Origin of the sequence: Mycobacterium sp. 1274761.0, from assembly GCF_001668615.1 — a bacterium.
Taxonomy (GTDB): Bacteria; Actinomycetota; Actinomycetes; order Mycobacteriales; family Mycobacteriaceae; genus Mycobacterium.
This window is the reverse complement of the sequence record NZ_LZMC01000092.1, coordinates 1-57,088: the sequence shown is the minus strand read 5'-3', so window position 1 is coordinate 57,088 and position 57,088 is coordinate 1. Positions and strand designations below refer to the sequence as shown.

The window sequence follows — 57,088 nt, the reverse complement described above, 5'->3', positions numbered from 1 at the left end:
TCGACGTGGGTGGCGTCGAAGACGGCGCGGTCCTCTTGGCGCAGACCGGCCAGCGAGGTGATCGAGAAGAACCGGCGGTAGCCGCACACCCCGTTGCGCCAGCCGATCAGGCGGTAGTGCTGGCGGTCGTGCACCTGCGGCCCGGTGCCGGAACCGGTGCCCGGCGCGATGGGGTAGGTGAGGTCACCGAGCCGCAGCACGTCCCCGTCGACCGTGAGGTCGTCCACATCATCGTCGGAACCCAAGACCGGCAACACGATTCGGCCGTCGGCCAGATCCCAGTCGATATCGAAAAACGAGGCGTATGCGGAGTCCCGGCCGTGCTTCAGGACGTCCCACCACCAGTTGTTCTGTGCCGGCTGGTCGACACCGAGGTGGTTGGGGACGATGTCGACGATCAGCCCGAGGCCGTGCGATCGCGCCGCCGCCGACAGCCGGGCCAGCCCGTCTGCGCCGCCCAACTCGGCCGAGACGGTCGTGGGGTCGGTGACGTCGTAGCCGTGGGCCGAGCCGACCACCGCCGTCAGGATCGGTGACAAATACAGATGCGAGATGCCCAGTTCGACGAGGTAGGGCAGAAGTTCCTCGGCGTCGGCGAACGTGAACGCATGTCCACTGGCAGCGCCGCGCATCTGGAGCCGATACGTCGACAGCACGCGAGATGTCATGCGTCAGCCGGTCTTACGTAGCACGAGAAGCGACCGCGGTTGCAAAGAGATCTTCTCGCCCGCAGCCACGACGAAATCGGTGTCGCCCTGCGGGTTGGCCGTGTCGAGGTAGGCGGTCCATTCCATGGCGTAACCACCTTGCGGCGCAACAAAATCCTGCTCCTGATCGTGGGCGTTGAAACACAACAGGAACGAGTCGTCGACCACGCGCTCCCCGCGTTCGTTGGGCGCCGGGATGGCATCGCCGTTGAGGAACACCGCAACGCACTTGTCGAGGCCGGACCCCCAGTCCTCTGGCGTCATCTCGGCGCCCGCCGGCGTCAGCCAGGCGATGTCGCGAACCTGGTCGCCGCTGCGGATCGGCTTTCCCTCAAAGAACCGTCGACGACGGAATACCGGGTGGCGTTTGCGCAGCGCAGTCACCTTGCGCGTGAACGCCAACTGGTCGGCGTTGGTTTCGCACAGTGACCAGTCCATCCAGCTCAGCTCGGAGTCCTGGCAGTAGACGTTGTTGTTGCCCTTCTGGGTGCGCCCGATCTCGTCGCCATGCGACAGCATCGGCGTGCCCTGCGACAGCATCAGCGTGCCCATGATGTTGCGCATTTGCTTGGCGCGCAGCGCAAGGATGTCCGGATCGTCCGTCGGCCCTTCGACCCCGCAGTTCCACGACCGGTTGTGGCTCTCACCGTCGCGGTTGTCTTCGCCGTTGGCCTCGTTGTGTTTCTGGTTGTAGGACACCAAGTCGTTCAGCGTGAACCCGTCGTGGCAGGTGACGAAGTTGATGCTCGCGCTGGGGCGCCGTCCGGTGGCTTCATAGAGGTCCGACGAACCGGTCAGCCGCGAGGCGAATTCGCCGAGGGTCGCGGGCTCTCCCCGCCAGTAATCGCGCACAGTGTCGCGATACTTCCCATTCCACTCGGTCCACAAACCTGGGAAGTTGCCCACCTGGTATCCGCCTTCGCCGATGTCCCACGGCTCGGCGATCAGCTTCACCTGGCTGACGACGGGATCCTGCTGAACGAGGTCGAAGAAGGCGCTCAGCCGATCGACGTCGTAGAACTCGCGGGCCAGCGTGGCGGCCAGGTCGAAGCGGAACCCGTCGACGTGCATTTCGAGCACCCAGTAGCGCAGTGAGTCCATGATCAGCTGCAGCGTGTGCGGGTGGCGGGCGTTGAGGCTGTTGCCGGTTCCGGTGAAGTCCTTGTACAACCTCAAGTCACCGTCGAGCAGGCGGTAATACGCGGCGTTGTCGATACCGCGGAAGTTGATTGTCGGCCCCAAATGGTTGCCTTCGGCGGTGTGGTTGTAGACCACGTCGAGGATCACCTCGATGCCCGCCTCATGGAACGTGCGCACCATGGTCTTGAACTCGGCGACCGCCCCACCGGCATGTCGGCTGAAGGCGTACTGATGGTGCGGGGCGAAGAACCCAAAAGTGTTGTAGCCCCAGTAATTTCGCAACCCGAGGTCGAGCAGCCGGTGGTCGTGCATGAACTGGTGCACCGGCATCAGCTCGATCGCGGTGACGTTGAGCGACTTGAGGTGCTCGATGATGGCCGGATGCGCCAGCCCAGCGTAAGTGCCGCGCTGCTCCTCGGAGATCGCCGGGTGCGCCTGGGTAAGGCCCTTGACGTGGGCCTCGTAGATCACCGTCTCGTGATACGGCGTGCGGGGCGCGCGATCCGACGCCCAGTCGAAGTACGGGTTGATCACGACACTGGTCATGGTGTGGCCAAGCGAATCGAGACCTGGCGGAACCCCGGTGGCGGCCGGGTCCATTTTCGCTGCCTCGAGGTCGTAGGAGAACAGCGCCTGGGTGAAGTCGAAGTCACCGTGAAACGACTTGCCGTAGGGATCCAGCAGCAGCTTGCTCGCATCGCACCGGTGCCCCGCCGCCGGATCCCACGGGCCGTGCACGCGGAAGCCGTAGCGCTGCCCGGGCGTGACCGTCGGAAGGTAGGCGTGCCAGACGTAGCCGTCGACCTCGTCGAGGTTGATGCGCTCCTCGCTGCCGTCCTTGGCGATCAGGCACAGCTCCACCTTGTCGGCAACTTCGGAGAACAGCGAGAAGTTGGTGCCCGCTCCGTCATAGGTGGCGCCGAGCGGATACGGGGTTCCGGGCCACACCGTCATCGAGGACATCTTTCGACTTTATCGGCGCCCAGGATCCGACGCGCGGTAGTCACCACCAGTGGGTAGCGACGCCGATCTGACGGCCGAGTTCGTCGGCCATGGTGCGCATGTACGTCTTCGAGATGTGGTGAGAGTCGTGATACAGCAGGACGTTTCCCTCGACGGCGCGGCATACATCCTTCCGGCAGACGGCATCGCTCATGTCCAGCGGTTTGAGCAACGGGAACTGGTTCACCCACGACAGCGTCGGGTTCGTCTTCGCCAACACGTCCGAACGCCTGATGCCGCACGAGATGCCGTTGCCGCCTCGGGCCAGGCAGTCGGCTGCGAAGAACGGCTTGCCCCCGCGCACCAACCACGGCGTGTCGCGCATCGCCAGGATCGGAATGTTGTTGTCCGACAAGGCTTGCCAAATCCCGACATAGGTGCCCGGCATGACGTCGCCCGACCGGATGTTCCACGGCCGGGTGGACGTGGTGAACACGTAGTCCGGCCGGTCGGCGACAATCCTCGCCATCACCGCCTCGTTCCACGTGTGGCACCTGGGATAGGGCCGGTTGTCGCCCATCACCAGCGGCACCTGCTCGGTGGTCAGCGGGCAGCCCATCTTCAGGTACGTGGTGACCTTGAAGTGGTGCAGCTTGCCGAGCAGATCGAGCGCGGTGATCCAGTGCTCGGCGTGTGATCCGCCCGCCAACGCGATCGTGCGGGTCGCGGCCTGGTCGCCGTAGGCGCAACTGATGACTTCGACGGTGTCGAAGTCGCTGATGCAACCGTCCTCGGTGGTCTCTGGCAGGTCTTTCTTGGCTTCCAGCACGGTGGGCCGCATCGGCGCGTCGGGGACCGAGGCATTGTCGAGGAGCACGTGGGCGCCGGGGTAGTCGTGCGGGTCAAGCCCGACGAGTTCCGAGGCGTTGGCTCGCTGGACGAAAACGTGTTCGCGCCAGCTGAACGACGTCACGGTCAGGGCGACACCGAGCGCGGCAACCACCGAGCCCAACACCAGCGTGGGCCGGCGCAGTCGGGCACGCAGCGGGGCCTTCACAGACCGACTGGCATCAGACCGGTAGCGCAGCGGGTTCTCCACATACTTGGTGGTCAGGTAGGCCAGCAGCACCGATACCAGCAGCACGCCTGCGCCGTCTCCGAAACTGACGTGTTGCCGATCGGCGTAGACGAGCCAGAAGATCAGCAGCGGCCAGTGCCACAGATACAGCGAATAGGCAATCGACCCCAGCCATACGAACGGCTTGGCCGCCAGCAGCCGGTTCGGGAAGGGGAGCTTGCCGCCCGTGTGCGGGTCGACGTGCCTGTTGGCGCCGGTGAGGATGAACAACATGGTGGCGCCGACCGGGACCAGCGTCCACGGCCCGGGGAACTCCTTGACGCCGTCGATCAGTGCGCCGCACGACAAGATCGCCGCGAGCGCGACGAGAGCCACCGCCCTCCGCAACCACATCGGCCAGCGGATGTAGCCGACGAGCGCGCCGACCAGCGCCCCCAGAAGCAGCTCCCATCCGCGGGCGAAAGTCGAGTAGTAAGCGGTCGCCTGATCGGCCTGATGGGCAGATATCGCGTAGACGAACGACGCGAGCGTCAATGCGCTCAGCAGCACCACCAGAGACACCCGCATGTACCTGCCGAGAAGGCGGCGGAGCGCCAGCGCGAACAGGAAGATCAACGCCAGAAGCGCGATGTAGAACTGGCCCTGGACCGACATGGACCAGATGTGTTGCAGCGGGCTGACCGATTCACCTGCCCGCAGGTAGTCCGCAACAGTGTTGGCCAGTTCCCAGTTCTGGTAGTAGCCGAGGCTCGCCAGGCTCTGATCGGCAAACGTCTCCCAGCGCGTTTCGGGTTGCACCAGGATGGTCAGCACACCCGCTGCGGCAAGCACCACAACCAGCGCCGGCAGCAGTCGGCGTACGAGCCTTTTCACCTCGGGCACCGGAGACAGCGACGCGCCCGGAATCAACGCCGCGCGCAGGAGGCGTCCACCGAAGAAGAACCCGGACAGCGCTAGGAAGACGTCCACACCACCCGAGACACGGCCGAACCAGACGTGAAACACCGCCACAAGGCCGATGGCGATGCCGCGAAGACCGTCGAGATCGTGGCGGTAGAAACCGGATCTGCGGTCGGCCGCGGACGGGCCGGTACCGGGCCCACGCGTGCGGACCACCGCTGGCCGGGGAGGGGCGAGGGTCATCATGGTCGCGGGTCAATCTACCGAAATTGGCTGTGCGGCTCACGTCGCGCAGTCGCGCTCACTTGCAACAGCAAAGGGCCGTTTGCGGCAGACGCGTTAGGCTCGTTTGCCATGCCCGCGTTGACGCCCGCTGAGATCAGCGCGATCGACGCCGCCCACATCTGGCACCCGTACAGCACGATCGGGGCGGAGGCGATGCCGTCCGTCATCGCGGTGGGGGCCAGCGGAGCGCGGCTGACGTTGCTCGGCGCCGACGGCGAGCGCGTCGAGGTGCTCGACGCGATGAGCTCGTGGTGGACCGCGATCCACGGCCACGGGCACCCGTCCCTGGACTACGCCATCGCCTCTCAGTTGGCGCGAATGAACCATGTGATGTTCGGGGGGCTCACCCACGAGCCGGCGGCCCGCCTGGCGCAGCTGCTGGTGGACATCACGCCCGACGGGTTGGACACCGTGTTCTTCAGCGACTCTGGCTCGGTCTCGGTGGAGGTCGCAGTGAAGATGGCGCTGCAGTACTGGCGCAGCCTCGGCCGACCGAACAAACACCGGCTGATGACGTGGCGCGGCGGCTACCACGGCGACACGTTCACCCCGATGAGTGTTTGCGACCCCGACGGCGGCATGCACACGCTGTGGACCGACATCCTGGCGCGTCAGGTGTTCGCCCCGCAGGTGCCGACCGATTACGACCCCGGCTACACCGCCGCCTTCGAGGCGCAACTGGCCGAACACGCCGACGAACTCGCCGCGGTCGTCGTCGAGCCCGTCGTGCAGGGCGCCGGCGGGATGCGGTTCCACGACCCGCGGTATCTGGCTGATCTGCGCGATATCTGCACGCGCCACGATGTGCTGCTGATCTTCGACGAGATCGCCACGGGTTTCGGCCGGACGGGCGCGCTGTTCGCCGCCGAGCATGCCGGCGTCAGTCCCGACATCATGTGCGTCGGCAAAGCGCTCACCGGCGGTTACATCACGCTGGCCGCGACGCTGTGCACGACGCACATCGCGCACACGATCAGCAACCACGAGCCGGGTGCATTGATGCATGGCCCGACGTTCATGGCAAACGCGCTGGCGTGCGCGGTCGCCGTCGCCTCGGTCGATCTCCTGCTCGGACAGGACTGGCGGGCAGCGGTTCTGGGGATCGAGGCGGGTCTGCGCCAGGGCCTCGAACCGGCCCGGTCGCTGGCCGAGGTGGCAGACGTGCGGGTGCTGGGCGCCATCGGCGTCGTCGAGATGGCGCAGCCTGTGGACGTACCGGTCGCGACCGCGGCGGCGATGGAGCACGGCATCTGGCTAAGGCCGTTCCGCAACCTGGTGTATGCGATGCCGCCTTACATTTGCACGCCGCAGGAGATCGGGGAAATCACCTCCGCGATGGTGGCCGTGGCCCGTGCACTAACCTGAACGGTGTTCAACTGTCGGCACCGCTGACGTGTTCAACTGTCGGCACCTTGGGGAGCATCGTGACGCGCGTAGGCCTGTCTCCGCTGGCCTGGCTTGACGACGTCGAGCGGCAACGACGCGCGGCCGGCCTGCGCCGATCGCTGCGTGCCCGGCCACCGGTCGGCGCCGAACTCGACCTCGCCTCCAACGACTACCTGGGCCTGTCGCAGCATCCCGAGGTGATCGACGGCGGCGTCGCCGCGCTGCGGACGTGGGGAGCAGGGTCGTCGGGTTCCCGGCTCGTCACCGGAAATACCGAATTGCACGAAGGCTTCGAGGCCGCGCTCGCCGATTTCGTCGGCGTTGAGTCTGCGCTGGTGTTCTCGTCGGGTTATACCGCCAACCTCGGTGCGGTGGTCGCGCTCTCTGGACCGGGCTCTCTGCTCGTGTCGGACGCGCTCACCCATGCGTCGCTGGTCGATGCCTGTCGGCTGTCGCGCGCACGAGTGGCGGTGACTCCCCACGGCGACGTGGCCGCGGTCGAGCGGGCGCTGGCGTCGCGCGACGAGCACCGCGCGGTGGTGATCACCGATTCGGTTTTCAGCGCCGACGGTGACCTCGCGCCGCTGCGACAGCTTCACGACGTCTGCCGGCGCCACGGCGCGCTGCTGATCGTCGACGAGGCCCACGGGCTTGGGGTGCGGGGCACCGGCGGGCGGGGTCTGCTCGAGGAAGTCGGGCTGGCCGGTGCGCCGGACATCGTGATGACCGTGACGATGTCTAAGGCACTGGGCAGTCAGGGCGGCGCCGTCCTCGGACCCGTCTCCGTGCGCGATCACCTCATCGATGCGGCGCGGCCGTTCATCTTCGACACCGGCCTGGCGCCCGCGGCCGTCGGTGCAGCGTGGGCCGCGCTCCGGGTGCTGGTCGCCGAGCCGTGGCGGGCGGCCGACGTGCTGCGGTATGCCGCTGAGCTGGCTGAAGTGTGCGACGTTCCCGACCGGCCGGACTCGGCGGTGGTGTCCGTCGTCCTCGGTGCGCCAGAGGTGGCGCTCGCCGCCGCGACCGCATGCCTCGACCGTGGTGTGCGCGTGGGCTGCTTCCGTCCGCCCACGGTGCCCGCGGGCACATCGCGCCTGCGGCTCACGGCGCGGGCGTCGCTGTCGCACGACGAGATGGCGCTGGCCCGCACGGTGCTCACGGAAGTGCTTTCGACGGCTCGCTCGTGAGCGTTCTCGTAGTCACCGGCACCGACACCGGCGTCGGCAAGACAGTGGCCACCGCGGCGCTGGCATGTCATGCGAGGCTGGCCGGCGTCGACGTGGCAGTGTGCAAGCCGGTGCAAACCGGTTCCGCCGACGGCGACGACGACCTCGCCGAGGTCGGCCGGCTGGCCGGAGTGACTGAATTGCACGGCCTAACATGCCTGCCCGAGCCGCTGGCACCCGCCGCGGCCGCGCAGCGGGCCGGCACGCGGTTGCCGACGCGCGACGCGTTGGGCGCAATGGTCGCCGCAGCGGATCGCGCGCATCGTCTGACCCTGGTAGAAGGCGCAGGCGGTCTGCTCGTCGAAATCGGCGACGGCGGAACGACGCTGCGTGACCTTGCCGTCGACTTCGGCGCCTCGGTTCTGGTCGTCGGCAGGGCCGGGCTCGGCACGTTGAACCACGTGGCACTGACGCTGGAAGCGCTTGCCGCCCATCATGTGTCGTGCGCCGGCCTGGTGATCGGGGCATGGCCGGCGGATGCCGGGGTCATCGAATCGGGCAACCGTGAGGTGCTCGCGACGATGGCCCCGCTGCGCGCCGTATTACCCGACGGCGCAGGCGGATTTGATGCGGAACGGTTCGAGTCGATGAGCTCGCAGGCCTTCGACCCGCTGTGGGTCGCGTCGTTGGTGGAATGACGTGGTCCACTCCGTCGAGCTGGTCTTCGATCCCGACACCGAAGCGGCCATTCGTCGCATCTGGGATGAGCTGCGCGACGCGGGCATCCCGAGCCAGGCGCCGGCCAGCCGTCCGCACGTGACGCTGATGGTGGCCGAACGGGTCGATCCTGAGGGCGACGACGTCCTCTCTGCACTGTCCGACCGGTTCCCGCTCACGTGCGCGGTTGGCGCGCCGCTGTTGTTCGGCCGCTCGCAGTTGATCCTGACGCGGCTGATCGTCCCTACGGCCGACCTACTGGCCCTTCACGCGGACGTCTACCGATTGGCGTTGCCGCACATGCAGCCCGGGCCGATGGCGAACTCGGCGCCAGGACAGTGGACCGCTCACGCGACGTTGGCGCGCCGCCTGCACGGGCACCAACTCGGCCGCGCGGTGCGGATCGCGGGCCGGCCGTCGGAGATCAAGGCCCGCTTCGTGGGACTGCGTCGCTGGGACGGCAACACCAAGCGCGAATACCCGATTTAGCAATCTTTGCTGAACTCGCTTCGGTCGGACGGGATCGCCGTACTCTCCGAGCAGGGCAGCGCTCTGGGAGGTCGACCATGTCCACAAACGTCAAAGCCACAATGCTTCTCGTCGCGACTGCCGCTGGTGCGGTGGGCTTCGCGGTGATGCCCTCCGCAAGCGCCGCTCCCGATTGCCCCATTCTGTGGGGCGATTACTGCGCCAACGGGAATCAGCAGCAACCCCCTGCGCCGCCATCGATTTCCTGGGACCAGGGGTTGGGAACCCTGACCGCCCACGTCACCGACCACAGCGGGGTCGCATCGCAGTGCACGTACAACTCCGAACTGGTCAACCGGAGCTTCTCGTTGCCCGCCAACGGCACATCCGATGTCGTGATCGCGCCCGCGGTGCCGGCGTTCCGCAACTGGAACGTCACCGTCTCCTGTGACAACGGTGCGGTCGCAAACACGACGAAGTTCTTCTAGTCAACCACCGTCGCCGCAACGCTTTTCGGCACGCACATTCGCCAGCCGTCGATCACAAGCTCGCGCACTTCCTCGAGGTCGATGGCGTCGAGCCGGACGTGAATCCAGTTGTACCGCATGTCCGATGGCCGTGGAAACGTGAACTTGTGGGGTTCAGCGGCCACCATCGCCGCGCGCTCCTCCTTGGGGAAGGCCACGCCCATCACGGTCTCGTCGCGGGAGAACGCGACGAAGACGATTTGTCCCACTCGGAACTTGATCTGATCGCGCACCACAACCTCGTAAGCCCTAGGTAGTGACGCGGTGATGTGTCGCACGTCGTCGACCGTGATCACACCGCGCACGGTACTCACCTCGTGCGACGTTTTGCAGATGGTTAGTCGAACTTCGTCTGCGAAACCTTGAGCGGTGTGACCGCGATGCCGTTGAGGAGCAGGTCGACTCCGAAGCGAAACCGCGCATTGGCATCGTCGGTGAGCACCGATTGCTCGTCGGGCAGTTCGGCGCCCGCGGCGTCCCACTGCAGACGGGACTGCTCGTCCACGGTGAACCCGAGCACGTAGTAGACAACGGTGCGGGCGGCCAGCTCGGCTTGAGCAGGCGCGACACCGGCGTCGGCGGCGGCGTCGGCGAGGTGTGCAACGACCCGCGTCATCGCCTCCGACTGGCCCGCGGCGAAGCTCGCCGAGACCAGCTCGGCGCCGTCGGTATGCGACAGCAGCGCATCCCGCAACCGCCCGCAGATGCCGGCGACCCGGTCGCGCCATTCGGCAGGAACCTCACCGACCGGCTCGAGGATGCGGTCGGCGATCGCGCCGAGAAGCTGCTGTTTGTTGGCGAAATGCCAGTACAGCGCGCCGGGAGAGACGTTCAGCTCGCGGCCCAGCCTGCGCATCGTCAGGTCGGCGATCCCGTAGGCGTCCAGGATCGCCGTCGCCGCCTCGACCACGTCGCGTTTGTGCAGTTGCACCTCGCTACCATAACCTGAACGCTGTTCAATTCCCGGCACCGCCGGGGCGTTCAAATCCCCGGCACCGCCGGGGGCGTTCAAGTCCCCGGCACCGCCGGGGGCGTTCAAATCCCCGGCACCGCCGGGGGCGTTCAATCCCCGGCACCGCCGGGGGCGTTCAATCCCCGGCACCGCCGGGGTGCTCAAGTTTTGTGGAGGAGTTGCGTGACCGACATCCTGACCGAGGCCCGCGAGCAGGTGCTCGAACGGGGCGAGGGCCTGACGCAGGATCAGGTGCTCGCCGTTCTGCAATTGCCCGATGACAGGCTCGACGAACTGCTCGCGCTGGCCCACGAGGTCCGGATGCGGTGGTGCGGCCCCGAGGTCGAGGTCGAGGGCATCATCAGTCTCAAGACGGGCGGCTGCCCCGAGGATTGCCATTTCTGTTCGCAGTCCGGGCTCTTCGCCTCGCCGGTGCGTAGCGCCTGGCTCGACATCCCGAGCCTGGTCGAGGCCGCCAAGCAGACCGCCAAGTCCGGTGCCACCGAGTTCTGCATCGTTGCGGCCGTGCGCGGCCCCGACGAGCGCCTGCTGGCGCAGGTCGCCGCGGGTATCGAGGCGATCCGCGACGAGGTCGACATCCAGATCGCCTGCTCGCTGGGCATGCTCAACCAGGAGCAGGTGAACCGCCTCAAAGACATGGGCGTGCACCGCTACAACCACAACCTGGAGACCGCGCGGTCGTTCTTCCCCAATGTCGTGACCACCCACTCCTGGGAGGAGCGCTGGGGCACGCTCGAAATGGTCCGCGACGCCGGGATGGAGGTGTGCTGCGGCGGCATCCTCGGCATGGGCGAGACGCTGGAGCAACGCGCCGAGTTCGCCGCCAACCTCGCCGAGCTGAACCCGCACGAGGTTCCGCTGAACTTCCTCAACCCGCGCCCGGGCACACCGTTCGGCGATCTCGACGTGCTGCCCGCCCCCGAGGCCCTCAAGGCCGTCGCCGCGTTCCGGCTGGCGCTTCCCCGCACCATGCTGCGGTTCGCGGGCGGACGTGAGATCACGCTGGGTGATCTGGGCGCCAAACAGGGAATCCTCGGCGGCATCAACGCTGTCATCGTCGGCAACTACCTCACAACGCTCGGACGGCCCGCTGAGTCGGATCTTGAACTGCTCGACGATCTGCAGATGCCGATCAAGGCGCTCAACGCCACGATCTAGCGGTGGTTTGTCTGATGGGGATCGCCAAGTTCAACGTCTACACTGGCGAGCCCGCAGGCGGCGCCGTGCCGACAGCGGCCCGGCTCGGCCTGGAACCCCCGCGGTTCTGCGCCGAGTGCGGTAGGCGGATGGTGGTGCAGGTGCGGCCCGACGGGTGGTCGGCCACCTGCTCACGGCACGGCACCCAGGACTCGAAGGATCTTGACCAACGATGAATCAGGTTGTGCCGCCGCGGATTTCACGTCAGCGTGCAGGCGGTGCGCTGATCGTAGGATTGACCCTCGCCGGCGCTCTGACCGGTGCGATATGGGCGTGGTTGGCGCCGCCGATCCACGGCGTCATCGCGCTGACCAAGAGCGGCGACCGCGTGCACGCCGCGCTCGGCAGCGAAGCCGACAACTTCTTCACCTCGGCCTTCCTGCTCGTCGGCATGGTGGTGGCGCTGGCCGTGGTGAGCGCGGTGGCGGCGTGGCAGTGGCGGCCCCATCGCGGGCCTGTGCTGTGCGCCGCGCTGGCTGTGGGTGCGTCCGCTGCCTTCGGTGCGGCCGCCGGGGTCGGGGCGCTGATCGTGCGGGCGCGCTACGACGTCATCGACATCGCAGGAGCACCGATTTCGCCCGAGCACCGTGTGGTCTACGTGACGGAGGCCCCGCCTGTGTTCTTCGCCCACAGCGGTTGGGTGATCGCGGCGTCGGTCCTGTTCCCGGCCGCAATGGCGGCGCTGGTCTACGCGCTAACCGCCGCGTCGACGTCCCGCGACGACCTCGGCGGCTGGCCGCCGGAGGATCAGCCGGTGCTGCGACCGCCGGTTTCGGTGGAAGGTGTCGCGCCGACCGCCGGCTGAAACAGTTCCACAGCATTGCCGTCAGGGTCGGCCGCCTGTACTTGTCGTCCGCCCGGGCCCGTCTCGATGTTGTTGCGGAAGTTGACTCCTGCTCGGCGTAGCTCGTCGACACAGGACTGCAGATCCTGCACCTCGAGGACTACCCGGTTCGAGCCGCCCGGCCTCTGGGCCGTCCCATCAGCCAGGGGGCGGGCACCCGAACTAGCCGGTCCGCTGAGCCATAGGGTCAGGCCATCCTTGGCGACGCTCGCGAACGGTGCGCCGGGCCGCATGACGACGCGAAACCCGAAGTGCCTGGTGTAGAACTCCACGGCCCGGTCGACGTCGGTGACCTGATAACGCACTGCGCCTGCGCGGCACTCGATCATGGATATAAGGGTGCGCCGCACGCCGGCCGCAGTATTGAACGAAATTGACCGGGCTCGCTGATCGCCGAGGGGCCACGTACTGCACGCATTTCGGCTTGCAGCGTCCAACAAGTGGCCACTCAGCGGTTGACGCCTATGCCGCGAGCGCGACGTGATCGTCCTTCGTGGGGAGGTGCTTGCGGCTCAGATGCTGGACCGGGGTCAACCCCGAGAAGGACTGAAATTCTCGAATCATGTGGCCTCGGTCGGCGTATCCGCATTCCACGGCGAATTGTGCCCATCGGGGCTGGATAGCTGAGTCGATCCCTCTGACCGCTCGGTAGAACCGTTGTATGCGGCCGAACAGCTTGGGTGTCAGTCCGACCGTGGTGGTGAAGTCTTTGATGAACTGGCGATGGCTGATGCCGGCGCGGTCGGCAAGTTGGCCGATCGGCGGATGGCATGCGCCCGCCTGTAGCGCTTTGACCGAATGGGCGATGACGGGTCGGGGCGCGAGTTCCGGACGAAGCCTCGCTAGCAATGCGGATTCGACGAGCCGAAACCGCTCCGCAGGCGTCGTGGCTTCGCACACGCGTGCCCGCATCCGGGCGACCCCTGCGCCCCACAGCCGGTCGAGGTCCACGTGGCAGTCCCGCAGCTCGGCGGGCGTGATTGTCAGTAATGCTTGCGCGCCAACGGGTTTGAAGTGCACTCCCAGCATGGCCGCATGCTTGCTGGCGTCGATGTCGAAGGAATGGGTATAGGGCCCTGCGACGACGGCACCGGCACATCGCTGAACCGACTTGTGCGGACCCAGCACATCGACGTGGTCAGCACCCAGGTTGATCACCAACTCGGTGCGGCCGCTAGGCAATATCCGCTCGCGTGAGTGGGTCGGTCCGTCGCTCAGACACCACAGGAACTCGATGTACTCGTCAAGCGGCGAAACAGGGCGGTAGCGAGTCAGGTGCATCCAAGCTCCTCAGAGAGCAACCGTACCCGCGCCGGTCACAGCGGACGGCGTTCCACCCTCCGCCCCGTAGCGACTTTCGCCGCGATCCGGACCAGACGCGCCATGCCCATGTAGGTAATCGGGTTCAACATCGTCGGCCACTTCGTCCGGGCCAGGTGCGCGCTGAGCGGCTTCCCGGCGAACCGGTCGGTCAGCCAGCGCAGCGCCATCGGAGCCGACATCGGGTGCAGCAGAATGTGCTCGCTAAACAGGTCGCGGTGGTAGGTCACCGACGCGCCGCCGGACAGGTACGCCTCGGCCAGTTCGTCGATGTCGTCGACGGAGACAATCCGGTCGTGCACCGCCTGCACCAGCAGCACCGGCGGCGTCGGAATTGCGGTGCCCAGCTTGATGCTGTCGAAGACCTCTTGCACCTCGGGCATGTCGAGGATCTCGTTCAACGGCCGGTCGACCAGCTTGCCCATGTCCATCCCGACCCACCGCAACACGGCATGCGCCGTGGTCATCCGCTCGATCCGCAGCAGCATGGCCTTGCCGGTGTCGGTGGCATGCTCCTGGATCACTTCGTCCAGGCCGGGATAGGCGTGCGACAGGGCCGCCACCACCATTGCGGGCAGGCCCGAGTAGATGCTGCCGTTCAGTCGGCGGAACGCGTGGCCGAGGTCGGCGACCGGCGATCCGAGTACGGCGCCGACGATGTTCAGCTCAGGGGCGTACGAGCCGGCCGTCTCGGCGGCCCATGCGGTGGCCAGCCCGCCGCCGGAGTAGCCCCACAAGCCGATCGGCGCCTCGTCCGACAGCGCGAGCTTCTCCGCGCTCAGCGCGGCGCGTAGCCCGTCGAGGATGCGGTAGCCGGGTTCATAGGGTGTGCCCCACGCGCCCTTTGAACCCTCGTGGTCGGGCACCGACACCGCCCAGCCCTCGGCGAGCGCCGCGGCGATCAGCAGGAACTCGAGCTGCGCCAGCGCGCCGGGGGCCGTCGCCTTGCGGCGCAGAGAGTACGACGGAAAGCACCGCGAGGACACCGCGTCGATGGCGCACTGATACGACAGCACCGGGCAGGTCCGCCCGACGGCGCGTACCGCCGGCGCAATGACCGTCGTGACGGTCGCTTCCGGCTCGCCGTTCATGTCGGTGGTGCGGTACAGCAGCTGGGTGGCGGTGAACTTCTGCGGGATCAGTCCCAAAAAAGCCAGCTCGACGTCGCGGCTGCGCAGCACCGTGCCCGGCTCGGCGTGCTCGAAGCCTTGTGGCGGCTGGTAGAAGGGGTCCTTGTGGGGCGGCAGCGGGCGCGCGCCCGCCACGATCTCCTCATGAGGAACCGAACCGATCCACTCGGCGCCGGTGTGTACGCGAGGGGCGGATGCGGAACCAGCCGGGGCGGCGCTGCCGAAGTCCATCCGGCCATTCTTACTTAAGGAGACGTTAAGAATCCAGTCACCCACGCCGGAGCGGTCAAATCGTGGCTATCCGGGCGGCCGCAACGCGGCGAACTCGTCGGTGACCCGATAGGCGGAATCGGTGAACCGGTACAGGGCCGCGGGCCGCCCGCCGCTGCGTCCCGACCGGGCAGTCGTGCCGGTCGGGGTGATGACACCGCGGCGTGCCAGCACGCGCTGCAGGTTGGTGGCATCGACCTGGTGACCGAGCGTTGCGCCGTAGATGTCCCGCAGCGTGGACAAGGCGAATTCCTTTGGCGCTAAGGCGAATCCGATATTCGTGTAAGACATCTTCGCAACCAGGCGGGTGCGGGCGTGTTCGACCATCGGTCCGTGGTCGAACGCCATCGGCGGCAGCGCGTTCACCGGGTGCCAGCGGGTGTCGGGTGGCAACGCGGGCTTGGCGGGGGAGGGCACGAGACCGAGAAACGTCGAGGCGATCGTGCGGTCGCCCGGCACGCGGTGGGGGTCGGAAAACACGGCCAGCTGCTCCAGGTGAGCAATCTCACGAAGATCGACCTTCTCGGCGAGTTGTCGGCGAACTGAACTGGTCATGTCCTCGTCGTGACGTAGCCGTCCACCGGGCAGGGCCCATGCGCCACGCTGCGGTTCCTTGGCCCGCTCCCATAGCAGAACGCTGAGCTGCGGGTTTCGAGTGCTCAGCTGCCGGACCTGGAAGACGACGGCCAGCACCTCGTGCTCGGTGCTAGTATGAACCATGTTTTCGATTGTAAGTCGAAAACCTAAACCCCGCGAGGAGATCGCCATGACGGTGTTGGACGACCGGATTGTGAACAGTCCGACCGGCTACTTGGGTGTCGACGCCGACGAGGAATGGGCCGCCGAGGTGCGTCGCCTCGCCGATCTGCGTGGTGCGACCCTGCTGGCGCACAACTACCAGCTCCCGGCCATCCAGGACGTTGCCGATCATGTAGGCGACTCCTTGGCGTTGTCCCGGATCGCTGCGGCCGCCCCCGAGGACACCATTGTGTTCTGCGGCGTGCACTTCATGGCCGAGACCGCCAAGATCCTGTCGCCCGACAAGACCGTGCTGATACCCGACCAGCGCGCCGGCTGCTCGCTGGCCGACTCGATCACCGCCGAGGAGCTGCGGGCGTGGAAGGCGGAATATCCCGGCGCCGTCGTCGTGTCCTACGTCAACACCACCGCCGCGGTGAAGGCCGAAACCGACATCTGCTGCACGTCGTCGAACGCCGTGGAGGTGGTGTCCTCCATCCCCGAGGACCGCGAGGTGCTGTTCTGTCCGGACCAGTTCCTCGGCGCCCATGTGCGGCGGGTGACCGGCCGCAAGAACATCCACGTCTGGGCCGGTGAGTGCCACGTGCATGCCGGCATCAACGGCGATGAGCTGGCCGACAAGGCGTTGGCTCATCCCGGCGCCGAGCTGTACGTGCATCCCGAATGCGGCTGCGCCACCTCGGCGCTGTACCTCGCCGGTGAAGGCGCCTTCCCCGAGGACCGCGTGAAGATCCTGTCCACTGGCGGCATGCTCGACGCCGCTCGCAAGACCCACGCGCGTCAGGTCCTGGTCGCCACCGAGGTCGGCATGCTGCATCAATTGCGCAGGGCTGCACCAGAAGTCGACTTCCGGGCCGTCAATGATCGCGCGTCGTGCAAGTTCATGAAGATGATCACCCCGGCCGCTCTGCTGCGCTGCCTGACTGAGAGCGCCGACGAGGTCGACGTCGACCCCGAGACAGCCGCCCGCGCCCGTGCGAGCGTGCAGCGGATGATCGAGATCGGTACCCCCGGCGGCGGCGAATGATGTGGCAGCAGCGGGCCGACGTCGTGGTCGTCGGTACCGGCGTCGCAGGCTTGGTCGCCGCACTGGCCGCGCACCGGCGCGGGCGCAGAGTGGTGGTACTGAGCAAGGCTCGGGAGCTCGGGGGGACCACCGCGACGTTCTACGCCCAGGGCGGCATCGCCGTCGTGCTGCCCGACACCGACGACTCGATCGACGCTCACGTGGCTGACACGATCGCGGCCGGCGCGGGGTTGTGCGACCCCGATGCGGTGCGCTCGATCGTGTCCGACGGCTACCGCGCGCTGCGCGAATTGGTCGACGACGGAGCGCGTTTCGATGAGGCCTCGCCGGGACGCTGGTCGCTGACGCGGGAGGGTGGACACTCGCGCCGCCGCATCATCCATGCCGGCGGTGACACCACCGGTGCCGAGGTGCAGCGGACGCTGGATCACGCCGCCGCGACGTTGGACATTCGCCGTAACCACGTCGCGCTGCAGATCCTGCAGGCCGACGGTGCGGTCACCGGTGTGCAGGTGCTCAACGACGACGGACCGGGCATCGTGCACGCTCCATCGGTTGTGCTGGCTACGGGCGGCCTGGGTCATTTGTATTCGGCCACAACGAATCCCGACGGCTCGACGGGTGACGGCGTCGCATTGGCGCTGTGGGCCGGGGTGCCGATCAGCGACATCGAGTTCATCCAGTTCCACCCGACGATGCTGTTCGATGGCCACGCGGGTGGACGCCGTCCGCTGATCACCGAGGCGGTGCGCGGCGAAGGCGGCATTCTCGTTGACCGTCAGGGCCGTTCGATCACCGCCGGCGTTCATCCCATGGGTGATCTGGCCCCCCGCGATGTCGTGGCCGGCGCGATCGACTCGCGGTTGCGGGAGACCGGCGACCCATGCGCATACCTCGACGCCCGAGCCATCGCCGACTTCGACCGGCGTTTTCCGACGGTGACGGCGGCATGCCACGCGGCGGGCATCGATCCCACGCGCCAACCGATTCCGGTGGTGCCGGGAGCGCACTACAGCTGCGGGGGTGTCGTCGCCGATGTGCACGGCCGCACCGAACTGTCCGGTCTGTTCGCCGCGGGCGAGGTGGCCCGCACCGGCATGCATGGCGCCAACCGGCTCGCGTCCAACAGCCTGCTCGAGGGGCTGGTGGTGGGTGGGCGTGCCGGCCGGGCCGCCGCGCAGCACGCTGCCGACGCCGACGCACCGCACGCCGAGCTACCTGCCGCTGAGACACGGATGGCGTTGCCCCGCACCAAGTTACAGCGGGCGATGTCGCGTTACGCCTCGGTGGTGCGCGACGCCGACGGCCTTGCGCAGCTGACACGGGAACTCGAGGCCGCCGATCCGCGCGACCTCGACTGCCGCGCCAGCATCGAGGACGCGGCGCTGACGATGACCGCCCGCGCCGTGACAGCTGCGGCGTTGGCCCGCAACGAGTCCCGCGGCTGCCACCACCGCTCCGACTTCCCCGACACCGACCCGGCGTTCGCACACAGCCAGGTATTCGCGGCGGCCTGCTGCTGATGGAACTCACCGCCGACGAGCTGACGGAGGCTCGCAGGGTCATCGCACGAGCGCTGGAGGAAGATCTGCGCTACGGCCACGACGTCACCACGCTGGCCACGGTGCCCGCCGATGCCACAACGACGGCTGCGATGGTGGCGCGGGAACCGGGCGTGATCGCCGGCGTCGATATCGCCCTTATGGTTCTCGACGAGGTGATCGGCCCGGACGCTTACCGGTTGAAAGAACGCGTGACCGATGGCGCTCGCCTCGATGCAGGGGGAGTGGTGGTTGTCGTCGAGGCGCCGACACAGGGGCTGCTGACCGCCGAGCGCACCATGCTCAACCTGGTCTGCCACCTGTCGGGCATCGCCACCACCACCGCGGCGTGGGTGGCGGCCGTCGAGGGCACCGCCGCGCACATCCGCGACACCCGCAAGACGCTGCCCGGGCTACGCGCCCTGCAGAAGTACGCAGTGCGGGTCGGTGGTGGCGTCAACCACCGGATGGGGCTCGGCGATGCGGCGCTGATCAAGGACAACCATGTCGCCGCCGCGGGCTCGGTCGTGGCCGCGTTGCGCGCGATCCGCTCGGCGGCACCCGACCTGCCGTGCGAAGTGGAGGTCGATTCGCTCGAGCAGCTCGACGAGGTATTGGCCGAAAGCGTGGAACTCGTTCTGCTGGATAACTTTCCGGTGTGGCAGACCCAGATTGCGGTGCAGCGTCGCGACGCCCGCGCACCCCAGACCAAGCTCGAATCCTCAGGCGGGCTGTCGCTGGAGTCCGCCGCCGAATATGCGGGCACCGGCGTGGACTATCTGGCCGTCGGCGCGCTCACCCACTCGGTGCGGGTGCTCGACATCGGCCTGGATCTCTAACGCATCGGACGCAGCAGTGTGCGCGCGGCCGCCTTGGCTGACGTCAGAGCGGCGGCGTCGCCCGCCGTGCGCGACAGCATCAGCGCCCCCTCGATCAGCGCGATGACAGCAAGCGCTGTCTGCTGGGCATCGTGATGCGGCCAGCCGTCCTGGCTCAGACGCTCGGCGATGGCTGCCACCCAGCCGGCGAACGCCCGAGCCGAGGCGTCGCGCACCTGCGGGCTGGCATTCACCGACTCGGTGGCTATCGGTTCGATCGGGCAGCCGTCACGCCCGTCGGAGTCCAGCTGCGTGATCAGCAGGTCAATCCAGGCGTCGACGATATCGGCGACCGGCGAGCCGCTGTCGAGAAACTGACGCAGCAGCCGCAAGATCTGGCCGCCCGCGGACTCGACGACGGCGGCGGCGAGCTCCTGCTTTCCGTTGGGGAAATGGTGATACAGCGAGCCGGCCTTGACGCCGGCGGTCTCCAGGATCTGGCTCACCCCGGTGGCCGCATAACCCTGACGGCGGAACAGCAGCGCGGCGGTGTCGATCAACGCGTCGCGGCTTCGGTCCGGGCGGGGCACCCCTTGACTTTACTAGAACGGTCACTCAAGAATACTTGAACGACCACTAAAGAAGGGCCGTCGATGCGACAGCTGATGTTCGAAGAGGCCGGGACGTACACCTGGCGCGACGCCGCAGAGCCCGCGATCGCCGCAGGTCAACAAGCCCTTGTCCGGCCCCTGCTGGTGGCCTGCTGCGATCTGGACGTCGGCGTCGCCCGCGGCGTCCTGCCCATGCCACCTGGACACCCCGTCGGCCACGAGGGCATCGCTGAGGTGGTCGCCGTTGGCGACGCCGTCACGACCGTTCTCGTCGGCGACCGGGTCGTGGTGCCTTTCCAGATCAACTGCGGACGATGCGGTGCGTGCCGCCGCGGCTCGACGGGGTCGTGCTCGTCGCTGCCTCTGATGGCGATGTACGGGATGGCCCCGCTGGCCGGTCTGGACGGCGGCGGGTTCATGTCCGATCTCGTGCTGGTCCCGTTCGCCGATGCGATGTTGCTTCCAGTTCCCACGGGTGTCGACCCGGTGGCGATCGCCTCGCTGTCGGACAACATCCCCGACGGTTGGCGAACGATCGGCCCCTATCGGACGGAATTAGAGGCACTCGACGAGGCCGACCGCCGGGTGCTGGTGGCCGGGCGGCTGTCGATCGGCCTGTACGCCGCCGCGTTCGGCGTGGCATACGGCGCCGAGGTTGATTACGTCGACACCGACGCCGAGCGGCTCGCCATCGCCGAAAAGCTCGGTGCGCGCGTCCACGAGCGACCGGCGCCGGACAAGTCGTGGGATCCGTACCCGGTGACGGTGCACACCACCGCGAACCCTGCGGTGCTCGCCGCGACGCTGCGCGCCACCTGGCCCGACGGTGTGTGCACCGACACGGGCGTCTACTTCCAGGACACCGTCGAGATGCCGCTACTGCCGATGTACACCCGTGGCGTCCGCTTTGTCACCGGACGGGTCAACGCCCGCGCCGCAATTCCCGAGATCGTTCAATTGCTCACTGCGACAAGCGATCTAGCGCCAGCGGTGCAGCGCATCGTGCCGTGGGATGAGGCGCCAGAGGCCTGGCCGGCGATGACCGGGAAGACGGTCTTCAGCCGGATCTAGTGCCCCGTCAGGCGATGTCGGCGACGAGCACGCCCATCTTCTTGGACTGCACACGGGCCGCATACGGCAGGCCGGACGCATCGCCACCTGCGGGCACGATCCGCGGGTTGACGATGTGCACGGTCTTCTTACCGAAGACCACCTCGGCTTCGTTGGCGGCGAGCACGTTTTTGACCCAGTCGGTCTTTCCGTGTCCGAGCGCGATGGCCAGGGTGTTGCCCTTACGAAACGGCGTGACGACGGTTTCGTAGGTTTTTCCGGATTTGCGGCCGCGGTGCCGCACCTTTGCAACGCCGGGCATCAGCCCGGCAATCCGCTTGACGAGCGGGTTCATGTACTTGATCTGCAGGCGCTCGAATGCAGGCGGGTAGACCATCGGGACGCCTGGGGCGTTGTTGGGGTGATCTTTCGCGGACATACCCACGACATTACGGCGACATGCGGCAAAGTTCGCTGGAGACTATATATTCGCCGCTACCATCACTCGGGTGTCTGAGCGATCGGCGCCGTCCAGGGGTTTCCTCGTTTCCATCGCGGCGCTTGTGGTAGCGCTCATCGCCCTCGGCCTCGCCGCCTGGGCGTTGCTGAAGGGGCCCGACGAGTCGAATTCGGGCTCCGTCTTCACCGGCAAAACGACCGATGACCCCAAGGGCAACATCTGTGAGGCGTTCAACGTCATCCGCAACGGAGTGCAGATCAACACCAATTTCCAGCCTCCGGGCGGCCCGGAGGATGTCACCGGCTCGATGGCGGTGGCGGCCAACGCCCGCGTCTCGCTCTACGACGGTGGCCAGTACCTACTGGCGCGGTTGCAGCCAGGGACACCGTCTGATCTCGCCGACGCTGTGCGCACGTTCGCGAACAACTTGATGGACATCGGTGCCAGGTCGACGTCGGGGATTCCGAACTCCGATCCCGGCCAGGCGGCACGGCTGAAGGAAGCCGACGAGGCCAACGCCACGATCACCGATCTGTGCAAGTGAGCACCGGCTGATGTGACCGGCGGCGCGGCACGGGTTGCCGCGGCGATATCGATTTGGCCTGTTCTGGGACAATGGGCCGTGTGAGCACCCCACCGTCCCTGATGGCCCGCATCGACCTGCGCGGCGCGGAGCTGTCGGCCGGTCGCCTGCGGTCGACTCTGCCGCGTGGCGGAGTGGACGTCGACGCGGTGGTGCCCAAAGTCAGACCGATCGTCGACCAGGTGGCCGCTCGCGGCGCCGAGGCCGCCCTGGAGTTCGGTGAGTCGCTCGACGGGATCCGCCCCGCGCAGGTCCGTGTGCCCGCCGCTGACCTGCAGAACGCCCTGGAACGTCTGCCCGCCGACGTCCGCGCGGCGCTGGAGGTGGCGATCGAGCGCACCCGCGCCGTCCACGCCGACCAACGGCGCACCGACACCACCACCACGCTGGCGCCCGGTGCCACCGTGACCGAGCGCTGGGTGCCCGTCGAGCGAGTTGGCCTCTATGTGCCCGGCGGAAATGCCGTGTACCCGTCCAGCGTGGTGATGAACGTCGTGCCCGCGCAGATCGCGGGCGTGGGCTCGCTGGTCATCGCCAGCCCGCCGCAGGCACAGTTTGACGGCTTGCCGCATCCGACCATCCTGGCCGCCGCCCGGCTCCTCGGCGTCGACGAGGTATGGGCCGTCGGCGGCGCCCAGGCCGTCGCGCTGATGGCCTACGGGGGCACCGACACCGACGGTTCCGATCTGGCGCCGGTTGACATGGTGACGGGCCCGGGGAACATCTACGTCACGGCCGCCAAGCGGATCTGCCGTTCCCAGATCGGCATCGACGCCGAGGCCGGACCAACCGAGATCGCGATCCTCGCCGACCACACCGCCAATCCGGCGCACGTCGCCGCCGACCTGATCAGCCAGGCCGAACACGACGAGATGGCCGCCAGCCTGCTGGTCACCCCGAGCGTCGCGCTGGCCGACGCCACCGATCGCGAACTCGCCGCGCAGCTGCAGACCACTGTGCACCGCGAGCGCGTCACCGCGGCGCTGACCGGACGGCAGTCGGCGATCGTGCTCGTCGACGATGTCGATGCCGGCATTAAAACCGTTAATGTTTACGCTGCCGAGCACCTCGAAGTCCAGACAGCCGACGCGCGCGATGTGGCAGGGCGAATCCGTTCCGCCGGAGCCATTTTCGTCGGCGCCTACTCACCGGTCAGCCTCGGTGACTACTGCGCGGGCTCCAATCACGTGCTGCCCACCGCCGGTTGCGCCCGCCACTCCAGCGGTCTGTCGGTACAGACATTCCTGCGCGGCATCCACGTCGTCGACTACGACGAGGCGGCGCTGAAAGACGTGTCCGGCTACGTGATCACGCTCGCCGAGGCCGAGAACCTGCCCTCGCACGGTGAGGCGGTGCGCCGGAGGTTCGAAACGTGACACCCGGTAGCGAGATCACACTGAGCGATCTGCCGCTACGGGACGACCTGCGCGGCAAGTCGCCGTACGGCGCACCCCAACTCGCAGTGCCGGTGCGGCTCAACACCAACGAGAACCCGCACCCGCCGACGCAGGCGTTGATCGACGATGTCACGCGGTCGGTGAACGCGGTGGCCGGCGACCTGCACCGGTATCCGGACCGGGATGCGGTGGCGCTGCGCTCCGACCTGGCGGCCTACGTGTCGGCCCAGACCGGTGTCGACGTCAATGTCGACAACGTCTGGGCGGCCAACGGCTCCAACGAAGTTCTGCAACAGCTGCTGCAGGCCTTTGGCGGTCCCGGCCGCAGCGCAATCGGCTTCGTGCCGTCGTACTCGATGCACCCGATCATCTCCGATGGCACGAAAACCGAGTGGCTGGTCGCCGACCGCGCCGAGGACTTCAGCCTCGACACCGATGTGGCCGTGCACGCCATCAAGGAGCGCAATCCCGACATCGTGTTCGTCGCCAGCCCGAACAACCCGTCGGGACAAAGTGTTTCGCTCGACGAGCTGCGCCGGCTGTTGGAGGCCATGTCTTCTCAGGCCGGGGGAGTGCTGATCCTCGACGAGGCGTACGGCGAGTTCTCCTCACAACCCAGCGCGGTGAACCTGCTCGCCGATTTCCCGACCAAGCTTGTCGTCACGCGCACCATGAGCAAGGCGTTCGCGTTCGCAGGCGGCCGGCTCGGCTACCTGATCGCCGCACCCGCCGTGATCGACGCGATGCTGCTGGTGCGGCTGCCGTACCACCTGTCGTCGGTGACGCAGGCAGCGGCACGTGCGGCGCTGCGGCACGCCGACGACACCCTCGGCAGTGTCGCGACGCTGATCGCCGAACGCAATCGTGTGACAGAGGCCTTGGCCGGCATGGGATTTCGTGTCGTCCCCAGCGACGCCAACTTCATCCTGTTCGGCGAGTTCGCCGACGCACCCACGACGTGGCAGCGTTACCTCGATGCGGGCATCCTGATCCGCGACGTCGGCATCGCCGGATATCTGCGCGCCACCATCGGCCTGGCCGACGAGAACGACGCGCTGCTAGAAGCCAGCGCACGAATAGGAGCACAGTGACCACCATCCGTCGCGCCCGTGTGGAGCGCAAGACGAAGGAATCCGACATTGTCGTCGAACTCGACCTCGACGGCACCGGGATCGTCGAGATCTCCACCGGCGTCCCGTTCTACGACCACATGCTCACCGCGCTGGGCAGCCACGCCAGCTTCAACCTCAGCGTCCAGGCCACAGGCGACGTCGAGATCGAGGGACACCACACCATCGAGGACACCGCGATCGTACTGGGACAGGCGCTGCGCGAAGCGCTCGGCGACAAGAAAGGCATCCGCCGGTTCGGCGACGCGTTCATCCCGATGGACGAGACGCTCGCGCACGCCGCCGTCGACGTCTCGGGTCGACCCTACTGCGTGCACAGCGGCGAGCCAGAACACATGCTGCACAGCACGATCGCCGGCTCGGAAGTGCCCTACCACACCGTGATCAACCGGCACGTGTTCGAATCGCTCGCCATGAACGCCCGCATCGCGTTGCACGTCCGGACGCTCTACGGGCGCGATCCGCACCACATCACCGAGGCTCAGTACAAGGCCGTAGCGCGGGCGCTGCGCCAAGCGGTCGAGTTCGACGCGCGGGTCACCGGCGTGCCATCCACCAAAGGCACCTTGTGACAACGAAATCCGTCGTGGTGCTCGACTATGGGTCGGGCAACCTCAGATCGGCGCAGCGCGCGTTGGAGCGGGTGGGCGCGGACGTCGAGGTCACCGCAGATGCCGACGCAGCCGCGCGCGCCGATGGGTTGGTGGTGCCCGGCGTCGGCGCGTTCGAAGCATGCATGACCGGCCTGCGCAAGATCGGCGGCGAAAATATCATCGCCGACCGCGTCGCTGCGGGCCGCCCAGTGCTCGGGGTCTGTGTCGGTATGCAGATTCTGTTCGCGCGCGGCGTCGAGTTCGGTGTCGAGTCGACGGGCTGCGGCCAGTGGCCGGGCGCCGTTGTGCGCCTGGACGCCCCGGTCATCCCGCACATGGGCTGGAACGTCGTCGACGCCCCAGCGGGAACCACGCTGTTCCGCGGCCTGGACGCCGACACGCGGTTCTACTTCGTACACTCCTATGCCGCCCAGACCTGGGAAGGCAACCCGCAAGCACTGTTGACTTGGGCCACCCACAACGTGCCGTTTCTGGCCGCGGTCGAAGACGGCGCGCTGTCGGCCACGCAGTTCCATCCGGAGAAAAGCGGCGACGCCGGGGCGACACTGCTGGCCAATTGGGTGTCGGACCTGTGAGGACGCTAGGTTAAGCCCCCGTGCCAGGAAATAAGCCATTGATCCTTCTGCCCGCCGTCGACGTGGTGGACGGCAAGGCGGTGCGGCTGGTGCAGGGACAGGCGGGTAGCGAGACCGACTACGGCGATGCACTGGAGGCCGCGTTGACCTGGCAGCGTGACGGTGCCGCGTGGATCCACCTCGTCGACCTGGACGCCGCGTTCGGCCGCGGGTCCAACCGCGAACTGCTCGCCGAGGTCGTCGGCAAGCTCGATGTCGCCGTCGAACTGTCCGGCGGTATCCGCGACGACGACTCCCTGACGGCCGCACTGGCCACCGGATGCGCCCGGGTCAACCTCGGCACCGCAGCACTGGAGAACCCGGAATGGTGTGCGCGAGCCATCGCCGAGCACGGCGACAAGGTGGCCGTCGGACTCGACGTCAAAATCGTCAACGGCGAACACCGGCTCCGCGGCCGCGGCTGGGAGACCGACGGCGGTGATCTCTGGACAGTGCTGAAACGCCTTGACGCACAAGGTTGCTCGAGGTTCGTCGTCACCGACGTTACCAAGGACGGCACCCTGCAGGGGCCGAATCTGGACCTGCTGTCCAGCGTGGCCGCACGTACCGACGCTCCGGTGATCGCGTCAGGCGGTGTGTCCAGCCTGGACGACCTGCGCGCCATCGCGACGCTCACCGGCAGCGGCGTAGAGGGCGCGATCATCGGGAAAGCGTTGTATGCCGGGCGGTTCACGCTGCCACAGGCGCTCGCCGCGGTAGGACGGTAGCCGGTCATGGCGCTCGCCGAGGCCGATCTCGACGCGCTGGTCGCCGAGGCTGCCGCCATTCTCGACGAGGCCGCAGGGCCGTTCATCGCCGGCCATCGCGCCGACTCGGCGGTCCAGAAAAAGGGCGACGATTTCGCGACCGAGGTGGATCTGGCGATCGAACGCCAGGTGGTCGAGGCGCTGACGTCGCGGACCGGCATCGACGTGCACGGCGAGGAGTTCGGCGGCGCCGAGGTCGATTCACCCGTGGTGTGGGTGCTCGATCCGATCGACGGCACGTTCAACTACGCCGCGGGCCTGCCGACGGCGGCGATTTTGCTGGCGCTGGTCCGCGACGGGGAACCGGTGGCCGGCCTGACGTGGATGCCGTTCACCGGTCAGCGCTTCACCGCCGTGGTCGGAAAGCCGCTGTACGCCAACGGTGTTGCGCAACCACCGCTAGGTAAGGGTGAGGTGGCCGCGAGCGTGGTCGGGACCGGAACCTTCGACATCGACTCCCGCGGCCGCTACCCGGGTCGGTACCGCCTCGCCATCCTCGAACGGCTCAGCAGGCGATGCTCCCGGATGCGGATGCACGGAGCCATCGGTTTCGACCTGGCCTACACCGCCGCCGGAGTACTCGGCGGCGCCATCACTTTCGGGGGTCATGTCTGGGATCACTCGGCGGGTGTGGCGCTTGTGCGGGCCGCCGGCGGCACCGTCACCGACCTGGCGGGGAACGACTGGACCATCGAATCGAAGTCCGCGCTGGCCGGGGGACCGGGCGTGCACGCTGAATTGCTTGACATCGTGTTGTCTGCAGGCGATCCGGACGACTACCGATGAACCCGAAGGACCTCGCGGTTCGAATCATCCCGTGTCTCGACGTCGACGACGGCCGGGTGGTCAAGGGCGTCAACTTTGAAAACCTCCGCGACGCAGGCGATCCCGTCGAGCTGGCCGCCGCCTATGACCGTGAGGGCGCCGACGAGCTGACGTTCTTGGACGTGACGGCCAGTTCGTCGGGGCGGACCACCATGCTGGAGGTCGTTCAGCGCACGGCCGAGCAGGTGTTCATCCCGCTGACGGTCGGCGGCGGCGTGCGATCGCTGGCCGACGTCGACATGCTGTTGCGTGCCGGAGCTGACAAGGTCTCGGTCAACACCGCGGCCATCGCACGCCCAGAACTGCTTGCCGAGTTGTCGCGGCAGTTCGGGTCGCAGTGCATCGTCTTGTCAGTCGACGCGCGAACGGTGCCGGAAGGGTCGCCGCCGACACCGTCGGGCTGGGAGGTCACCACCCACGGCGGCCGCCGCGGCACCGGCATGGACGCCGTCGAATGGGCCATCCGCGGGGCAGAGCTGGGGGTGGGGGAGATCCTGCTCAACTCGATGGACTTCGACGGCACCAAGGCGGGGTTCGACCTGCCGATGCTGCGCGCGGTGCGCGGTGCGGTCAGCATTCCCGTGATCGCCAGCGGCGGTGCGGGCGCCAAGGAACATTTCGCGCCCGCGGTTGTTGCAGGGGCCGACGCCGTGCTGGCCGCCAGCGTGTTTCACTTCCGCGAGCTGACCATCGCCGAGGTGAAGGCCGCGATGGCGGCGGAAGGGATTGTGGTGCGCCGATGAGCGCTTTGCGCGAAGAGGAGAGAACAGCGATGAGCGCTTGCGCGAAGAGGAGAGAACAGCGATGAGCGCTTGCGCGAAGAGCAGACTGCGATGACACTCGACGCACGTATCGCGTCGCGGCTCAAGCGCGACGCCAACGGTTTGTTCGCGGCGGTGGCGCAGGAGCGCGGCACCGGCAAAGTGCTGATGGTCGCGTGGATGGACGACATCGCATTGGCGCGCACGCTGGAGACCCGCCAGGCCACCTACTATTCGCGTTCGCGCGGTGAGCACTGGGTGAAGGGCGAGACGTCCGGCCACACCCAGCACGTGGTGTCGGTCCGGCTGGACTGCGACGGCGACACCGTGCTGCTCGAGGTCGACCAGGTGGGCGCCGCCTGCCACACCGGCGACCACACGTGCTTCGACGCGGGCCTGCTGCTCGGCCCAGAGGACTAGCACCGGGCTAGGTTCATTTGTGATGAAGAAAGTCGCCGTGGTCGCCGGACTGGCCGCACTTGGTGTTCGTCGCTACCTCGCATTCCAGAAGAAATGGTCGGCCGTCGCGCCGGAGCTGCGGACGCCGGCGGTGATTCCCTGGATGGTGCCGATGAACTCGCGGACCCTGCCGTTTCACCGGGCGATCATGCGTTTCAAGTCCAAACCCGAGCCGGGTGTGGCGATGACCGAGCGCAGGCTCGACCATTCCGACGTCGCTGTGGTGGTGCTTGCGCCCACACGTCAGTCGGCGCCGGGACCCGGCGTGCTGTGGCTGCACGGCGGGGCGATGTGTGCGGGGACCGCGCAGCTGGAGGTGCAGCCGACATCGCGTCTCGTCCCGCCACTTGGCGCGGTCGCTGTCTTGCCGAACTTCCGGCTGGCCCCCGAAAACCCCTTTCCTGCAGGGCTCGACGACTGCATCGCCACGTTGCGGTGGATGGTGAACAACGCCGACGAGCTCGGCATCGATCCCGACCGCATCGCCGTGGCCGGTGCCAGCGCCGGCGGCGGGTTGGCTGCGGCCGTCGCGCAGCGCGCCTTCGACGAAGGAATCCCGTTGCGCGCCCAGGCGATGGTCTATCCGATGCTCGACGACAGGACCGCCCTGCGGGCCGACTTCGCGGGCAGGGGCGAGCTGACGTGGCGGCCGGCGTCCAACACGTGGGCGTGGACGGCGTACCTCGGCCGTGAGCCGCGCATGTCGGATGCACCCGAATACGCCGCGCCCGCGCGGCGCGCCGAGCTGGCGGGACTGCCACCGGCGTGGATCGGCATCGGGAACCTGGACATCTTCTACGACGAAAGCGTCTCCTACGCCGAGCGACTGAAGGACGCCGGTGTGCCGTGTGAACTGGTCGTCGTGCCGGGGATGTACCACGTCGCCGACGGTGTCGCTCAGAACTCGCCCTCGATGCAGCGCTTCCACGCCAGCATGGTGGATTTCCTGCGCACGAACTTGGATGCGACGCCGGCTAGGGCTCGATGATGCGGGTGGCCTTCGCACGGGCGGTCCAGCGGCCCTCGTCGTAGCCGACCACCACCGGATGGGCGAATGCCGCGCTGACGTTGTCGGTGGTCACCGTCGTGCGTGCAGTGCCCATGGCCACCGTCCGTCCTTCGGCGATCAACAGGGCATGCGTGGTCGTGGTCGGCAACTCCTCGAGATGGTGCGTGACGAGGATCGACGCGACATCCGGATGGGTCTCATCGAGCGAGTCGATGGTTTCCAGTAGTTGTTCGCGCGCGGCTACGTCGAGCCCGGTCGTCGGTTCGTCGAGGAGCAACAGTCGCGGTTCGGAGACCAGCGCGCGGGCGATGAGGGTGCGGCCGCGTTCGCCCTGCGACAGCGTCGGCCACACGTCGTCGGCCTTGTGCGTCAGCCCCACCGCCGCGATCATCGCGTCGGTCCGGTCGCGCTCAGCTGTGCTCGGCGTCCACCGCATGGGTGTGTCGATGGTGCCGGTGATGCCGGTCATCACCACCTCGCGCACGGTCAGCGAATACTGCAGGCGGTGACGCGGGTTCACGTGACCGATGGAACGTCGGAGCTTCGCGAGGTCGACCCGGCCCATCTGTTCGCCGAGGATGTGCACGCTTCCCGACGTCGGGAACGTCACCGCTGCACAGAATCCGAGCAACGTGCTCTTGCCCGCCCCGTTGGGACCAAGCAGCGCCCAGTGCTCACCGGCATTCACGGTCAACGAGATGCCGTTGATGATCTGCTTGCCGTCGCGACGGAACGTCACGTCGCGCAGCGCCAGAACGGCGGTCACGCGGACTGCCGCTGCCGCAGCACCTCCAGCGCCTTATCGGCGTGTGTCTCCATGCTGATCTCGCTGGCAATGACGTCCAAGATGGTGGAATCGGTGTCGATGACGAACGTCGTCCGCTTCACCGGCATCAACTTGCCCAGCAGTCCACGCTTGACGCCGAACTGCGCGGCGACGGTGCCGTCGGCGTCCGACAGCAGCGGATAGTCGAAGCGCTGGGTATCGGAGAACTTGGATTGCTTGGCGACGGGGTCGGTGCTGATGCCGACCCGTGACGCACCGACAGCGGCGAACTCGCTGGCCAGATCGCGGAAGTGACATGCCTCCTTCGTGCAGCCGGGCGTCATCGCCGCGGGATAGAAGAACAGCACGATCGGGCCGTCCGCGAGCAGCGATGTGAGGCTTCGCACAGTGCCCGACTGGTCCGGTAATTCGAACTCGGGGGCCCGCTCACCCCGTTTCAGAGATGTCACGTAAGCGACCCTACGCCTGGCTGATTACCGGTCGAGCCGTAGCGGCTGGGAGGATTACCACGTGGAAACCACCGCCAACCTCAGCGTCGGCCCGTCACTGGCCGTCACTACGTCGCGTGAGGACTTCCGGGCGCTGGCCTCCGGGCACCGTGTCGTTCCGGTGACCCGCAAGGTGCTGGCCGACAGTGAGACGCCGCTGTCTGCTTACCGCAAGCTGGCTGCCAACCGTCCGGGCACGTTCTTGCTGGAATCAGCGGAGAACGGGCGGTCGTGGTCGCGGTGGTCGTTCATCGGCGCGGGCGCCCCCTCGGCGTTCACGGTGCGCAATGGGCAGGCGGCGTGGCTGGGCGTCACACCGAAGGACGCTCCCCGCGGCGGCGAGCCGTTGCAGGCGCTGCACGCGACGCTGGAGCTGCTGCGGACTGAACACGTGCCCGGGCTGCCGCCGCTGTCGGGTGGGCTCGTCGGGTTCTTCGCCTACGACCTGGTGCGCAGGCTGGAGCGGCTGCCCGAACTGGTCGTCGACGACCTCGGGCTGCCCGACATCCTGCTGCTGCTGGCCACCGACATCGCCGCCGTCGACCACCACGAGGGCACGATCACGCTGATCGCCAACGCGGTGAACTGGAACGGCACCGACGAGCGCGTCGACTGGGCCTACGACGACGCGGTCGCACGGTTGGACGTGATGACCGAAGCATTGGGCGCGAACCTGTCATCGACGGTGGCGACGTTCAGCAGGCCGGAGCCGGTCAATCGGCGGCAGCGCTCGGTCGAGGAGTACACCTCGATCGTGGAACGGCTCGTCGGCGACATCGAGGCAGGCGAGGCGTTTCAGGTCGTGCCGTCGCAGCGGTTCGAGATGGACACCGATGCCGACCCGCTCGACGTCTACCGGATGCTGCGGGTGTCCAACCCCAGCCCCTACATGTATCTGCTGAACGTCCCCGATCCTCATGGCGGACTTGACTTTTCGGTCGTCGGATCGAGTCCCGAAGCGCTGGTGACGGTCAAGGAGGGGCGTGCGACTACGCACCCCATCGCGGGCACGCGGTGGCGCGGGACCACCGAAGAAGAGGATGTGCTGCTGGAGAAGGAGCTGCTCGAAGACGAGAAGGAACGCGCCGAGCACCTGATGCTGGTCGATCTCGGCCGCAACGATCTGGGCCGCGTCTGCGTACCCGGAACGGTGCGCGTGGAGGACTACAGCCACATCGAGCGCTACAGCCACGTCATGCATCTGGTGTCGACGGTGACCGGACAGTTGGCCGACGGCAAGACGGCGCTGGACGCGGTGACGGCCTGTTTCCCGGCGGGCACGCTCACCGGCGCGCCGAAGGTGCGCGCCATGGAACTTATCGAAGAGGTCGAGAAGACCCGTCGCGGCCTCTACGGCGGCGTGCTGGGATATCTGGACTTCGCCGGTGACGCCGACTTCGCGATTGCGATCCGCACCGCGCTGATGCGCGGCGGCACGGCCTATGTGCAGGCCGGTGGGGGAGTCGTGGCCGACTCCAACGGTCCGTTTGAGTACAACGAGGCGGCGAACAAGGCCAAGGCCGTATTGAATGCGATCGCCGCGGCCGAGACCCTGACCGAGCCATGAAGCACCTCGGTCAACTGCTGCTGGTGATCGCCGCGAGTGCCTTATGGCTGGCGTCGCGGATGACCTGGGTCGCGGTCAGCTCGTTCGACGGGCTGGGCCAGCCCAAGACGGCGACGCTCAACGGGGGCACCTGGTCTACGGCGCTGGTGCCGTTGGCCCTGATCCTGTTGGCGGCCGCGCTTGCCTCGACAGTCGGGCCGACGTGGCAGTTACGGCTGCTTGCGCTGATCGTGGGGGTGCTCAGCGCCGCAATGGCCTACCTGGGCATCAGCCTGTGGGTGGTCGCCGACGTGGCGGTGCGCGCCGCAAACCTGGCCGAGTTCCCGGTGGCTGATCTGGTGGGCACCCAGCGGCAGTACTGGGGAGCCGGCATCACGCTGGCCGCCGCCGTGCTGACGCTCGTCGGTGCGGTGCTGCTTCTGCGGGCACCGGCCAAAAACGCGTCGAAGAGCGACAAATACGAGACGCCGGCGCGACGCCGCGAGACGGCGCGTCGACGGGCCGCGAGGGGTGACGATATGTCCGAGCGAATGATGTGGGACGCCCTCGACGAGGGGCGCGATCCGACCAAACCAGACACCGAGGGGCGGTGACAGATGGTGCGTTCGGTACGGCTACCCTTCGATAAAGATCATGCGTCACCCAGACGGCGCGGACGCGGAGGGAGTCCACGGGTTATGAGTTCGGCGACCGTGCTCGACTCGATTATCGAGGGAGTACGCGCCGACGTTGCTGCCCGTGAGGCCGTCGTCAGCCTCGAAGAGGTCAAAGCTGCCGCCAAAGCCGCGCCCCCGCCGCTAGACGTGTTGGCGGCACTGCGCGCAGACGGTATCGCCGTCATCGCCGAAGTGAAGCGCGCCAGCCCATCTCGGGGTGCCCTTGCGACCATCGCCGATCCAGCGAAGCTCGCGCGTGCATACCAGGACGGCGGAGCGCGCGTCGTCAGCGTGCTGACCGAACAGCGAAGGTTCAACGGATCGCTCGACGACTTGGACGCAGTGCGGGCCGCGGTGTCAATCCCGGTGTTACGCAAGGACTTCATCGTGCGGCCGTACCAGATCCACGAGGCCCGCGCGCACGGCGCCGACATGCTGCTGTTGATCGTCGCCGCGCTCGAGCAGTCCGCACTGGTGTCGATGCTCGATCGCACCGAGTCGCTCGGGATGACCGCGCTGGTCGAGGTACACACCGAAGAGGAAGCCGACCGCGCACTTCAGGCCGGCGCCAAGGTGATCGGCGTCAACGCCCGCGACTTGAAGACGCTCAGCGTCGACCGTGATTGCTTCGCCCGCATCGCGCCTGGTCTGCCGACCAACATCATCCGGGTCGCCGAATCCGGTGTGCGCGGTCCGGCCGATCTGCTCGCCTACGCCGGTGCCGGGGCCGATGCCGTACTCGTCGGTGAGGGGTTGGTCACCAGCGGTGATCCCCGCACCGCCGTCGCCGATCTGGTCACCGCAGGCACACACCCGTCCTGCCCGAAACCCTCGCGCTGACAACATGGCCGATTTCGCCGGCCCCGAGTTGCCGCGTTCGAGCGCGGCGGTCGCAGAGCCCACCGTCCACGATCCCGATGCCAAGGGCCATTTCGGTGTCTACGGCGGACGATTCGTCCCCGAAGCGCTGATGGCGGTCATCGAAGAAGTCACCGCGGCCTACGAAAAGGCGCGCGGCGACCAAGCATTCCTCGACGAACTCGACCGGCTGCAGCGGCACTACAGCGGCAGACCCTCGCCGCTGTACGAAGCGACTCGCCTCAGCGAGCACGCCGGGGGTGCTCGACTCTTCCTCAAGCGAGAAGACCTGAATCACACCGGTTCTCACAAAATCAACAATGTGCTGGGTCAGGCTCTGCTCGCTCGCCAGATGGGTAAGACGCGGGTCATCGCCGAGACCGGTGCCGGCCAGCACGGTGTTGCGACGGCAACGGCGTGTGCGCTACTGGGGCTGGAGTGCCTGATCTACATGGGCGCGGTCGACACCGCGCGCCAGGCGTTGAACGTTGCGCGGATGCGGTTGTTGGGCGCCGAAGTCGTCTCCGTGGAGTCCGGTTCCAAGACGCTCAAGGACGCGATCAACGACGCGTTCCGCGACTGGGTGACCAACGCCGACGACACCTACTATTGCTTCGGTACGGCGGCGGGTCCGCATCCATTCCCGGTGATGGTGCGTGATTTCCAGCGTGTGATCGGGTTGGAGGCTCGCGCGCAGATACAGGACCAGGCCGGTCGTCTACCGGACGCGGTCACCGCATGCGTCGGTGGCGGGTCCAATGCGATCGGGGTCTTTCACGCGTTCATCGACGATCCCGGCGTGAAGCTGGTCGGTTTCGAGGCCGCCGGTGATGGCGTCGAAACCGGCCGTCACGCAGCGACATTCACCGGTGGCTCGCCTGGTGCGTTCCAAGGTTCGTTCTCCTACCTCTTGCAGGACGAGGATGGGCAGACCATCGAATCGCATTCGATCTCAGCGGGTTTGGACTATCCGGGCGTCGGTCCCGAACACGCTTTCCTCAAGGACACGGGACGCGCCGAGTACCGGCCGATCACCGATACCGAGGCGATGGAGGCCTTCGGTCTGCTGTGCAGGACCGAGGGCATCATCCCCGCCATCGAATCGGCTCATGCCGTGGCGGGTGCGCTGAAGCTAGGCAGGGAGTTCGGCGCGGGATCGGTGATCCTGGTGAACTTGTCCGGCCGCGGTGACAAAGACGTGGAGACAGCGGCCAAGTGGTTCGGACTGCTCGACCGCTCGACTGGAGCCGGTTCATGACACGTGGCCTTTCCCCGATGTTCGACGCGTGCCGGCAGGAGGAGCGGTCGGCATTGATCGGTTACCTACCGACCGGTTATCCGGACGTGTCTACCTCGATTTCAGCGATGACAGCGTTGGTCGAATCCGGTTGTGACATCGTCGAAGTCGGTATGCCTTATTCCGATCCGGGCATGGACGGGCCCACGATCGCGACGGCGACCGAGGCCGCTCTGCGCGGCGGTGTCCGGGTACGTGATTCGTTGTCGGCGGTGGAGGCGATCAGCAAGGCCGGTGGCCGCGCGGTCGTGATGACGTACTGGAACCTCGTGGTGCATTACGGGGTGGAGGCGTTCGCGCGCGACCTGGCTGCGGCGGGCGGGCTGGGGATGATCACCCCGGATCTGATCCCCGACGAGGCGGGCGAATGGCTGACTATCTCGGATGCGCACGGTCTGGACCGCATCTTTTTGGTGGCGCCGTCGTCGACGCCCGAGCGTCTGGCGGCCACGGTCAAGGCCTCGCGCGGATTCGTCTACGCAGCGTCGACAATGGGTGTGACGGGGGCAAGGGATGTCGTGTCGGTGGCGGCTCCTGAACTGGTCCGCCGGGTGAAGACAGTGTCAGATATCGCCGTCGGCGTCGGCCTGGGGGTCCGCTCACGTGAGCAGGCCGCCCAGATCGGTGCTTACGCAGACGGCGTCATAGTTGGTTCGGCCCTGGTGTCGGCGTTGACGGAGGGGATTCCGGCCGTGCGTGCGCTGACCGAAGAATTGGCCGACGGTGTCCGGCAGAGGATTTCGGCGTGACAACAACCCTTCTTGCTTCTTTTCCGAGCCCGCCGCAGGGGGTGTGGTTTCTCGGGCCGATCCCGATACGCGCTTACGCGCTGTTGATCCTCGTCGGCGTCATCGTCGCTTTGATCATCGGCAACCGGCGGTGGGTGCAGCGTGGTGGCGAGCCGGGCGTCATCTATGACATCGCCTTGTGGGCCATCATCTTCGGGTTGATCGGCGGCAGGCTCTATCACGTCCTGACCGACTGGAGCACGTATTTCGGCCCCAGCGGTGCGGGATTGGTCGCGGCGTTCAAGGTTCAAGAGGGCGGCCTGGGCATCTGGGGTGCCGTCGCGCTCGGCGGTGTCGGCGCCTGGATCGGATGTCGCCGGCGAGGCATTCCGCTTCCGCCGTTCGGCGACGCGATCGCGCCGGGAATCGTGTTGGCACAGGCCATCGGTCGCATCGGAAACTATTTCAACCAGGAGCTCTACGGCAGAGCCACAACGATGCCGTGGGGGCTCGAGATCTTCGAGCGCCGCGATTCGCACGGGGCGCTCGACTCGCTCAACGGCGTGTCGACCGGTCAGCTGATCGAAATCGTCCACCCCACCTTTCTGTACGAGTTGCTGTGGAACCTTCTGGTTTTCGCGTTCCTCATCTGGATCGACCGCCGATACCGAATCGGGCATGGCCGGCTTTTCGCGTTGTATGTCGCCGCGTACTGCTTCGGTCGGTTCTGGGTCGAGCTGATGCGCAGCGACATGGCGACCCACATCGCCGGTATCCGGATCAACTCGTTCGTATCGGTGTTCGTGTTCATCGGCGCAGTCGTCTACATCATGGCCGCGCCCAAGGGGCGCGAGGACCCCGCTGAACTCCGCGGAGATGTCGAGGGCGTCGAGAAGCCATCGCCGGTCGACGAGGTCACCAAAGAACTGGCTGCCGTTGCGGCCACCACAGGTGTCGTCGCGGCAGCCAAGGCCGCCGGTGAGATGGAAGACGAAGACGCCGCCGAAGGCGAAGGAACGGCCGGTGAAGAGGCCGAACCGGTCTCAGAAGCCGACCGGCTAACGACCGACATCGAGACCGCGCCCTCCGAGGAGATCGTGGAGGCGGAGGCGTTCGCGGAAGCAGGTGAGCAAGCGGAGGCCGAACCCGTCGCGGAGGCCGAGCAATTGACGGCTGACGTCGAAACGGCACCGGCCGAAGACATCGCCGAGGCAGAAGCCTTCGCGGAAGCCGGCGAAGTGGCCGAGGAGGCCCAGGAAGCCGAGGCCGTCGGAGGCGTCGGCGCCGTCGAGGGTGATGAGGTGGTCGAGGCGGAGGAGGCGGCGCCGGAGGTGCATGAGGCCGCCGTGGAGAACGCTGAGGAAGCTGGCGCGACCGCCGACGAGGCCGCCGAGGCAGAAGCCTTCGCGGAAGCCGGCGAAGTCGCCGAGGAGGCCCAGGAAGCCGAGGCCGTCGGTGGTGTCGGCGCGGTCGAGGGTGATGAGGTGGTCGAGGCGGAGGAGGCGGCGCCGGAGGTGCATGAGGCCGCCGTGGAGAACGCTGAGGAAGCTGGCGCGACCGCCGACGAAGCCGCCGAAGAGGCGAGCGAGCCGCCAGAGGAGGGCGACGCGGCGTCGGCCGAAGCTTCCGAAGAATCAGAGAGCGTCGACGGTGGCGCCACGGAATCCGAGGCCGAGCCTGTCGGCGGGGCGGGCACCGTCGAGGCTGATGAGATGGCGGAGGCCCAGGCGGCTGCGCCCGAGGTGCACGAGGCCGCGGTCCGAGACACCGAAACCGCCGGGGAAGAAGCCCGGGGGTTAGGCCGACGAATCAGACGCCGATTCGGGTTTCGTCGGAGCTAGTCCCCCTCCGCCAAACATGAAGTGCGGTGATATTTTCAGGACTTCTCCAGCGCCTTTGCGCATCCGGTGAGAATGGCGCGGAAGACGAAAAGGCGCATCAGCGGAGCGGTGAGTACCTCGAGCACCTTGCCGCCGCCTCGGGCTGCGATCGTGTAGCGGCTCACCCAATCGACGTGCGTTCCGCCGCCCGACGGTGAACACGTGAGCGTCCCGTTCTGATGCACCGGTGGAAATCCGTCGACGACGCGATAGGAGCAACTGCGGGGCGCGTCGTACGCCGTGATCTGCTCGTGTACCCAGAAGCCAAATGTTCTCACCTCCCGCGTCGCTCCCACGCCGGGTCCCGAAGCGTCGACCCAAGCGGCTTGGCGAAACCATCGGGAGACGGTCAGATTCTCCGGGTTCAGCAGCCAGTCGAATACACGTTCCGGCGGCGCCGCGATCGTCCGCTGTTCATCAATCTGCGTCATCAGGTTGTCCCCGCGCCATCTCCGCGGACTAGATCCGTTCCAGATAGAAGTACGCGTACCGGCCGTTATCGAGAGCGTTCTTGCCATCCATGATGCCCATCGCGGCGTCGTCGTCGATTTTCTTGAAATGGTCGTGAACAGGCTGCCCGTCGAACACCATTGTCGCGGTGACCTCGCCGCGGAATTCCTCCATCCACAGGCTGCCCTCGCCGTTCACGGTATTCGAGTATTTGTTGCCGTCAGCGTCCAGACAAATCAGCGGCTTGACGTCGGTAGCGGAGTTGAAAGTCTTTCCGAACCAATTGATTTGAGCCAATGTTCCGTTTTCCCGGTGGCCAGTATCGAACTCGCCGCCTTCCCATTCGCCGATCATGAAGTCGATGGTGGCGGGCTCTAGTGACGCCCAGAATTCGTCAAGGTCGGCATCGGGAATGAATACGCGCGCAGGTCCGGTCACAAGGCGCTGTCCGGCGCGTTTCTTGAGCTCGGTGAACTTCTTACGGGCCAGGTCGTTGCTCACTGTGCTCTCCAATCCGGCAGCCAAGGATGTGAACACAGTACGGCCACGGCCGATACGGGCGGCCGGAATTTCATATTCGAGGTAGCTGGTGAATATCCTTGCTGAGCTTCCGAACTCGGCGCGCGATGAGTTTCGCGCTGTCGTGCAGTCTGATGGGTATGGGCAGACTCATCTATGGCTTCAACGTGTCGGTGGACGGGTACATCGCCGACGCGCAAGGCAATATCGACTGGAGCGATCCGAGCGAAGAACTGCACCAGTACTGGAACGACTTCGAGCGGGAGACCGCCCTGTCGTTCTACGGTCGGCGGCTCTATGAACTCATGTCCGCGTACTGGCCGACCGCCGACAGGGCCCCGGACGCCACCCCCACGATCGTCGACTTCGCCCGCATCTGGCGTGACAAGCCCAAGGTGGTGTTCTCGCACACGCTGGAGTCCGTCGACTGGAACTCCCGCCTGGAGCGCGGTGATCCGGTCGAGGTGGTCAGGAAGCTCAAAGCCGAAACCGACGGCAGGCTGGAAGTGGCCGGCGCGACCCTGGCAGCGCCGATCGTGCGGGCCGGACTGGTGGACGAATACCGGATCGTGATCGCGCCCACCGCCGTGGGCGGCGGCACCCCGTTCTTCCCGGCGCTGCCGTCATGGCTCCCGCTGCAACTGGTCGAGAACCGCACTTTCCCGGGTGGCACGGTCCTCCTGCGCTACGAGGCGAAACACGACTGATCGGCCTCCCACAGCGATCTCAGAGGCTCCAAAAAGGAGCGACAAGGTCAGCTACAAGGGCGTAGCGTCATTGGCTGCTGGCAGGGTTGTCGACGGTAGCTGTCACCCACCACCCGGCAACCCCCCAGCGGCGATGTGAGGGGAGACGACTATGAAGCGCTGCATCGTCGGGGGGTTGGCCGCCCTCCTGATAGCCGTGGGCCTGATCGCCGCGCCGCCGGCAAGCGCCGGCTGCCTCTACGGCGGACCGTATATCAGCAAGTGCGACGGGCCCATTCAGCCCGACGGCACGTGGCAACGCTGCGTGGCAGTGGCCCAATACGTTCCTCGCGGCCTCAGTTCGTACCTGACACCGGTCAAGAACTGCGATCTGATGGGTCCCTACGGGCACCCCGCGGATTTCACCTTCTCCGACCCCCTGACACACATCGACTGACTCGAGAACGGCTATCGCGGCGGTCATGTTCTGGCATGCTGGGTGCCATGACTGAGCCCCAGTTCGGTGGCACCGAGGGATCCCCGCCCCCACATCAATCCCAATATCAGCCGCCGCCTCCGGGCTATGCGCCGCAGCCGCCCGGATATCCGCCGCCCGGACAATACGGGCAATATCCGCAGCCCTACATGGATCCGTCGGCGCCCTACGGCCGCCACCCGATTACCGGTGAGCCGCTGTCGGACAAATCGAAGATCGTCGCGGGTCTGCTGCAACTGATCGGGCTGTTCGGTCTTGTCGGCATCGGGCGCATCTACCTGGGCTACACCGGCCTCGGCGTCGCTCAGCTCGTCGTCGGGCTGGTCACCTGCGGACTCGGCGCGGTGGTGTGGGGCATCATCGACGCCGTTCTCATCTTCACCGACAAAGTGCGCGACCCCGAGGGACGTCCCCTTCGTGAGGGCACCTAGCGCCGTCGGCAGCAAGCAACGTTTGTCCGGCGCACTCGGCGCCGGCGCACTGCTTTGCGGCGGCCTGGCCTACGTCGGGCTCGTCGACCCTCACCGGCCCGGTTCCGTCTTCCCCGCCTGCCCGTTCAAAATTCTGACCGGCCTCAACTGCCCGGCGTGCGGCGGTCTGCGGATGGTGCACGATGTGCTACACGGTGATCTCGCCGCCGCGGCCGTCGACAATGTCTTTTTGCTTGTCGGCCTGCCCGCGCTGCTGGCGTGGGTGCTGGTGCGGTGGCGGGCCGGTCGGCCGATTTTCACCATGCCCGTGGCCGGCGTCATCGTCGTGCTCGCCCTGACCTGGACCGTGGGACGCAATCTACCGGGATTCCCGCTGGTCCCGACGGTTCTCGACGGGTAGCTGCGCCAGCGCGCTGATACAATTTCCTTTTGCGGGCCGCTGCAGTCCCGGACGAAGAATTTCCCAGACTGCGGAGGTCAATCCCAGTGTTGTTCTCGGCATTGCCGCCTGCCCAAGGCCTCTATGACCCGCTGCGCGAGTCCGACTCGTGCGGTGTCGCGATGATCACCGACATTCAGGGCAGACGGTCGCACGCCATCGTCGCCGACGGACTCGTCGCCCTCGAACATCTAGATCATCGCGGCGCCGCTGGTGCCGAAACGAACAGTGGTGACGGCGCAGGCATCCTCATCCAGCTGCCGACCGAACTCTTCCGCGAGGTCGTCGACTTCGAATTGCCAGCCCCGACTGACGAGGGCTGCAATGCCTTCGCGGCCGGAATCTGCTTCCTGCCGCAGGATTCCGCCGAGCGGACGGCAGCTCGCCAGCGGATCGAGGCCATCGCCGCCGAGGAAGGGCTGGAGGTTCTCGGCTGGCGCGACCTGCCCGTTGACCCCGAGGGCGCCGACCTGGGTGCCGCCGCGCTGGGCTGCATGCCGTATATGGCGCAGATCTTCCTGGCCACATCTGACCGCGCCGGTGGCATCGATCTGGACCGCCGGGTATACCCGGTCCGCAAGAGGGCCTCGACGGGCAACGTCTACTTTCCGTCGCTGTCGAGCCGGACCATCGCCTACAAAGGCATGCTGACGACAGCTCAACTCCCGCAGTACTTTCCAGACCTCCGCGACGAACGATGTATGAGCGCGATCGCGATCGTGCACAGCCGGTTCTCCACCAACACATTCCCGTCCTGGCCGTTGGCGCATCCATTTCGCTTTGTCGCTCACAACGGCGAGATCAATACCGTGCGCGGCAACCGCAACCGCATGCACGCCCGCGAGGCGATGCTCGCCAGCAGCGTCATCCCCGGCGATCTCGCGCGACTGTCGCCGATCTGCACACCGGACGCTTCCGATTCGGCGTCGTTCGACCAGGTTCTCGAGCTGCTGCACCTCGGCGGACGTAGCCTTCCGCACGCCGTGCTGATGATGATTCCCGAAGCGTGGGAGAACAACACATCCCTGCCCGCGGCGCAGCGTGACTTCTGGCAGTTCCACGCCTCGCTGATGGAACCGTGGGACGGACCTGCCTGCGTCACATTCACCGACGGCACGGTTGTCGGAGCGGTATTGGACCGCAACGGTTTACGGCCGGGTCGGTGGTGGCGCACCATCGACGACCGCGTCATCCTGGCCAGCGAAGCCGGTGTGCTCGATGTGCCGTCGGCGCAGATCGTGGCGAAGGGCCGGCTCGAGCCCGGCAAGATGTTCCTCGTCGACACCGACGCGGGACGCATCGTCCCCGACGAGGAGATCAAGTCCGAACTGGCGGCCGCACAGCCCTACGGCGAGTGGCTGCACGCCGGGCTTCTCGACCTCAAGACGCTGCCCGACCGTGTGCGGGCACAGTCCCCCCACGAAACGGTCGTCCGGCGTCAGATCGCGTTCGGCTACACCGAAGAGGATCTGCGAACCCTGTTGACGCCGATGGCCGCATCGGGTGCCGAGCCGTTGGGGTCGATGGGTACCGATACCCCGACCGCTGTGCTCTCGCATCGCCCCCGGCTGCTCTACGACTACTTCGTCGAGCTCTTCGCCCAAGTCACCAACCCGCCGCTGGACGCTATCCGCGAGGCTGTCGTCACGTCGATGGCACGCGTCATGGGTCCCGAACAGAACCTGCTCGAACCGTCTGCGGCGTCGTGCCGGCAGATCAAGCTGGCGTGGCCGGTGCTCGACAACGACGAGCTCAACAAGATCGTCCACATCAACGACGACGGCGAACATCCCGGTCTGTGCACAGTGGTGCTGCGCGCGCTCTATGACGTCGAGCGCGGCGGTGGGGGACTGGCCGAGGCCATCGAGGAACTGCGCATCCAGGCCTGTGAGGCGATCGCTAAAGGCGCTCGCACGCTGGTCATCTCCGATCGCGACTCCGACCACACCCGCGCCCCGATCCCGTCGCTGCTTGCGGTGTCGGCCGTGCACCACCAGCTGGTACGCACGAAGAAGCGCACATCTGTCGCCCTGGTCGTGGAAAGCGGTGACGCCCGCGAGGTGCACCACATCGCGATGCTGATCGGGTTCGGTGCGGCCGCGGTCAACCCGTACCTGGCGTTCGAGTCCATTGAGGACCTGGTGTGCGAGGGCGAGCTCACCGGCATCGAAACCGCTGCGGCGGTGCGAAATTACCTCAAGGCGCTCAGCAAGGGCGTGATCAAGGTGATGAGCAAGATGGGCATTTCTACCGTTGCGTCCTACACCGCCGCGCAGGCCTTCGAGGCGATCGGCCTCGACAGGAGCGTGGTCGACGAGTACTTCAGTGGCACACCGAGCCAAATCGGCGGAGTCGGTCTGGACGTGATCGCCGAAGAGGTCAAGCTACGGCACCGCCGAGCGTATCCGGATAACCCGACCGAACGCGTGCACCGCCGGCTCGATGTCGGCGGCGAATACGCCTTCCGGCGGGAGGGCGAGCTTCATCTCTTCACGCCCGAAGTGGTGTTCCTTCTGCAGCATTCCACCAGGACCGGGCGATACGACATCTTCCGGCAGTACTCCGACGAAGTCGACCGGCTGTCCCGCGAGGGTGGCACGCTGCGCGGACTGTTCGAGTTGAAGAAGGGCGTGCGGTCGCCGGTGGCTCTCGATGAGGTCGAACCCGTCGAGTCGATCGTCAAGCGGTTCAACACCGGTGCGATGAGCTACGGATCGATCTCGGCCGAGGCGCACGAGACCATGGCGATCGCCATGAATAACCTTGGCGGGCGGTCGAACTCCGGTGAGGGCGGCGAGGACACCGACCGGCTCTACGATCCGCGCAGGCGCAGCGCCGTCAAACAGGTGGCGTCCGGCCGCTTCGGTGTCACCAGCGACTACCTGGTCAACGCCTCGGACATCCAGATAAAGATGGCCCAAGGCGCCAAACCGGGTGAGGGCGGCCAGCTACCGGGCTACAAGGTCTACCCGAACATCGCCAAGACCCGTCATTCGACACCGGGCGTGGGGCTCATTTCGCCACCGCCGCATCACGACATCTATTCGATCGAAGACCTCGCGCAGCTCATCCACGACCTGAAGAACGCCAACTCCGATGCGCGCATCCACGTCAAGCTGGTCAGCTCGGTGGGTGTGGGCACGGTCGCAGCAGGCGTGTCCAAAGCGCACGCCGACGTGGTGCTGATCTCCGGGTATGACGGCGGCACCGGAGCGGCGCCGCTGACGTCGCTCAAACATGCGGGCGCGCCATGGGAGATCGGACTGGCCGACACGCAGCAGACGCTGATCCTCAATGGGTTGCGCGACCGAATCACCGTGCAATGCGACGGCGGGATGCGCACCGCCCGTGACGTCGTCGTAGCGATGCTGTTAGGAGCCGAGGAGTTCGGTTTCGCCACCGCACCGTTGGTGGTGTCCGGCTGCATCATGATGCGGGTATGCCACCTCGACACCTGCCCGGTCGGGGTCGCCACCCAGAATCCCGAGCTGCGGGCGCGGTTTAACGGCAAGCCGGAATTCGTGGAGAACTACTTCCGGTTCATCGCCGAGGACATCCGGCGCTACCTCGCCGACCTCGGCTTCCGCAGCATCGACGAAGCGGTTGGCCACGTCGAGATGCTCGATACCGCCGACGGCGTGGCCCACTGGAAGGCAAAGGGTCTCGACCTGTCGCCGATCTTCGCCCAGGCGAACAATGCCCACGACCCGGCGCAGACGGTGCGCCGTTGCGTCCGCGAGCAGTACCACGCGTTGGATCAGGCGCTTGATCAGACGCTGATCCAGCTCGCCGAGGGAGCGCTCGAAGACGCCCACCCGGTGCGGCTGGAGCTGCCGGTGCGCAACGTCAACCGCACGGTCGGGACCATGCTCGGCGCCGAGATCACCCGCCGATACGGGGCAAAGGGCCTGCCCGACGACACCATTCACATAACGCTCAGCGGCTCTGCGGGCCAGTCCATCGGCGCATTTCTGCCGCCGGGGGTCACCCTCGATCTGATCGGCGACGCCAACGACTATGTCGGCAAGGGACTTTCGGGCGGCCGCGTGATCGTCCGGCCCCCCGACGACGTGTTGTTCCTTCCGGAAGACCACGTGATCGCCGGCAACACGCTGGTGTTCGGCGCCACGTCCGGCGAGGTGTTCCTCCGTGGCCGGGTGGGGGAGCGCTTCTGTGCCCGCAACTCCGGCGCACTGGCCGTCACCGAAGGTGTCGGTGACCACGCCTGCGAATACATGACCGGCGGCCGCGTCGTGGTTCTCGGGCCGACCGGGCGCAACATGGCCGCGGGAATGTCCGGCGGTATCGCGTTCGTGCTCGGACTGGACCCTGCGATGGTCAACACCGAGATGGTCGAGTTGCAGCGGCCGGACCCCGAGGACTTCACCTGGCTACGCGACGTGATCGCCCGTCACGCCCGGCTCACCGGAAGCACCGTTGCGGCCTCGGTGCTGTCCGACTGGCCAAGGCGCAGTGCCCAATTCACCAAGATCATGCCCACCGACTATCAGCGCGTGCTGACCGCGACCAGGATGGCCAGGGCCGAGGGACGCGACGTCGACACCGCCATCATGGAGGCAAGCCGTGGCTGACCCGCATGGATTCCTCGAGGTACCCAAGGTCGAAGCCGCTAAGCGGCCCGTCGACGAGCGCGTCGGAGACTGGCGCGAGGTCTACGAACAACAAGACCCGCAGCAGCGGGCCGGCGAAGTGTCCCAACAGGCGCGCCGGTGTATGGATTGCGGAATCCCGTTCTGCCACTCAGGAACTGCCGGCTGCCCGCTGGGAAACCTCATCCCGGAGTGGAACGACCTGGTGCGCCGCGGACGGTGGGAAGCCGCCAGCGACCGGCTGCATGCCACCAACAACTTCCCTGAGTTCACCGGGCGGCTGTGTCCGGCGCCCTGCGAAGCCGCCTGCGTGCTGTCGATAGCCGAGGACAAGACCGGCGGCAGCGTCACGATCAAGCGGATCGAGCAGACCATCGCCGATCACGCGTGGATGGACGGCAACGTCGAGCCGCAGCCCGCCGCCATCTCGACCGGCAAGAGCGTCGCCGTGGTCGGCTCGGGTCCGGCCGGATTGGCCGCCGCCCAACAACTTACCCGCGCCGGGCACAACGTCACGGTCTATGAACGCGATGACCGGTTGGGCGGCCTGATGCGTTACGGCATCCCCGAATACAAGCTGGAGAAGGCGGTCCTCAACCAGCGGCTGGCCCAAATGCGGGCAGAGGGAACCCGTTTCGTCACCGAGTGCGAAGTCGGAATCGACCTTTCGGTCGAGCAGTTGCGTGAGCGGCATGACACCGTGGTGCTCGCGGTCGGAGCGTTGCGCGGTAGGGACAACGACGTCGAAGGACGCCACCTCGACGGAGTCCACCTTGCGATGGAACACCTCGTGCCCGCCAACCGGGAGTGCGAAGGCGATGGCCCGTCACCGCTGTCGGCCAAGGGCAAGCACGTCGTGATCATCGGCGGCGGCGACACCGGCGCCGACTGCCTCGGCACCGCCCACCGCCAGGGCGCCGCGTCGGTGACCCAGCTCGACTACAACCCGGAGCCGCCGCAGTACCGAGACGATTCGCTGTCGCCGTGGCCGACGTGGCCGCTGGTGCTGCGCATGTCACCTGCACATGCCGAGGGCGGTGCCCGCCGTTACGAGGTCGCGGTGCAGCGGTTCATCGGAGACGACACCGGTCACGTCCGGGCGATGGAGATCGCCGAGGTGCGGGTCACCCGCGAGGCATCCGGCCGCAGGCACATCACGCCGGTGGGCGAATCGATGCAGATTCCCTGCGACCTCGCATTGCTGGCCATCGGGTTCGACGGCGTCGAGCACATGGCGCTGCTCGATGGGCTCGGGCTCGAGCTGAACGGTCGCGGAGCGCTGTCGTGCGGTTCGGACTGGCAGACCACCGCGCCGGGTGTGTTTGTCTGTGGTGACGCCCGTCGCGGCGCGTCGCTGATCGTCTGGGCGATCGCCGAAGGGCGAAGCGCGGCCCACGCCGTCGATGCCTATCTGATGGGCGAATCAGATCTGCCGGCGCCGGTGCTGCCGGGTGCGCTGCCACTCGCGGTCGCATGACAGGTCATCGATTCCGACTATGCTCAGAAATCGTGACTAGACGCGGAAAGATCGTCTGCACTCTCGGCCCGGCGACCAGCGAAGACCACGTGGTCCGGGCTCTGGTCGAGGCCGGAATGGATGTCGCTCGGCTGAACTTCAGCCACGGTGAATACTCCGACCACGAGGCGCATTACAAGCGGGTACGTGCCGCCTCCGATGCGACGGGCCGCGCTGTCGGAATCCTGGCCGATCTGCAAGGGCCGAAGATCCGGCTCGGTCGATTCGCCGGCGGGCCGACCTACTGGGCCAACGGCGAAACCGTGCGCATCACCGTCGACGACTGCGAGGGCAACCACGACCGCGTCTCCACGACGTACAAGCAACTTGCGCAAGACGCTGCTCCCGGCGACCGGTTGCTAGTTGACGACGGCAATGTCGGCCTGACCGTCGACCACATCGACGGCAACGATGTCGTCTGCACGGTCACCGAAGGCGGACCGGTCAGCAACAACAAAGGGCTGTCGATGCCCGGCATGAACGTCTCGGTGCCCGCGCTGTCAGAGAAGGACATCGAAGATCTCGAGTTCGCGCTCCGGCTCGGAGTCGACCTCGTGGCGTTGTCGTTCGTCCGGTCACCCGCCGACGTCGAGCTGGTGCACGAGGTGATGGACCGTGTCGGACGTCGTGTACCGGTCATCGCCAAGCTGGAGAAGCCGGAAGCCGTCGACAATCTCGAGGCCATCGTGCTGGCGTTCGACGCGATCATGGTGGCGCGCGGCGACCTCGGTGTTGAACTGCCGTTGGAGGAAGTGCCTCTGGTTCAGAAGCGTGCCATCCAAATGGCAAGGGAGAACGCCAAACCCGTCATCGTTGCCACGCAGATGCTGGAGTCGATGATCGAGCATTCCCGGCCGACGCGTGCCGAGGCTTCCGACGTCGCCAACGCGGTTCTCGACGGCGCGGATGCGGTGATGCTCTCCGGTGAGACGTCCGTCGGCAAGTATCCGCTCGAGGCCGTCAAGACCATGGCCCGCATCATCAGCGCGGTAGAAGAGAACTCGGTGGTGGTGCCGCCGCTGACCCACGTGCCCAGAACCAAGCGCGGCGTGATCTCGTATGCCGCGCGCGATATCGGCGAGCGGCTGGACGCCAAGGCACTGGTCGCCTATACGCAGTCCGGCGACACGGTGCGCCGGCTGGCGCGGCTGCATACACCGCTGCCCCTGCTGGCCTTCACGTCGCTGCCGGAGGTGCGCAGCCAGCTGGCATTGAGTTGGGGCACCGAGACGTTCATCGTGCCGCACATCCAGACCACCGACGGGATGATCCGCCAGGTCGACAAGTCCCTGCTCGAGCTCGGCCGCTACAAGCGGGGCGACCTGGTTGTCGTCATCGCTGGCGCTCCGCCCGGCACAGTAGGCTCGACCAACCTGATCCATGTACACCGGATCGGGGAGGACGACGTCTAGGGCGATCATCGCCGAGGTAAGGGGAATTGTGCTGCCGAGCGATTTCGAGGAGTTGCTGGCGGTACTGCACCTCAACCGCATCGATGAGGCCACGTTCATGGGGTCGCACCCCAGCAAGAACCCGCCCCGCACGTTCGGCGGCCAGATGATGGCGCAGGCTTTCGTAGCCGCCAGCCGTACTCTCGACCGTCACCTGCCCCCAGGGGCGATCTCCGCGCATTTCATCGCCGGCGGCGATCCCGCCAAGGATCTCGAGTTTCAGGTTGTGCGGCTGCGCGACGAACGCCGCTTTGCCAATCGCCGCGTCGATGTCATGCAAGGCGGCGAGCTGCTGACCACGGCGATGGTCTCCTACGTCGACGGCGGGCGCGGGCTCGAGCACGGCATCGAATGCCCGGCTGTGCCAGATCCTTTGTCGCTGCCGAGGATCGACGACCTGCTCGTCGGCTACGAAAAGACGGTGCCGCATTTCGTGGAGGCACTCAGGCCCATCGAGTGGCGCTACACCAACGATCCGGCCTGGGTGATGCGGCACAAGGGGGAGCGGCTCGACTACAACCGGGTGTGGCTCAAGGCCGACGGGCCGATGCCTGAAGACCCGGTGCTGCATTCGGCGGCGTTGGTGTACTCCTCGGACACCACGGTGCTCGACTCCATCATCACCACCCACGGGTTGTCGTGGGGCTACGACCGCATCTTTGCTGCCACCGTGAACCATTCGGTGTGGTTCCATCGTCCGTTCCGGTTCGACGAGTGGGTGCTCTATTCCACGTCTTCGCCGGTGGCGGCCGAATCACGCGGGCTGGGAACTGGGCATTTCTTCGACCAAACCGGCCAGATCGTCGCTACCGTAGTGCAGGAAGGCATAATCAAGTACTTCCCGGGTGGGTAGCGATGAAGGTGGCAACTGGTCTTCGGGTCCGCGAGCGGGTGGTCGTCCACGTCGACTCGCCGGCGGCCCGGTGGATCAGCGCGCTGGCGGTGCTGAGCCTGTCGGCGTGGTTGTTCTTGTTGCACAAGGACTTCGCCTGGTCGCTGACCATTCTGACCGCCGTCGTCCTGATCGCCCGCGGCATCTTCCTTGGCAGGCCCGTCACCGCCGGGCACGCGACGGCGGCGTTGGCGGTGTGTGTTGTCGGCATCGCGGCCGTGTTCCTGGCGTTCGATTTGCTCGGCAACCTACTGCTGGTCGCCTCGGCGGTCGTGCTGATGGCGCCGACGTCGGCGCGTCCCAACCCGGCCGACTTACCGAGGATCTTTGCGTTGGTGGCCGCCACCGCCAATGATCCGCTGGCACCGTTCGCCATGCAGGCGTCTAAGTGTTACCACTTCAGCGCTGACGGCACCGCCGCGGTCGCCTACCGCACCCGACTGGGATTCGCGGTGGTCAGCGGGGATCCGATCGGCAACGAGGACCGATTCCCTGTGCTGGTCGCCGATTTCGCCGCCATGTGCCATACCCGCGGGTGGCGCATCGTGGTGCTCGGATGCAGTCAACGACGGGTGGCCCTCTGGACGGACTCCGTCGTGTTCGGCAGGAAGCTGACCGCCGTGCCCATCGGACGCGACGTCGTCATCGACGTAGCGACGTTCGACATGGTCGGCAGGAAGTACCGCAACCTCCGCCAGGCCGTGCAGCGCACCAAGAACTTCGGTGTCACGACCGAAGTCGTTGACGAACAAGGCCTCAGCGCCGGTCTGCTCGCCGAGCTCACCGACGTGATCCTCACCTCCCCGCGGGGGGCCCGTACCGAGCGAGGTTTCTCGATGTGCCTCGACGGGGCGCTCGAAGGCCGGTATCCCGGTGTCTCGTTGATCGTCGCTCGCGACAAGGTCGGCCGCGTGCAAGGTTTTCACCGCTACGCCACCGCGGGCGGCGGCAGCGAGGTTTCCCTGGACGTGCCGTGGCGGCGACGCGGCGCGCCCAACGGCATCGACGAGCGGCTCACCGTCGACATGATCGCGATAGCCAAAGAGCGAGGCGCGCAACGGCTCTCGCTTGCCTTCGCCGCGTTCCCCGAAATCTTCACCGACAAGAACCGCAACCTGACCCGCAGCCTTGTCTTCACCGCGGTCCACCTGGGCGACCCGCTCATCGCGCTCGAGTCGCTGTACCGCTACCTACGCAAATTCCACACGCTCGGCGACCGGCGCTACGTGATGGCGACACTCACCCAGTTGGTGCCGCTGCTGATCGTGCTTTTGTCGCTCGAGTTCATGCCGCGGCGACGGCATTTGACTAGCGCGTCGGTGCGGCAGGCGTCGTCAACGTGACGCTGAACTGGTTTTCGACGCGGTCCTGGAACTGGTCGGCGCAGCGCTGAACGGCCTCTTGGTCTGAACCCGCCCGCGACAGGCAGTCCATGTAGTCAGAGCCGCCCACCTCGTTGAAGGCCCACACGGACAAGGCGATGACAACCACCGCCTCGATGATGCTGAGGACGCCCAGCACGATGCCCGCGATCGCAATGCCGCCGTTCGTGGCTTCCCCGCGGCGGGCGCGCTGCCAGCCGAGGATGCCGAGGATCACCGCGACGATGCCGAGCACGACGCCGCCGAACACCGAGATCAGCGCGACGATCGCGACGACCAGGGAGGCGAGGCCCAACCCGTTCTTCGGCGCGACCGGCGGCGGGGTGTAGCCCGAATAGGGCTGCGGCGGCGGCGGGGGATAGCTGCCCGGGTAGGCGCCGCCCGGCGGCTGCGGCGGCGGGTATTGCGGATATTGCGGGTAATGGGGCGGCTGCGGCTGCTGCGGTTCGGTCATGGCGTCGGCGAGTCGGCAGGCGCGGACGGTGTGGCGGTGTCAGGGGCCGCGGCAGATGGAGCAGGTGAAGCGGGTCGTCCCGCCTTGGCGGCCTTGCGGATGCCGAACGCCGACACGATCTCGAACACTCCGAGGACGACCAGCCACACGCCCACCACGATGGCCAGGGTGACAATCGACTCGAACGGTGAGGCGATCACCACCACACCCGCGATGAGGCTGATGACGCCGATGAAGATGTTCCACGCCCGACCCGGCAGGGTGGGGTCGCTGACGGCCGCCACCGTCGTCGCTACACCGCGGAAGACGAACCCGACGCCGATCCAGATGGCCAGCAGCAAAATCGCATAGCCCTCACCGAAATGGCGGAACGCGAACACGGCGAGGACCAGCGCCGCGGCTCCGCTGATGAACAGCAGGACCCGCCCGCCCGCGTTCACGTGGAGGCTGAACGCCATGATGACCTGAGCGATGCCGGTCACCAGCAGATACGCCCCAAACACGATGGCAGCGACCAGAATCGACTTGGCCGGCCACGCAAGGACGAAGGCGCCGAGGACAACAGCCAGCAGCCCGGAGAGCAACGCCGACTTCCAGAGGTGTGGCAACAGTGCCGGAGGAGCTTCAGTAGTCATAGTCAAAGTGTTTCACAGCGCATACCGGCATACGAGAGTTTGCAAGCAAACTCGCGGGAAATTGGGCCTGCCAGCACAATAGGCCGAAGCGCGGCGCAATGGGGCCCCCGCCATTAATCTTCCCTACGTTAAACACCCAACGGAAAGTCGAGGCAACCGTGCTAGGTGGATGGGAAATCTGTCGGGGGAAGTTGTGGCGCGCAGCGACGGTGTTTACGGTCGCCGGCGTCCTTGCGGTGTCGGGATGTTCGAGCAAGCACGAAGAGCACCATGACACAACCCCCGCGGCCCCGTCTGCCGAAAAGGTCGACACGATTGCCAACACCGTTCCCGAAGCGATCAAGTCGTCGGGCAAATTGATTGTCGGCGTCAACATCCCGTACAAGCCGAACGAGTTCAAGGACCCCAGCGGCAAGTTGGTCGGTTTCGACGTCGACCTGATGAACGCGATCGCCGCGACGCTCGGTCTGGAGGCGGAGTACCGCGAAGCCGACTTCGCCAAGATCATCCCGTCCATTCAGGGCGACACCTTCAACGTCGGAATGTCGTCGTTCACCGACACCAAGGAGCGCGAGCAGGCGGTCGACTTCGTCACGTACTTCTCGGCGGGCATCCTGTGGGCGCAAAGGCCTGGTGAACCGATTGATCCGAACAACGCCTGCGGCAAGAAGGTGGCGGTGCAGGCCACGACGACCGAGGACACCGAGGAACTGCCCGCCAAGAGCAAGGCGTGCACGGATGCGGGTAAGCCGCCTATCGACATCGTGAAGTTCGACTCACAGGATGCGGCGACCAACGCCGTGGTGGTCGGCCAGGTTGACGCGATGTCGGCCGACTCCCCAGTAACTGCGTATGCGATCAAGGGGACGAACGGAAAGCTGGAAGCCGCAGGCGAAATCTTCGGCTCCGCACCATATGGCTGGCCAGTGAAGAAGGGCTCGCCGTTGGGGCAGTCGCTCAAACAGGCGCTCGAGCACCTGATCCAGAACGGCACCTACAAGACCATCGCCACCAACTGGGGTGTCGAAACCGGGATGATCGACAAGCCGGTCATCAATGGCGCGATCAATTAGGCAGCCACCATGACTGATGTCGACGCGCCGTCGGCCACCGCGATCGACGCTGTCCCACTGCGCCATCCGTGGCGATGGGTGACGGCCGTCGTCATCGTCATCCTTGTTGCGCTGTTCGTCTACGGAGCCGCGACCAACCCGCTCTATCGCTGGTCGGTGTTCGCCGAATACTTCTTCAATGAGCGGATCCTCACCGGTGTCGGAATCACCCTACTGCTCACGGTCACCTCGATGGTGCTGGCCATTGTGCTGGGCGTGCTCCTCGCGGTGATGAGGCTGTCGCCGAACCCTGTCTTCACGTCGGTGTCCTGGGTCTACCTGTGGATCTTTCGCGGCACGCCCATCTATGTGCAATTGGCGTTCTGGGGACTGATTCCCACGATCTACCGCAACATTCACCTCGGTGTCCCGTTTGGCCCGAGGCTGCTGGAGATCCATCTCACCGACCCGAACTACTTCATCCTGGCCATGCTCGGTCTTGCTCTCAACGAGGCCGCATATATGGCCGAAATCATCCGTGCCGGAATCAATTCCGTGCCCGAGGGCCAATCCGAGGCATCCGTCGCGTTGGGCATGTCGTGGCGGATGACGATGCGCCGCACCGTTCTTCCGCAGGCGATGCGTGTCATCATCCCCCCGACCGGCAACGAGGTCATCAGCATGCTGAAGACCACATCGCTGGTGACCGCGGTGCCCTACAGCTACGACCTGTACAGCATCGCGATGCGCGAAATCGCCGCCCGGGAATTCGAACCCGTGCCGCTGGCGTTGGTCGCCGCCGCCTGGTACCTCGTCATCACCAGTGTCCTGATGGTGGGGCAGTACTACCTGGAGCGCTACTACTCGCGCGGCGCCAGCCGGAAACTGACCTCCAGACAGCTTGAGGCGCTGGCGAAGGCGCAGATGGAAAACCCAAGCCTATGACCCCCATGGTGGCCGCACAGGGGGTGTGCAAGAACTTCGGTGCCCTGCAAGTGTTGAAGGGCATCACACTCGAGGTCGGCAAGGGTGAAGTGATGTGCATGGTCGGGCCGTCGGGTTCGGGCAAATCGACGTTCCTGCGCTGCATCAATCATCTGGAACAGGTCAACGCGGGCCGGCTGTATGTCGACGGTGACCTGATCGGCTATCGCGAAGTCGGTGGCAAGCTCCACGAGATCTCACCGCGTGTCGCGGCCAGGCAGCGCCGCGAAATCGGCATGGTGTTCCAACATTTCAACCTGTTCCCGCATCGCACGGCGCTGGAGAACGTGATCGAAGCGCCGGTTCACGTCAAACGCGTCAAGAAGGACGATGCAATTGCACGGGGGAAGGATCTGCTGAACCAGGTGGGGCTGGCGGACAAGGCCGACGCCTATCCCGCGCAGCTGTCGGGCGGACAGCAGCAGCGCGTCGCGATCGCCCGAGCGTTGGCGATGGACCCGAAGCTGATGCTGTTCGACGAGCCCACCTCCGCACTGGACCCCGAACTCGTCGGCGAGGTGCTCTCGGTGATGAAAAAGCTCGCTGAAGAAGGCATGACGATGGTGGTGGTGACGCACGAGATGGGCTTCGCCCGTGAGGTCGCCGACCAGATGGTGTTCATGGACGGCGGCATCGTCGTGGAGAGCGGACCGCCGCGTGAGGTGCTCGGCAGGCCCCAGCACGAACGCACGAAGGCGTTTCTGTCCAAGGTGCTCTAGCGTTGACACGGGCAGTGACACCGGACCCGGCCGCCCCGCTGTGGCGGGCCGCGCAGGTATTCCGGTTGCTCAGTTGCATTTACGCACTCGGCTTTCACATCGCCGTCAGCAGTGACCTCGACCGTCCCGCGATCGGATGGCTGCTGTTCGCGGTCCTCATCGGCTGGAGCATCGGCTGCGCGGTCGGCTATCTGAAAGGGTTCGGCCGCCGAGTGGGTTGGGTGGCGGCCGAACTCGTCGTGGTGGTGGCGCTGATGCTTTCGACCGAATTCGTCGCCTCCGACCAGTGGGCGCTGAACAACCAAACCTGGCCCACCACACTGTGGGCCACCAACGCGACGATCTCGGCGGCCATCCTGCTGGGACCGATCTACGGCATGCTAAGCGGCGTTGTCCTCGTCGCCGCAAGCACCATCGCGAAAGGCGTGTTGAACTACGACCTCGGGCGCAACGCGACAGTGGTCATCGAACTGGCCGTCGGACTCGGAGTCGGGATGGCCGCGCAGACTGCCCGCCGCGCTCACGCCGATCTGGAACATGCCGCGCGGCTGGCGGCCAGAACCGAGGAGCGCGAACGGCTGTCCCGCCAGGTTCACGACGGCGCCATCCAGGTGCTTGCGCTGGTGTCTCGTCGCGGTCGCGAGATCGGCGGTCCGACAGCGGAACTGGCAGAGCTAGCCGGCGAGCAGGAGCGCGCGCTGCGGCGCCTGGTCAGCAGCGCGGACGCCGAGCCACCTGCCGGCGGGCTGACCGATGTCGGTGCCCTGCTGCGACGGCGTGCCTCGGACCGAGTGTCGGTGAGCGTGCCCGCCGAGCCGGTGTTGCTGGCCGCCGCTGTCGCCGAGGAGTTCTGCGCTGCAGCGGGAAATGTTCTCGACAACGTGGCAGCGCACGCGGGCCACGACGCACGCGCCTATGTGTTGTTGGAGGACCTCGGCGACAGTGTCACGGTGAGCATCCGCGACGATGGAGTCGGGATCGCCGACGGCCGGCTCGATGAGGCTGTCGGAGAGGGCAGGTTAGGGATTGCCAAATCAATTGTGGGACGGATGAATTGGCTCGGCGGCAGCGCGAAACTGAACACCGGGCCGGGATGCGGGACGGAATGGGAACTGACGCTACCCCGACGGTGATGGTCGTCGACGACCATCCGATCTGGCGCGACGCCGTCGCGCGCGACCTCGCCGAGGACGGCTTCACGGTGGTGGCCACCGCCGACGGGGTGGCCTCGGCGCGTCGGCGGGCCGCGGTGGTGCAACCCGACGTCGTGGTGATGGACATGCGGCTGCCCGACGGAGACGGAGCCAAGGCCACCGCCGAGGTACTGACGGTGTCGCCGTCGTCGAAGATCCTGGTGCTCTCTGCATCCGACGAACGCGATGACGTGCTGGAGGCCGTGAAGGCTGGGGCGACAGGCTATCTCGTCAAGAGCGCGTCGAAGACCGAACTCGGTGATGCCGTGCGGGCGACCGCCGAGGGTCGCGCAGTCTTCACCCCCGGGCTGGCCGGGCTCGTGCTGGGGGAGTACCGACGGATCGCGCAGGGACCCGACTCGAAATCCGCGCCGAGTCTGACCGAACGCGAGACGGAAATCCTCCGCTATGTCGCGAAGGGCCTGACGGCCAAGCAGATCGCTGCCCGGCTGTCGTTGAGCCACCGCACGGTGGAAAACCATGTGCAGGCGACGTTCCGCAAGCTTCAGGTCGCCAACCGGGTCGAGGCGGCGCGCTACGCCATTGAGCACGGGCTGGATGAATAACCGCCGGCCCGGCGTATTTGGGTAGTCCTACTCATCCGCGGGTCGCCCCGGCGTTGCGACCATGACGACATGACCGCACCGCATCATGCCGTCGTGTCCCGGCTCTCGGCGGACTTCGCCGCGATGTCGGCACAATTTGCCCGGCTCTCGGCCGACCTGACCGAACTCGACCGTGTACTCGCCGAACCTCTAGCCGCACCGCAGCCCGTATGGCAATCGGTGCCACCTCCCATGCCCGTCCCGCAACACTATGTGCCGCCCGCCGCTTTTTATGCCCCACCACTGCCGCCACCAACGCGATCAGAAGCGGCAAGGTCGGCGCGGTGATGCGGGCGGCGTGCAGCCAGAGCCAGTCCTTGCCAAGCTGAGCCAGCAGGGATACCGCGGAGATGGCGAGCATGAACCCGATCAACAAAATCGTGATCCCGTCGGTGATGATCGGCGCGAGCACGATCAGCGGCACCAGCACGAGCAGACCGAGGTGTTGCGAATCCCAGCGCCGGGCCAGGGTAAGGCCGCCACCGCCGATGAGCGTCGCGATCACCAACCCGGCGGCAGCGGGCACCCAGTCGTAGATCGTGGTGATAGCGATGACGTCCATGTACGCCGCGGCAATGCCGGTCGCGGCGAGGGCTATGGCGCCGACTCGTCCCCCGGGCCGGGTGTTGAGCCGCGTCGCGACACCGACGAGGCCCGCGGCCAGCACAGCGCCCGCACCGACACGGATCTCGGGGCGCAGGATGCCGGCCTGGGCGGCCAGCACCAGCAGCATGACGACGCCTATGAGCGTGACGGCGACGCCTGCGACGGCGAGAACCTTGCCGATCCAATTCGCATCGCGCGGCTCCCGGGGAGCGGGCGGGGGGGGGCCGCGGGG

General features: G+C 66.7%; 59 protein-coding genes and 1 pseudogene (1 of these 60 cut by a window edge). 42 read left to right on the top strand and 18 right to left on the bottom strand.

The annotated features are described in order from the left end of the window. The 3 genes in view from treY to A5651_RS19610 are tightly spaced (at most 40 nt apart) and all read right to left on the bottom strand, a layout consistent with a single transcriptional unit that may run on beyond the window. Positions 1-668 carry the start of a malto-oligosyltrehalose synthase gene (treY, locus tag A5651_RS19620; protein ID WP_066984713.1) on the bottom strand. It extends 1,630 nt beyond the left edge of the window, so the window shows 668 of its 2,298 coding nt (coding positions 1-668); its start codon is at positions 666-668; its stop codon lies beyond the left edge, outside the window. A 3-nt stretch (positions 669-671) separates the two neighbouring features. Then, complete coding sequence (gene glgX, locus A5651_RS19615) at positions 672-2,810, bottom strand: glycogen debranching protein GlgX (RefSeq protein ID WP_066984710.1); 2,139 nt, start codon at positions 2,808-2,810, stop codon at positions 672-674. A 40-nt stretch (positions 2,811-2,850) separates the two neighbouring features. Continuing rightward, the gene (locus A5651_RS19610) at positions 2,851-5,013 is read right to left on the bottom strand and encodes an acyltransferase family protein (RefSeq protein ID WP_066984707.1); all 2,163 of its coding nucleotides are present in this window, start codon (positions 5,011-5,013) and stop codon (positions 2,851-2,853) included. A gap of 108 nt (positions 5,014-5,121) precedes the next feature. Here A5651_RS19610 and A5651_RS19605 point away from each other — a divergent pair, with 108 nt between their 5' ends. From A5651_RS19605 to A5651_RS19585, 5 genes are all read left to right on the top strand, one after another. Then, positions 5,122-6,417 carry an adenosylmethionine--8-amino-7-oxononanoate transaminase gene (locus A5651_RS19605; RefSeq protein ID WP_066984705.1) on the top strand — a complete coding sequence of 432 codons (1,296 nt, stop codon included), beginning with the start codon at positions 5,122-5,124 and terminating at the stop codon, positions 6,415-6,417. Between the two features lie 59 nt (positions 6,418-6,476). Beyond that, positions 6,477-7,625, top strand: coding sequence for an 8-amino-7-oxononanoate synthase (locus tag A5651_RS19600; protein WP_066984702.1), 1,149 nt, complete (start codon positions 6,477-6,479; stop codon positions 7,623-7,625). Continuing rightward, a complete protein-coding gene (gene bioD / locus A5651_RS19595; protein ID WP_066984699.1) occupies positions 7,622-8,302 on the top strand; it encodes a dethiobiotin synthase in 681 nt (226 codons plus the stop codon). Before A5651_RS19600 ends, bioD begins: the two co-directional genes overlap by 4 nt. 1 nt (position 8,303) lies before the next feature. Next, complete coding sequence (locus A5651_RS19590; RefSeq protein WP_066984696.1) at positions 8,304-8,810, top strand: 2'-5' RNA ligase family protein; 507 nt, start codon at positions 8,304-8,306, stop codon at positions 8,808-8,810. 77 nt (positions 8,811-8,887) lie between these two features. After that, positions 8,888-9,277, top strand: a complete 390-nt coding sequence (locus tag A5651_RS19585) for a hypothetical protein (RefSeq protein WP_066984693.1) — start codon at positions 8,888-8,890, stop codon at positions 9,275-9,277. On the opposite strand, the gene A5651_RS19580 is transcribed toward A5651_RS19585, so the two are convergent. Together A5651_RS19580 and A5651_RS19575 are read right to left on the bottom strand one after the other, a co-directional pair. Beyond that, the gene (locus A5651_RS19580) at positions 9,274-9,612 is read right to left on the bottom strand and encodes an MmcQ/YjbR family DNA-binding protein (RefSeq protein ID WP_066984755.1); all 339 of its coding nucleotides are present in this window, start codon (positions 9,610-9,612) and stop codon (positions 9,274-9,276) included. The genes A5651_RS19585 and A5651_RS19580 overlap by 4 nt on opposite strands. Positions 9,613-9,653: 41 nt before the next feature. Further along, a complete protein-coding gene (locus A5651_RS19575; protein ID WP_066984690.1) occupies positions 9,654-10,247 on the bottom strand; it encodes a TetR family transcriptional regulator in 594 nt (197 codons plus the stop codon). Between the two features lie 204 nt (positions 10,248-10,451). On the opposite strand from A5651_RS19575, the gene bioB reads away from it, so the two are divergent. Genes bioB through A5651_RS19560 form a run of 3 tightly spaced genes read left to right on the top strand, consistent with a single transcriptional unit; the run spans position 10,452 to position 12,291 of the window. Next, positions 10,452-11,447 carry a biotin synthase BioB gene (gene bioB, locus A5651_RS19570; protein WP_066984688.1) on the top strand — a complete coding sequence of 332 codons (996 nt, stop codon included), beginning with the start codon at positions 10,452-10,454 and terminating at the stop codon, positions 11,445-11,447. 14 nt (positions 11,448-11,461) lie between these two features. Beyond that, a complete protein-coding gene (locus tag A5651_RS19565) occupies positions 11,462-11,662 on the top strand; it encodes a hypothetical protein (RefSeq protein ID WP_066984685.1) in 201 nt (66 codons plus the stop codon). Then, complete coding sequence (locus A5651_RS19560; protein ID WP_066984682.1) at positions 11,659-12,291, top strand: DUF2567 domain-containing protein; 633 nt, start codon at positions 11,659-11,661, stop codon at positions 12,289-12,291. The genes A5651_RS19565 and A5651_RS19560 overlap by 4 nt, the downstream gene beginning before the upstream one ends. Here the strand turns inward: A5651_RS19560 and A5651_RS19555 are convergent. The 4 genes from A5651_RS19555 to A5651_RS19540 form a co-directional block, all read right to left on the bottom strand. Beyond that, positions 12,234-12,659: a VOC family protein gene (locus tag A5651_RS19555; protein ID WP_066984679.1), complete on the bottom strand. Its 426-nt coding sequence runs from the start codon at positions 12,657-12,659 to the stop codon at positions 12,234-12,236. The genes A5651_RS19560 and A5651_RS19555 overlap by 58 nt on opposite strands. 133 nt (positions 12,660-12,792) lie before the next feature. Further along, positions 12,793-13,611, bottom strand: a complete 819-nt coding sequence (locus A5651_RS19550; RefSeq protein ID WP_066984676.1) for an AraC family transcriptional regulator — start codon at positions 13,609-13,611, stop codon at positions 12,793-12,795. Between the two features lie 35 nt (positions 13,612-13,646). After that, positions 13,647-15,011: a lipase family protein gene (locus tag A5651_RS19545; protein ID WP_066984674.1), complete on the bottom strand. Its 1,365-nt coding sequence runs from the start codon at positions 15,009-15,011 to the stop codon at positions 13,647-13,649. 66 nt (positions 15,012-15,077) lie between these two features. After that, positions 15,078-15,770: an NUDIX domain-containing protein gene (locus A5651_RS19540; RefSeq protein WP_066984671.1), complete on the bottom strand. Its 693-nt coding sequence runs from the start codon at positions 15,768-15,770 to the stop codon at positions 15,078-15,080. 46 nt (positions 15,771-15,816) lie between these two features. Between A5651_RS19540 and nadA the strand changes: the two genes are divergently transcribed. From nadA to nadC, 3 genes are read left to right on the top strand one after another with little or no spacing between them, the layout of a single operon-like run. Then, entirely contained in the window at positions 15,817-16,836 is a 1,020-nt protein-coding gene (gene nadA, locus A5651_RS19535; RefSeq protein WP_066984668.1) for a quinolinate synthase NadA, read from the top strand. After that, positions 16,836-18,359: an L-aspartate oxidase gene (locus A5651_RS19530; RefSeq protein ID WP_082943865.1), complete on the top strand. Its 1,524-nt coding sequence runs from the start codon at positions 16,836-16,838 to the stop codon at positions 18,357-18,359. Before nadA ends, A5651_RS19530 begins: the two co-directional genes overlap by 1 nt. Then, a complete protein-coding gene (gene nadC / locus A5651_RS19525; protein WP_066984662.1) occupies positions 18,359-19,216 on the top strand; it encodes a carboxylating nicotinate-nucleotide diphosphorylase in 858 nt (285 codons plus the stop codon). The genes A5651_RS19530 and nadC overlap by 1 nt, the downstream gene beginning before the upstream one ends. Here nadC and A5651_RS19520 read toward each other — a convergent pair. Beyond that, positions 19,213-19,785: a TetR/AcrR family transcriptional regulator gene (locus A5651_RS19520; protein WP_066984659.1), complete on the bottom strand. Its 573-nt coding sequence runs from the start codon at positions 19,783-19,785 to the stop codon at positions 19,213-19,215. The genes nadC and A5651_RS19520 overlap by 4 nt on opposite strands. 63 nt (positions 19,786-19,848) lie before the next feature. Between A5651_RS19520 and A5651_RS19515 the strand changes: the two genes are divergently transcribed. Continuing rightward, on the top strand, positions 19,849-20,877 hold the full coding sequence (locus A5651_RS19515) for a zinc-binding dehydrogenase (protein ID WP_066984656.1): 1,029 nt from the start codon (positions 19,849-19,851) through the stop codon (positions 20,875-20,877). A gap of 7 nt (positions 20,878-20,884) precedes the next feature. Here A5651_RS19515 and A5651_RS19510 read toward each other — a convergent pair whose 3' ends face one another. Further along, positions 20,885-21,295, bottom strand: a complete 411-nt coding sequence (locus A5651_RS19510; protein WP_066984654.1) for a nitroreductase family deazaflavin-dependent oxidoreductase — start codon at positions 21,293-21,295, stop codon at positions 20,885-20,887. Positions 21,296-21,365: 70 nt separating this feature from the next. Between A5651_RS19510 and A5651_RS19505 the strand changes: the two genes are divergently transcribed. The 10 genes from A5651_RS19505 to A5651_RS19460 all read left to right on the top strand — a co-directional run bounded on the left by A5651_RS19505 (position 21,366) and on the right by A5651_RS19460 (position 29,454). Further along, a complete protein-coding gene (locus A5651_RS19505) occupies positions 21,366-21,860 on the top strand; it encodes a hypothetical protein (RefSeq protein WP_066984651.1) in 495 nt (164 codons plus the stop codon). 98 nt (positions 21,861-21,958) lie between these two features. Next, positions 21,959-23,275: a histidinol dehydrogenase gene (hisD, locus tag A5651_RS19500; RefSeq protein WP_197496688.1), complete on the top strand. Its 1,317-nt coding sequence runs from the start codon at positions 21,959-21,961 to the stop codon at positions 23,273-23,275. Continuing rightward, the gene (locus tag A5651_RS19495) at positions 23,272-24,387 is read left to right on the top strand and encodes a histidinol-phosphate transaminase (protein WP_066984645.1); all 1,116 of its coding nucleotides are present in this window, start codon (positions 23,272-23,274) and stop codon (positions 24,385-24,387) included. The genes hisD and A5651_RS19495 overlap by 4 nt, the downstream gene beginning before the upstream one ends. Next, on the top strand, positions 24,384-24,998 hold the full coding sequence (gene hisB, locus A5651_RS19490) for an imidazoleglycerol-phosphate dehydratase HisB (protein ID WP_066984642.1): 615 nt from the start codon (positions 24,384-24,386) through the stop codon (positions 24,996-24,998). The genes A5651_RS19495 and hisB overlap by 4 nt, the downstream gene beginning before the upstream one ends. After that, on the top strand, positions 24,995-25,615 hold the full coding sequence (hisH, locus tag A5651_RS19485) for an imidazole glycerol phosphate synthase subunit HisH (RefSeq protein ID WP_066984639.1): 621 nt from the start codon (positions 24,995-24,997) through the stop codon (positions 25,613-25,615). The genes hisB and hisH overlap by 4 nt, the downstream gene beginning before the upstream one ends. Before the next feature lie 20 nt (positions 25,616-25,635). Then, positions 25,636-26,382, top strand: a complete 747-nt coding sequence (gene priA, locus A5651_RS19480) for a bifunctional 1-(5-phosphoribosyl)-5-((5-phosphoribosylamino)methylideneamino)imidazole-4-carboxamide isomerase/phosphoribosylanthranilate isomerase PriA (RefSeq protein ID WP_197496685.1) — start codon at positions 25,636-25,638, stop codon at positions 26,380-26,382. Positions 26,383-26,388: 6 nt separating this feature from the next. Further along, positions 26,389-27,207, top strand: coding sequence for an inositol monophosphatase (locus tag A5651_RS19475; protein ID WP_066984633.1), 819 nt, complete (start codon positions 26,389-26,391; stop codon positions 27,205-27,207). Beyond that, on the top strand, positions 27,204-27,989 hold the full coding sequence (gene hisF / locus A5651_RS19470; RefSeq protein ID WP_066984630.1) for an imidazole glycerol phosphate synthase subunit HisF: 786 nt from the start codon (positions 27,204-27,206) through the stop codon (positions 27,987-27,989). The genes A5651_RS19475 and hisF overlap by 4 nt, the downstream gene beginning before the upstream one ends. Positions 27,990-28,079: 90 nt before the next feature. Next, entirely contained in the window at positions 28,080-28,427 is a 348-nt protein-coding gene (gene hisI, locus A5651_RS19465; protein ID WP_066984628.1) for a phosphoribosyl-AMP cyclohydrolase, read from the top strand. 22 nt (positions 28,428-28,449) lie between these two features. Beyond that, the gene (locus tag A5651_RS19460) at positions 28,450-29,454 is read left to right on the top strand and encodes an alpha/beta hydrolase (protein WP_066984625.1); all 1,005 of its coding nucleotides are present in this window, start codon (positions 28,450-28,452) and stop codon (positions 29,452-29,454) included. Here A5651_RS19460 and A5651_RS19455 read toward each other — a convergent pair. Both A5651_RS19455 and A5651_RS19450 read right to left on the bottom strand, forming a co-directional pair. Beyond that, positions 29,441-30,241, bottom strand: a complete 801-nt coding sequence (locus A5651_RS19455; RefSeq protein ID WP_066984622.1) for an ABC transporter ATP-binding protein — start codon at positions 30,239-30,241, stop codon at positions 29,441-29,443. The two genes, A5651_RS19460 and A5651_RS19455, sit on opposite strands and share 14 nt — an antisense overlap. Continuing rightward, a complete protein-coding gene (locus A5651_RS19450) occupies positions 30,238-30,702 on the bottom strand; it encodes a peroxiredoxin (RefSeq protein WP_082943864.1) in 465 nt (154 codons plus the stop codon). The genes A5651_RS19455 and A5651_RS19450 overlap by 4 nt, the downstream gene beginning before the upstream one ends. A 70-nt stretch (positions 30,703-30,772) precedes the next feature. Here A5651_RS19450 and A5651_RS19445 point away from each other — a divergent pair, with 70 nt between their 5' ends. From A5651_RS19445 to lgt, 6 genes are all read left to right on the top strand, one after another. Further along, a complete protein-coding gene (locus A5651_RS19445) occupies positions 30,773-32,317 on the top strand; it encodes an anthranilate synthase component I (RefSeq protein ID WP_066984616.1) in 1,545 nt (514 codons plus the stop codon). After that, positions 32,314-32,910: a TIGR02234 family membrane protein gene (locus A5651_RS19440; protein WP_066984613.1), complete on the top strand. Its 597-nt coding sequence runs from the start codon at positions 32,314-32,316 to the stop codon at positions 32,908-32,910. The genes A5651_RS19445 and A5651_RS19440 overlap by 4 nt, the downstream gene beginning before the upstream one ends. Positions 32,911-32,994: 84 nt before the next feature. Next, positions 32,995-33,813 carry an indole-3-glycerol phosphate synthase TrpC gene (trpC, locus tag A5651_RS19435; protein ID WP_066984611.1) on the top strand — a complete coding sequence of 273 codons (819 nt, stop codon included), beginning with the start codon at positions 32,995-32,997 and terminating at the stop codon, positions 33,811-33,813. Positions 33,814-33,817: 4 nt separating this feature from the next. Next, entirely contained in the window at positions 33,818-35,089 is a 1,272-nt protein-coding gene (trpB, locus tag A5651_RS19430) for a tryptophan synthase subunit beta (RefSeq protein ID WP_066984609.1), read from the top strand. Then, entirely contained in the window at positions 35,086-35,877 is a 792-nt protein-coding gene (gene trpA, locus A5651_RS19425) for a tryptophan synthase subunit alpha (RefSeq protein WP_066984606.1), read from the top strand. The genes trpB and trpA overlap by 4 nt, the downstream gene beginning before the upstream one ends. Next, on the top strand, positions 35,874-37,697 hold the full coding sequence (lgt, locus tag A5651_RS19420) for a prolipoprotein diacylglyceryl transferase (RefSeq protein WP_082943860.1): 1,824 nt from the start codon (positions 35,874-35,876) through the stop codon (positions 37,695-37,697). Before trpA ends, lgt begins: the two co-directional genes overlap by 4 nt. 35 nt (positions 37,698-37,732) lie before the next feature. Here the strand turns inward: lgt and A5651_RS19415 are convergent, their stop codons facing one another. Together A5651_RS19415 and A5651_RS19410 are read right to left on the bottom strand one after the other, a co-directional pair. Next, positions 37,733-38,167, bottom strand: a complete 435-nt coding sequence (locus tag A5651_RS19415; protein ID WP_066984600.1) for an SRPBCC family protein — start codon at positions 38,165-38,167, stop codon at positions 37,733-37,735. A gap of 28 nt (positions 38,168-38,195) precedes the next feature. Beyond that, positions 38,196-38,687: a DUF4334 domain-containing protein gene (locus tag A5651_RS19410; protein WP_156663075.1), complete on the bottom strand. Its 492-nt coding sequence runs from the start codon at positions 38,685-38,687 to the stop codon at positions 38,196-38,198. A 158-nt stretch (positions 38,688-38,845) separates the two neighbouring features. Here A5651_RS19410 and A5651_RS19405 point away from each other — a divergent pair, with 158 nt between their 5' ends. The 9 genes from A5651_RS19405 (at position 38,846) to A5651_RS19365 (ending at position 50,569) form a co-directional block, all read left to right on the top strand. Then, the gene (locus tag A5651_RS19405; protein ID WP_066984749.1) at positions 38,846-39,412 is read left to right on the top strand and encodes a dihydrofolate reductase family protein; all 567 of its coding nucleotides are present in this window, start codon (positions 38,846-38,848) and stop codon (positions 39,410-39,412) included. Between the two features lie 151 nt (positions 39,413-39,563). Beyond that, positions 39,564-39,848: a hypothetical protein gene (locus A5651_RS19400; RefSeq protein WP_066984597.1), complete on the top strand. Its 285-nt coding sequence runs from the start codon at positions 39,564-39,566 to the stop codon at positions 39,846-39,848. A gap of 47 nt (positions 39,849-39,895) precedes the next feature. After that, entirely contained in the window at positions 39,896-40,318 is a 423-nt protein-coding gene (locus tag A5651_RS19395; RefSeq protein WP_066984746.1) for a TM2 domain-containing protein, read from the top strand. Then, entirely contained in the window at positions 40,305-40,718 is a 414-nt protein-coding gene (locus A5651_RS19390; protein ID WP_066984594.1) for a DUF2752 domain-containing protein, read from the top strand. Before A5651_RS19395 ends, A5651_RS19390 begins: the two co-directional genes overlap by 14 nt. A gap of 86 nt (positions 40,719-40,804) precedes the next feature. After that, positions 40,805-45,349: a glutamate synthase large subunit gene (gene gltB, locus A5651_RS19385; protein ID WP_066984591.1), complete on the top strand. Its 4,545-nt coding sequence runs from the start codon at positions 40,805-40,807 to the stop codon at positions 45,347-45,349. Then, positions 45,342-46,844 (top strand): glutamate synthase subunit beta, encoded by a 1,503-nt coding sequence (locus A5651_RS19380; protein WP_066984588.1) that lies wholly within the window; start codon positions 45,342-45,344, stop codon positions 46,842-46,844. The genes gltB and A5651_RS19380 overlap by 8 nt, the downstream gene beginning before the upstream one ends. A 32-nt stretch (positions 46,845-46,876) precedes the next feature. Further along, positions 46,877-48,295, top strand: a complete 1,419-nt coding sequence (pyk, locus tag A5651_RS19375) for a pyruvate kinase (protein WP_066984585.1) — start codon at positions 46,877-46,879, stop codon at positions 48,293-48,295. Further along, complete coding sequence (locus tag A5651_RS19370) at positions 48,264-49,187, top strand: acyl-CoA thioesterase II (RefSeq protein ID WP_082943859.1); 924 nt, start codon at positions 48,264-48,266, stop codon at positions 49,185-49,187. The genes pyk and A5651_RS19370 overlap by 32 nt, the downstream gene beginning before the upstream one ends. A 2-nt stretch (positions 49,188-49,189) precedes the next feature. After that, a complete protein-coding gene (locus tag A5651_RS19365; protein ID WP_066984579.1) occupies positions 49,190-50,569 on the top strand; it encodes a bifunctional lysylphosphatidylglycerol flippase/synthetase MprF in 1,380 nt (459 codons plus the stop codon). On the opposite strand, the gene A5651_RS19360 is transcribed toward A5651_RS19365, so the two are convergent. Both A5651_RS19360 and A5651_RS19355 read right to left on the bottom strand, forming a co-directional pair. Further along, entirely contained in the window at positions 50,535-51,062 is a 528-nt protein-coding gene (locus tag A5651_RS19360) for a DUF4190 domain-containing protein (RefSeq protein WP_066984576.1), read from the bottom strand. The two genes, A5651_RS19365 and A5651_RS19360, sit on opposite strands and share 35 nt — an antisense overlap. Further along, complete coding sequence (locus A5651_RS19355) at positions 51,059-51,673, bottom strand: HdeD family acid-resistance protein (RefSeq protein ID WP_082943863.1); 615 nt, start codon at positions 51,671-51,673, stop codon at positions 51,059-51,061. Before A5651_RS19355 ends, A5651_RS19360 begins: the two co-directional genes overlap by 4 nt. Before the next feature lie 215 nt (positions 51,674-51,888). On the opposite strand from A5651_RS19355, the gene A5651_RS19350 reads away from it, so the two are divergent. From A5651_RS19350 to A5651_RS19330, 5 genes are read left to right on the top strand one after another with little or no spacing between them, the layout of a single operon-like run. Then, on the top strand, positions 51,889-52,770 hold the full coding sequence (locus A5651_RS19350; protein ID WP_066984574.1) for an ABC transporter substrate-binding protein: 882 nt from the start codon (positions 51,889-51,891) through the stop codon (positions 52,768-52,770). A 9-nt stretch (positions 52,771-52,779) separates the two neighbouring features. After that, the gene (locus tag A5651_RS19345) at positions 52,780-53,694 is read left to right on the top strand and encodes an amino acid ABC transporter permease (RefSeq protein ID WP_066984571.1); all 915 of its coding nucleotides are present in this window, start codon (positions 52,780-52,782) and stop codon (positions 53,692-53,694) included. Continuing rightward, complete coding sequence (locus tag A5651_RS19340) at positions 53,691-54,452, top strand: amino acid ABC transporter ATP-binding protein (protein ID WP_066984568.1); 762 nt, start codon at positions 53,691-53,693, stop codon at positions 54,450-54,452. The genes A5651_RS19345 and A5651_RS19340 overlap by 4 nt, the downstream gene beginning before the upstream one ends. A gap of 2 nt (positions 54,453-54,454) precedes the next feature. Then, positions 54,455-55,585 (top strand): MacS family sensor histidine kinase, encoded by a 1,131-nt coding sequence (gene macS, locus A5651_RS19335; protein WP_231988753.1) that lies wholly within the window; start codon positions 54,455-54,457, stop codon positions 55,583-55,585. Then, on the top strand, positions 55,558-56,211 hold the full coding sequence (locus A5651_RS19330; RefSeq protein WP_066984565.1) for a response regulator transcription factor: 654 nt from the start codon (positions 55,558-55,560) through the stop codon (positions 56,209-56,211). The genes macS and A5651_RS19330 overlap by 28 nt, the downstream gene beginning before the upstream one ends. Positions 56,212-56,494: 283 nt before the next feature. Here the strand turns inward: A5651_RS19330 and A5651_RS19325 are convergent. Continuing rightward, positions 56,495-57,088, bottom strand: a pseudogene (locus tag A5651_RS19325) (DUF2339 domain-containing protein); the annotation flags it as partial.

Coding starts and splice junctions, on each gene's coding strand:
- A5651_RS19560 (WP_066984682.1), top strand. CDS start 11,659: ATGAATCAGGTTGTGCCGCCGCGGATTTCACGTCAGCGTGCAGGCGGT.
- glgX (WP_066984710.1), bottom strand. CDS start 2,810: ATGTCCTCGATGACGGTGTGGCCCGGAACCCCGTATCCGCTCGGCGCC.
- A5651_RS19550 (WP_066984676.1), bottom strand. CDS start 13,611: ATGCACCTGACTCGCTACCGCCCTGTTTCGCCGCTTGACGAGTACATC.
- nadA (WP_066984668.1), top strand. CDS start 15,817: ATGACGGTGTTGGACGACCGGATTGTGAACAGTCCGACCGGCTACTTG.
- trpA (WP_066984606.1), top strand. CDS start 35,086: ATGACACGTGGCCTTTCCCCGATGTTCGACGCGTGCCGGCAGGAGGAG.
- A5651_RS19395 (WP_066984746.1), top strand. CDS start 39,896: ATGACTGAGCCCCAGTTCGGTGGCACCGAGGGATCCCCGCCCCCACAT.
- A5651_RS19340 (WP_066984568.1), top strand. CDS start 53,691: ATGACCCCCATGGTGGCCGCACAGGGGGTGTGCAAGAACTTCGGTGCC.
- A5651_RS19440 (WP_066984613.1), top strand. CDS start 32,314: ATGAAGCACCTCGGTCAACTGCTGCTGGTGATCGCCGCGAGTGCCTTA.
- trpB (WP_066984609.1), top strand. CDS start 33,818: ATGGCCGATTTCGCCGGCCCCGAGTTGCCGCGTTCGAGCGCGGCGGTC.
- A5651_RS19370 (WP_082943859.1), top strand. CDS start 48,264: ATGTACACCGGATCGGGGAGGACGACGTCTAGGGCGATCATCGCCGAG.
- A5651_RS19475 (WP_066984633.1), top strand. CDS start 26,389: ATGGCGCTCGCCGAGGCCGATCTCGACGCGCTGGTCGCCGAGGCTGCC.
- trpC (WP_066984611.1), top strand. CDS start 32,995: ATGAGTTCGGCGACCGTGCTCGACTCGATTATCGAGGGAGTACGCGCC.
- A5651_RS19555 (WP_066984679.1), bottom strand. CDS start 12,659: ATGATCGAGTGCCGCGCAGGCGCAGTGCGTTATCAGGTCACCGACGTC.
- A5651_RS19605 (WP_066984705.1), top strand. CDS start 5,122: ATGCCCGCGTTGACGCCCGCTGAGATCAGCGCGATCGACGCCGCCCAC.
- nadC (WP_066984662.1), top strand. CDS start 18,359: ATGGAACTCACCGCCGACGAGCTGACGGAGGCTCGCAGGGTCATCGCA.
- A5651_RS19545 (WP_066984674.1), bottom strand. CDS start 15,011: ATGGACTTCGGCAGCGCCGCCCCGGCTGGTTCCGCATCCGCCCCTCGC.
- A5651_RS19400 (WP_066984597.1), top strand. CDS start 39,564: ATGAAGCGCTGCATCGTCGGGGGGTTGGCCGCCCTCCTGATAGCCGTG.
- A5651_RS19415 (WP_066984600.1), bottom strand. CDS start 38,167: ATGACGCAGATTGATGAACAGCGGACGATCGCGGCGCCGCCGGAACGT.
- A5651_RS19365 (WP_066984579.1), top strand. CDS start 49,190: ATGAAGGTGGCAACTGGTCTTCGGGTCCGCGAGCGGGTGGTCGTCCAC.
- A5651_RS19405 (WP_066984749.1), top strand. CDS start 38,846: ATGGGCAGACTCATCTATGGCTTCAACGTGTCGGTGGACGGGTACATC.
- A5651_RS19330 (WP_066984565.1), top strand. CDS start 55,558: ATGGGAACTGACGCTACCCCGACGGTGATGGTCGTCGACGACCATCCG.
- A5651_RS19460 (WP_066984625.1), top strand. CDS start 28,450: ATGAAGAAAGTCGCCGTGGTCGCCGGACTGGCCGCACTTGGTGTTCGT.
- A5651_RS19515 (WP_066984656.1), top strand. CDS start 19,849: ATGCGACAGCTGATGTTCGAAGAGGCCGGGACGTACACCTGGCGCGAC.
- A5651_RS19565 (WP_066984685.1), top strand. CDS start 11,462: ATGGGGATCGCCAAGTTCAACGTCTACACTGGCGAGCCCGCAGGCGGC.
- A5651_RS19610 (WP_066984707.1), bottom strand. CDS start 5,013: ATGATGACCCTCGCCCCTCCCCGGCCAGCGGTGGTCCGCACGCGTGGG.
- A5651_RS19360 (WP_066984576.1), bottom strand. CDS start 51,062: ATGACCGAACCGCAGCAGCCGCAGCCGCCCCATTACCCGCAATATCCG.
- A5651_RS19585 (WP_066984693.1), top strand. CDS start 8,888: ATGTCCACAAACGTCAAAGCCACAATGCTTCTCGTCGCGACTGCCGCT.
- A5651_RS19530 (WP_082943865.1), top strand. CDS start 16,836: ATGTGGCAGCAGCGGGCCGACGTCGTGGTCGTCGGTACCGGCGTCGCA.
- A5651_RS19540 (WP_066984671.1), bottom strand. CDS start 15,770: ATGGTTCATACTAGCACCGAGCACGAGGTGCTGGCCGTCGTCTTCCAG.
- A5651_RS19510 (WP_066984654.1), bottom strand. CDS start 21,295: ATGTCCGCGAAAGATCACCCCAACAACGCCCCAGGCGTCCCGATGGTC.
- A5651_RS19345 (WP_066984571.1), top strand. CDS start 52,780: ATGACTGATGTCGACGCGCCGTCGGCCACCGCGATCGACGCTGTCCCA.
- hisF (WP_066984630.1), top strand. CDS start 27,204: ATGAACCCGAAGGACCTCGCGGTTCGAATCATCCCGTGTCTCGACGTC.
- hisI (WP_066984628.1), top strand. CDS start 28,080: ATGACACTCGACGCACGTATCGCGTCGCGGCTCAAGCGCGACGCCAAC.